Origin of the sequence: Pseudoselenomonas ruminantium (assembly GCF_900104055.1) — a bacterium.
Lineage (GTDB): Bacteria > Bacillota > Negativicutes > Selenomonadales > Selenomonadaceae > Selenomonas_A > Selenomonas_A ruminantium_C.
The window spans coordinates 1-56,220 of the sequence record NZ_FNJQ01000018.1 but is presented as its reverse complement, the minus strand read 5'-3'; the positions used below and the strand labels follow the sequence as shown (position 1 = coordinate 56,220).

Below are 56,220 nucleotides of genomic sequence, written 5' to 3'. Positions count from 1 at the left end.
CGAAGGATCCGCGGGATGCTTTCCCGCTTTATGCAGAATTGGTAAATTGTTTGCAAATAAGCAAAAATAAGTAAAAATACCTTGAAAAACGCTGAAAAATGGTGCTAGACTTATATTATCATCTTATATAGTGCTATATGCTGTGTGAATGTTTGTCCTGTGCTGCCGATTATAACGACAGAGTAGTTTCAGGAATTTCAGGTAAGACGGAGGGGCGCAGATGGACAGGCGTTCACAGCAGAATCATATCCGGGCCGCCCGGGACTGGCTGGGCAGGGCAGAGGATTCCCTGGCGCGTGAAGACGATGTGCAGGGAGATCTGAAGCTGATGCTGGCCAAAGCGGAGCTGGCCCATGTGGGACAGAGTTCCCGCAGCCGCTTCCTGTCCCTATGGGGAAGACGGGGCGCGGCCTTATTATTGGCGTTTGCCCTGGCGGGGGGCGTTTTGTGGAAAAGCGGCCCCATTCCTGCTCAGGTGGAGGAGGCTGTTCCTGCCCTGCCACAGCAGGCTGCGGCCGAACATCCGGCAGCGCCTGCAGAAGCAGAGCCTGCGGCAGAGAAACTGCCGCAGGCGGTGGGGGCAACTGTAAGGGAGAAAAATGCTGCCCCGCAGCCGCAGGCGGCGCATGAACCTGAGCAGGCCGCACGGCCTGCCGTGCCGGTGCCGGAGCAGGCTCATGCGCCGGCGGTGAAGCCGGTTCCGCAGCCACCGGATATGGAAAAACAACAACTCATGCAATCTGCAGGTAAGATCCTGCGTCAATGAAAGAAAACGATTTTGGGAGGTTTGACCTTTGTACGATTCCAAACAGAAGAACAGACGATTTTTAGCTTATGCCGTGGCTATGGCCACGAGTTTCGCAGTGGTGCCGGGGATGGCGCAGGCAGCAACTGCTGATGCGGCCGCAGCTGCACCGGCAGCGGCAGAACAGACTGTGGCCGCTGCTGAGACAAAACCGGCTGAGAATGCTGCTGCTGCAGAGGCTGCGCAGGCACAGCCGGCAGAAGCCGCCGCTGCCGATAAGGATGCACAGGCACAGCCTGCGGCTGAGAAGAAAGAGGATGCCGTAAATGTGGATCCCCGTACCAGTGAATGGGCCAAGAACCGTCCGCAGGAAGATGCAATCGAGAAATTCGGCAAGGAATACGAAGGCCAAACCATTGTGGATACCGTCTTCGAGGGCACGACGCCGCTGACGGAAAACACGGCCAAGGCAGCCTTGGGCATGAAGACCGGCGATATGTTCACGCTGAAGGGCATGAACGCAGACCGTGAGGCCATCTATAATACAGGTTATTTCTATGATCTGTTCCCGACCTTCCAGAAGGTGCCGGAAGGCGTGGTCCTGACCTATCATGTGCTGGAAAATCCGGTGCTCAAGAGCGTGAACATCACGGGCAATACGGTGATCAAGACGGAACTTCTGGCTTCCTGCGTTACGGTGAAGCCCGGTGAGATCCTGAACAGCCGCAATCTGCAGCAGAATATCCAGGCCATCAAGGAGGTGTACCGCAAGGACGGTTATATCCTGGCCAAGGTCACAGATATGAACATCGATAAAGAAGGCAATCTGACGCTGAAGATCAACGAGGGCAAGCTCGAAGGCTTCAAGGTCAAAGGCAACAAGAAGACCAAGGACTATGTCATCCTGCGCGAGATGCGCCAGAAACCGGGAGAGCCCTTCAACTCCAAGCAGGCCCGCCGCAGCATGCAGCGCGTTTACAACCTGGGCTTCTTTGAAGATGTCAACATCAAGATGAACCCGGGCGTGGAACCAAACGCCGTGGTCATGGAACTGGATGTCAAGGAAAAACGTACGGGTTCCTTCGGTATCGGTGCCGGTTACAGCACGGCCGACGGCGTGCTGGGAATGGTCAGCATCGGCGATACTAACTTCCGCGGCACGGGCGATGCCGTGAGCATCACCTATGAAAAGAGCGGTGACGAGACCGATGCCCAGGGCTATTCCTTCTCCTGGCGCCACCCGTACATCGATAAAAAGGAAACCGTGGGTACGCTGCGCATTTATAACCGTACCTATGAATATGATGACTACGATACCGATGGTAATCTGAAAGAAAGCTATATGCGTAAATACGCCGGTGGTGAGATTACCCTGGGCCGCCCGGTCAGTGAGTATTCTACAAACTATATCACGCTGAAGAACCGTAAGGACAGCTACAAGCGTCATACGGAAACCGGTAATGTTGCTGACCGCAGCGGTGATGCCGGTGCAGCCTGGCGTAAGTATAACTTCGGCACCACCCGCAGTGTGACGCTGGAGCATGTGACTGATACCCGCGACAATATCTATAACCCGACCGAAGGAGGCAAGGTCAGCCTGTCGGCAGAGGTGGCCGGTCTGGGCGGTGACTTCGATTTCCAGAAGGCAACCATTGAGGATCAGCGCTATTTCAAGGTCGGCCATGCACAGGTTATTGCGCTGCGCGGCCAGTATGGCCTGGGACGCGGCCATATCTCCGAATTCAACCAGTACAAGGTCGGTGGCCAGAACAGCCTGCGCGGTTACCGCGAAGATCAGTACCGCGGCAGCCGCATGGGCCTGGCTACGGTGGAATACCGTTTCCCGATTGTCACCAAGGTACAGGGGGCGGTCTTCACGGACTGGGGTGCGGCCTGGAGCAAGGACTTCATGCCGAAGAGCGGCGATATCCACGGCAGTGTCGGTGTAGGCCTGTCCCTGAATACGCCGATCGGTCCGCTGCGTCTGGACTATGGCCGTGGCGATAAGGGCGGCCGCGTACACTTCTCCGTGGGTGGCACGTTCTAAATGAGAAATTTCGTTGCTGTCCTGCTGGCCGTGCTGCTGCTCATACCAGCCGGGCCGGTGGCGGCAGCAGAACGGGTGGTGCAGATAACGGCGGTCACCACTGCCCGCAGCAACCTGCCACCGCCGGTGGCAGAACGCATGAACCGCAGTGTGGCGGCTATCGCCGAGCAGCTGCTGGAAGGCAGGGAGATCGCGGCAGTTCGCAGCCAGCAGGTGACTTATGAGAATTTGATCCATGAGGTCTTTGACAAAGTGCTGGTCGGCTATACGGTCAGTTCCGTCCACCTACAGCCCGGGGAGCATACGGCGGTGCAGGTAGAGCTCCTGCCCTGGTCGGAGACCATTCAGACGGTGGCGGTGGAAACCACCGTGGAGGGCATGCCGCCCCGCATTGAAAAGCTGGTGCGGCAGGACCTGGCCGGCGTGGAACAGGTCTTTGCCCATGCCTTGACAGGGCTGCCGACTGCAGCAGCCGATTGGACTAATGGCATCCTGAAGCAGCAGCTCAATGCCTATCTGCAGGAGCATCTGCCGGAGTTCCGGGGCGATTTTGATTTGAGCCCGGAATCTGCGGCAAGCGTCCGGCTTACGGTCTATCCCCGGCTGCCAGTGGTGCGGACGGTGGATTTATCCATGCGCTCGGGGACGATACCCAGTTCTTCCCTGCTCACGCATCGTGAGCGCATGCAGAATCAGGTCAATGATATCGTGGGCGTGCCGGTGGGCTTTGTCAGCCGTCACCGGGAGGAGCTGGCCACGCAGTTTGCCCGGGAGCTGGATGATGGCCCGGATTTCCGGCGGCTCAGGATGCAGACGCAGGTGGAAATCGATCCGGACGAGCGCAGCCATGTCATGAGCCGTTCGGACAGCAGCCGCTATCGTCTGCGCCTTACCGGCTGGCTGGATCTGGGGCGCAAGGACAAGGGCAAACATGATTCCGACAGGAACCTGCTCTTCCGACTGCATGGCGGACAGAAGCTCGGGGCGCGGGATGAGCTCTTTGCACAGGTGGATTTCCGTCCGGAAGAAGTGCGCTGGGGCTGGCAACTGGGCTGGCATCATGACCTTCCCGGCGGGCGCCTGCTGGGGATGCGCTATGATATCCGCCGGCATGGCTTTATCTACGATGCTGCCCAGAAGCTCGGGCCGCGCTGGCTCCTGCGTTATGAATACCGCCGGGCAGACCGGCTCGGAGAGGCAGCCCTGCGCTATCAGCTTCACGACTTTATGGGATTGGAGTATGTGGTGGACAATGAGCAGAACTGGCTGCGTCTGATTGGCAATTTTTAGGTGTGTGCGGGACAGATTTTGTCATTGCAAAATTTGTTCCATAGAGTTATAATGTCTATCGTATACGGCATTTATAAATTCAACGAAAATCCCCTCAGGGGAAAAGGAGATTTTGAAATGGTTAAATTGCAGAAAAAACAGGTTAAGATTGTTAGCATTCTCATCGCGCTGGCTTTCGTGGGTTCTGTGGTAGCGATGGCTCTCACGCAGTTCGGCCCGAACATGGCCAGTGCAGCCAGCTCCAATGTGGGCGTGGTTGATTACAGCCAGATCATGAGCCAGCATCCGAAGGTTCAGGAAGCTTCCAAGGAAATGCAGGAAGCTGTCACGGCTGCCCAGAAGGAATTTGAGACCAAATCCGCTAACATGAACGATAATGAAAAGCGTGATTACTACACGCAGACGCAGCAGCGCCTGCAGCAGAAGAATCAGGAACTCATGGAACCCATCACCAAGAGCGTGGAAGATTCCGTGAAGAAGGTCGCTGAACAGAAGGGGCTGTCCGTTGTCCTCGACAAGGGCGCTGTGGTTTACGGCGGCGTGGACATCACTCAGGATGTCCTGAAGCAGGTCAGCAAATAATAGTCAGGTGCTACACTGATTAGAATAGAAAGGTAAGTACCGAGCATAATCTGCTCGGTACTACTTTTAAGCTTAAAAGTGAGGTGTCACCATGGCAGAGTCCGGCAAGGAAGAAGTAAAAGAGAAAAGGCAGCGAGGCCGCCATATCTTTGTGGGAGCAGTGGTGGCTCTCGCTTTTGTCTTGTTAGGTGCCTGGCTGGCAAGGGAGTTCATCCTGCCCAAGGCCGAGCCGCCACCGGCTGCCGCTGAGGCCGATACCGGTATCATCAATTGGCAGCAGGTGATCGAGGCTCATCCGGATTACGAAAAGTTTAAGGACCTGCAGGCGGAATGTGAGCTCCTGTCGTTGGAAACCAATGATGTGGGCGATCTGCTCGCGGTGAAGAATCCCCAGCTGCTCGAAGAAACTTTCAAGGAATCCGTCTGGCAGAAGAATGCCGCTGACATCATCGGCGGCCGGGCGGAGCTCGAGCGCAAGGCCCAGCGCCTGCGGGAGACTTATAAGAAGAACACCGAGGCTGATTTTCAGGCCCGGCGGCAGGCAATCGATGAAGAATACCTCAATGCCATCCTGAACCTCAATATCAAGCTGGACAATCAGGCATCCATGCACAATCCGCTGGATTCCAAGGAGAGCATCGCTGCAGAACGCGAGGACTGGCTGCAGCAGCGCAGCCGCCTGCAGTCTGAGCGCGGGCGCCGCCAGTACGAACTTTGGCAGTCTTACAAGTCGGAGATCGAAGCCTATGTGCAGAAAGAGCTGGGCCCGGAACTGGCCAAATGGCAGGCAAGCCTGCCGCAGCTCCAAGAACAGCAGATGTCTGAGGCGCTGAAGACCAAAAGCGAGGCCGAGGCCCGCAATGCCGAGGCGCTGCAGAAACAGCAGGAAATGGCTTTGAAGGTCCAGCAGCGGCTGGAAAAGCGCCAGCAGCTGGCGGAAAAGAAGAGCGAGCTCTCCGCCCTTGAAGCCCATATCCTGAACGATGTGGCGGGCAAGGCGGCCAAAATAGCCATCCTGCACCATTTCACCCTGATTCTCGTGCATCATCCGCAGAATATCCGTTCTTTCCTGCCGCAGACAGACGGGGTGACGGATATCGGTCCGCGGGACAGCATTGCTCTCGGCATCACAACGCAGGATGTCACGGATGAGATCGTGCAGGAAATGAAAAATCTGTAATAACCAAGATCCTATCAATATTGAAAAGAAAGAAGCGAAGTTATCATGAAATTACGCAAGAAAACAACCGCTGCCATGATTATGGCTCTGCTTTGTGCCACTTTGGCCAGCGGCTGCGGCCAGACGAAAATCGGCTATATAGACGGTGAACGGGTGTCCAAGGAGGCACCGCAGATCAGCAGCCTCGTGGAAGAGGGCAATCAGAAGATTCAGGAAGCCCAGACGCAGGCCGGAGAAGAACTGCAGAAGAAGATGCAGGAGAACCCGAACATGACGCAGGAAGAGCTGCAGAAAGCCCAGATGGACAGCCAGCGCAAGATTCAGGGACTCAACCAGTCCTACTCCCTGCAGCTGCGCCAGAAGATGGATGTGGCACTGGCTGCTGTAAGCAAGGAAAAGAAACTCGATGCGGTGGTCAACAACAGCGCCGATCAGCCGGTGGCCGTTACCGGGGCTATCGACGTGACGGATGAAGTTATCGCCCAGTTGCAGTAAGATCGGAGTGGCAGGATGAAAAAGACATTACAGGAAATCGCAGATCTGGTCGGCGGCCGCATTGCTGGTGACGCTGCCGTGGAGATAGAGGGCCTCGATAATATCGACGGTGCCGGAAGCAGTGATCTGACCTTTGCCGTGGAACCCCATATCGAGAAGGCAAAGACCTGCAAGGCGGCAGCTGTGATGCTGCCGGAGGGCACAGAGAATTTCCCGAAGACGGCTCTCTATGTGGAAGATCCCCGTGCGGCCTTTGCTAAACTGCTCTCCATCTTCACGCCGAAGCTTGAGCGGGCTGTGGAAGTCAGCGATAAGGCACATATCGGCAAGGATGTGAAGCTCGGCAGGAACGTGACCATCATGCCTTTTGCCATGGTGGACGACCATGCCGTCATCGGAGACAACGTCGTGCTCTATCCCCATACCTATATCGGTCAGTATGCCGAGATCGGGGACGATACAGTGATCTATTCCAGCGCTACGGTGCGGGAATACTGCCGGGTGGGCAAGCGCTGCGTGATCCACAGCTCGGCTGTGATCGGTTCCGATGGCTTCGGCTTCACGACGAAAGACGGCGTTCACACCAAGGTACCGCAGGTGGGCATCGTGGTCGTGGAAGATGATGTGGAAATCGGTGCCCATGATGGTATCGACCGGGCCGCTATGGGCGCAACGGTCATCGGCAAGGGTACGAAGATCGACAATCTCGTCCATATCGGCCATAACTGCAAGATTGGCGCGAACTGCCTGATCGTGGCGCAGACGGGTATTTCCGGTTCTACGACGGTGGGGCATAACGTGACCTTTGGCGGCCAGTCCGCTACGGTCGGCCATATCAATATCGGAGCTAATTCCGTCTATGGCGGCCGTTCCGGTATCATCGGCGATATGCCGGAAGGTGTTTTCTGTGCCGGTTTCCCCGTGCAGCCGCATGCAGAATGGCTGCGCATGCAGGCGCTGATGAAACGCCTGCCGGAAATGAACAAGAAAATCAAGCAGCTGGAAAAGAAATTAGCTAAGTACGAGGGCTGAGACGTTGTTGTACTATGTTTTGAAGGCAATCAGCCTGATTGCCTGCACCCTGCCACGCGGCCTTTGTGAATTACTAGGCCGCGCTTTGGGCAATCTGGCCTGGCTGGTGGTACCCCAAAAGCGGAAAAAGCTGGCGGTGGATCAGGTCAGGATGTGCTTAGGGGTGGATGATGTTGAGGCCCTGCGCATTGCCAAGGCCAGTGCTGTGCGCTTTGGGCCCATGCTCTTTGAGGTCCTGCGCTTCCCGGTGATCAAGAAACATCCGGAACGGTACGTGCGCATAGAAGGCTTGGAAAAACTGCAGCAGGGGATGGCAGATGGCCGTGGCGCTATTTTTGCTGCCGCCCATAGCGGCAACTGGGAGCTGATGGGCGGTGCTTTTGCCATGGCGGGCATCCCGCTTGTGGGCGTGGCCATGAAGCAGAAGGATTCAGCGGCAGACCGCTTCATCAATGAATACCGCACGCTGATCGGCATGCATATCACCTATAAGACCGGCGTGCGGGAGATGTTTGCGATGCTGAAACAGGGATGGGCTATCGGCCTGATCATGGACCAGGATACCAACCGTCATGATGGCATCATCCTGGATTTCTTTGGCCGGCCTACGAACTGCACGCCGGGGGCGGCATCTATGGCCCGTTTCCAGGATGTGCCGATCTTCCCGGTATTCATGCATCGGGATGAACAGGGACGGCATACGCTCGTGGTGCATGATCCCCTGTATGTGGAAAAGACGGCAGACAAGCGTGCGGATATCAAACGCACGACACAGCAGATCAACGACATCATCGAAGCGCATGTGAGGAAATACCCGGAAGAGTGGTTCTGGCTCCATGACCGCTGGAAATCCGTGCGGGAGGAATTCTTACCGCAGGAAATCGAAAAAAATAAGCAAGAATGAATTTGCAGGAGGAATTAATTTGCAACAGACAACACTGGCGGCAGAGGCCATCTATAACGGTATCGGCCTGCATTCCGGCCGCGAAGTGCATATGACATTGAAACCGGCACCGGCTGATACGGGCTTGGTGTTCGTGCGTACGGATCTGGAGGGCAGACCGCAGATCCATGCCGCGGCAGCCAATGTTACCTCGACCATGCGGGCAACCACTGTGGAGGAAAATGGCTGCAAGGTGTTCACGATTGAGCATCTGATGAGTGCATTCCATGCTATGGGCATCGATAACTGCTATATCGAGATCGATGCCGAAGAGCCGCCTGTGGCGGACGGTTCTGCCCTGGCCTTCTTCCGGACCATGAAGCAGGCCGGCATCAGGGAACTTGAGGCAGAGCGCAGGGAAATCGTCATCGACAAAGCTTACCGCATTGATGATGACGAAAAGAACCGCTTTGTGATGGTCGTTCCCTACGACGGCTTCCGCGTGAGCTTCACCTCGGTGAACCCGCATAAGCTGATCGGCATCCAGTATGAGAATTTTGAAGTCACGCCAGAACTTTATGAAGCAGAGATTGCGCCGGCGCGTACCATTGCCTATGAGAAGGAAATCGAAGCGCTGCGCAGCATGGGGTTAGGTCTGGGCGGCACGCTGGAAAGCGTTATTGTCTACAATGATGAAGGCTGGCTCAATCCCCTGCATTTCGAGGACGAGCTGGTGCGCCATAAGATCCTGGATGTCATCGGGGATCTGCGCTTGGCCGGCCCCATCCGCGGTCATGTGATTGCGGTGGCCTCCGGTCATGCGCTTAATACGGCTCTGGCCAAGGAACTGCAGAAGAATTTAGGTTAAGATACTGAATAGGAAGAGGGAATAAAAAATGGTTTTGGAAATTACGGATATCATGAAGATTCTGCCCCATCGTCCGCCGATGCTGCTAGTGGACCGCATCTTGGAGATTGAGCCGTTCAAGTCTGCTACGGGTGTCAAAAACATCACGATGAATGAGCCGCAGTTTGCCGGTCATTTCCCAGGGCATCCCATCATGCCGGGCGTACTCATCTTAGAGGCTATGGCTCAGGTCGGTGGTGTGGCTATGCTCTACCCGGAGGAACACCGCGGCAAGATCGCTATGTTCGGCGGCATGGAAAACATCAAATTCAAGCGCCCGGTAGTGCCTGGTGACCAGCTCGTGACTAAAGCGCATATCGTCAAGGTACGCGGCGATTTCGGCCTGCTGCACTGCGATGGTTATGTAAACGATCAGCTGGTAGCCTCTGCAGACTTTAAGTTTGCCATGAGAAAAGAAGAAAATATGTGATTTGATGGTGAAAATGAACGATAATCTTTGTTCAACTCAGATAACGCCTGAATTTGCTGTCAGATGATTTGTGAGGATTAGAGGTTAGTTTGGGAGTATATAGGAAAGACAGAGCAAAGAGAATGGTTTTACCGCAGGAACTGCCTGTGGCGTTATAAGGAGTTGTAGAGATGAGTGCGGAAAATATTAGTGCAGAAGCACAGATACATCCCACGGCGATTATTGAAGAGGGAGCCAAGGTCGCCGCTGGAGCAAAGATCGGCCCCTACAGTGTGATTGGTGCCAATGTGGAAATTGGTGAAGGCACGATCATCGGTCCCCATGTGGTGATTACCGGCTGGACGAAGATTGGCAAGGACTGCCATATCTTCCAGGGCGCTTCCATCGGTGAAGAACCTCAGGATCTGAAGTTCAAGGGTGAGAAGAGCTATACCACCATTGGCGACCGTACGGTCATCCGCGAAGGTGCTACGGTGCACCGGGCTACCGGTGAGGGGGAAGAAACCCGCATCGGCAATGACTGCCTGCTGATGGCGCTCACGCATGTTGCGCATAACTGCGTGATCGGCAACCGGGTGATCATGAGTAATGTGGCCAGCCTGGCCGGCCATGCCATTGTAGAAGACCGGGCTGTTATCGGCGGGATGACCGGCGTACATCAGTTCGTCAAGATCGGCCGCAATGCGATGATCGGCGGCATGAGCCGTCTCGTGCAGGATGTGGTGCCCTTTACGATCGTGGCTGGCCAGCCGGCCAAGGTGGCAGGGCTCAATACGGTGGGCATTGCCCGCGCAGGCATTGAACCGGCAGCCCGCCGCAGCCTCAAGCAGGCTTATCGGATTCTCTACCGTTCGGGGCTGAGCCTGCAGCAGGCTATCGGCATCATCGAACAGGAAGTGCCGGCCTGTGAGGAAGTGGATCATCTGCTGCGCTTCCTGCGCAATGCAGAGCGCGGTATTTGCCGGGAACGCCGGGAAGACAAGTAAGTAAGATTTTGAGGTGTGGAGGTTTTTATGGAGCGGATTGGACTTTTGGCAGGCATTGGTGCCCTGCCGGTGGAGATTGCCCGGGCGGCAAAGGAACTGGGCTACGAGGTCTATGCGGTGGCGCTCCTGCCGGATACGGATTCCCGTCTCAAGGATTATGCTGATGACTATCAGGAAATCCATGTCATGAAGGTGGGAAAGATCCTCAAACACCTGAAAAAGAATGATATCCATAAGGTCACGATGATTGGCAAGGTCACGAAGGAAGTGCTTTTTGCCAAGAAGACGCTGCCGGATCTCAAGGCCATGCAGATACTGATGCGGGTGCCGGACCGAAAGGACGACACCATCATGCTGGCCATCATCGATGAACTCAAGAAAATCGATGTGGAGGTCTTTGACCAGACGGAACTCATCCGCAAGCTTATGCCGGGCAAGGGCGTGCTCACCAAACGCCAGCCTACGGCAGAAGAGCTGAAGGATATGGAGTTCGGCTTCAGGATGGCCAAGGAAATCGGCCGGATGGATGTGGGGCAGACGGTAGTAGTCAAGGATATGGCTGTGATGGCACTGGAAGCCATTGAGGGTACGGATGCCTGCATCCTGCGGGGCGGCAAGCTGGCTGGCGGCGGTGCCGTGGTAGCCAAGGTGGCTAAGCCTGAGCAGGACAGCCGCTTCGATGTGCCCACGGTTGGCCTGAAGACCATGCAGATGATGGTGGAGACAGGGGCTAAGGCACTGGCGATTGAAGCCGATGCTACGCTGTTCGTGGAACAGGATGAGGTTATCGCGTTGGCAGAGGCCAATGGGATTACCATTATGGCTATGTAATCCAATAGGAACGTCGGGGATGCAAATCGTATGCCCGGCGTTTTTTCTCTTTATATCAGTCCGATAAGATGTTATAATGTAATTTGGCTTAGTATTGAATGTTAGGAGGACAACCCATGAAGATAATGCTTTCCGCTGGCGAGGCGTCAGGGGATGTACATGGTGAGAATATCGCCCGGGCCATCCTTGCCATGGCGCCCGAAACCGAGCTTATCGGCTTCGGGGGCAGCCGCATGGAAGATGCGGGCGTGCGCCTGCGGCAGAACTTTGCCGATTACAGTGTGATGGGGATCTGGGAAGTCCTTGTGAATATCCGCCGCATTTTCAAGCTGCTGGCAGATCTGACGGAGTTTATGCGGGAGGAAAAGCCGGATATGCTCGTGCTGATTGACTATCCGGACTTCAACTGGCGGCTGGCGAAAAAGGCCAAGGCTTTAGGCATACCCGTCTTTTCCTATATCCCGCCATCGGCCTGGGCCTGGCGCAAGGGAAGGGCGAAGTCCTGCGCGAAGATTGCCGATGAATTCATCGCTATCTTTCCGCATGAACTGCAGGTCTATGAACAGGCCGGCGCGAAGATTTCCTTTGTAGGCAATCCGCTGGTGGATGCGGTAAGGCCTGAGATGCCAAGAGAGAGGGCACGTCGTTTTTTCCGGATGCCGGAGGATAAGACGGCTGTCCTGCTGCTGCCGGGCAGCCGCAGGCAGGAGATTGAGCTTCTGCTGCCGTCCATGCTGGAAGGGGCTAAGAAGCTCCTGCAGGAACGGCCGGCTACGGTCTTCTATCTGCCCGTGGCGGATACGGTGAGCCGGGAACGCATCGAGGAAATGATTGCTGCGGCCGGTGTACCGGTCACATTGACGAATGAGAAGCGCTACAGCCTGATGGCGGCGGCGGATGCCGCTATGGCGACCTCGGGCACTGTGGTCATGGAGGCGGCGATCTTAGGCCTGCCCTGTGTGGTGCTTTACCGCCTGTCACCGATTTCCTATGCTATTGGGAAATTGCTGGTACATGTCGAGAATTTCAGCCTGCCCAATATCCTGCTGAATGAAGGTTTCCAGACGGAGCTCCTGCAGGATGCTGTCACAGCGGACAACATCGCGCGGGAAGTGGCAAGGCTATACCCCGGTGAACAGCATCGCCGGGAAGTAGTGGAGAAACTGAAACTGGCCTGCAGCAAACTCGGGGCACCGGGGGCCTCAGGCCGGGTAGCAGAGAGAATTTTGAATGCGGCGCGGGAGTATGCCGCAGCGAAGCGATAGAGAGGGAAATAAATGAAGAATTATACACGGCTCTTGCAATACATCAGGCCGTATCTGAAGCGTCTGGGGCTGGCCATTGTCTGCATCGTGGTGGCAGCGGCCTGCAACCTGTACCTGCCATGGATCATCAAAGACATGGTGGATCAGGTGCTGGCGGACAAAGATATGACGATGCTATATCTTATCTGTGTCAGCATAGTGGTGGTCTTCCTGATTCGTGGTGTTTTTTACTATGGGCAGTCCTACCTCGTGTCCTATATCGGGCAGAAAGTGGTCATCGATGTGCGGGAAGTGATGTTCCGCAAATTCCAGCGCATGCCGATGGCCTATTTCGATAAGCATCAGACCGGTGAGACCATGAGCTATATCACCAATGATGTGGGCGCCATTCAGTCGGCCCTTGTGGATCAGCTCATTGAAATGGTCACGGAAGGTTCCATCCTGATCGGTTCTATCGCCATGATGCTCTATCTGGACTGGAAGCTTTCCCTGTTGACGCTTGTGGTTATCCCGTTGGTCGGTCAGGCTATGAAGATCTTTGGCCGCAAGCTCAAGCGCAATGGTACTGTGATTCAGGAACGGGCCGCTGATATCACTTCGCTCCTGCAGGAAAGCATTTCCTCCATCCGCGTGGTCAAATCCTTCGTGCGTGAGGAATATGAGATTAAGCGTTTTATCAATCAGAATATCCTGAACTTCCAGGCCGCCATGAAGAATGTACAACTCACGAGTTTGCTTACGCCGACGGTGGAATTCCTGGCGGCTGTGTCTGTGACCTTCATCGTGGGTTTTGGCGGCTATGAAGTGGTTAACGGTGATATGACGGCTGGTGCTCTCGTGGCGTTCCTGACTTATGCGGTCAACTTGGCCAACCCGGTCAAGCGTCTGGCCCGTGTCTATGGCAGCTTGCAGAAAGCGATGGCGGCAGTGGATCGTGTCTTTGCGGTCATCGACCTGCCGGAAACCATCTCCGACAAGGAAGGCGCCCAGCCCCTGCCGAAAATCGAAGGTCATGTGGAAGTAAAGGATGTGACCTTTGGTTATAAGAAAGGCATCAATGCACTGGAGAATGTGAGCCTTGAGGTGAAGCCGGGACAGATGATTGCCTTCGTTGGCCCCAGTGGTGCCGGCAAGTCCACCATCGCCAACCTGATTCCCCGTTTCTATGAGATAAACGACGGATCCATTTCCATCGATGGGCATGATATCCGGGATGTGACCGTGGCTTCTTTGCGGGAACAGATCGGTATCGTACCGCAGGAGACGATGTTGTTTTCCACAACGGTTATGGAAAACATCCGTTATGGACGTCTTGATGCTACGGATGAAGAGGTCATCGAAGCGGCAAAGGCGGCCAATGCCGATATCTTTATCCGTGAACTGCCTCAGGGCTATGATACGCCGATCGGCGAGCGGGGGCTGAACCTCTCTGGCGGCCAGCGGCAGCGCATGTCCATTGCCCGGGCCATCCTCAAGAATCCGCGCATCCTGATCCTGGACGAGGCGACTTCCGCGCTCGATACGGAGAGTGAGAAGATCGTACAGGCAGCGCTGGACAGCCTCATGGTGGGCAGGACTTCCTTTGTTATCGCGCACCGGCTTTCGACAATATTCAACGCCGATCAGATTTACGTGATCGATGGCGGCAAGATAAAAGAACATGGCACGCATGAAGAACTGCTGGCAAAGGATGGCCTCTACAGTCATCTCTACAACATCCAGTTCAAGAAGAATGCCGTGTTAGAAGGGGCTTAAGATAATGCAGATCCTCTACAATTTAGCGGCGATATTAGTCGTCATTCTGATCATACCGGTGTTTATGATCCGCTCGGTCCGGGAAAAGGGCTTCGTGGAACGCATCCGGCAAAGCCTGGGCATCTTCCCGGAGCATACGCTGGACAAGGTGGCTAAAAAGCACTGCATCTGGGTGCATGCGGCTTCTGTGGGTGAAATCGTAGCGACAAGCCCGCTGATCAAGGAGTTTCATCGGGAATTCCCGATGACGCCGATCCTGGTGTCTGTGGTAACAACCAGCGGTTATGAGATGGCCAACCGCATCATCAAGGATGCTGATGCCATCATCTATTTCCCGCTGGACCTGCCCATCCTGTCCGGCCGGGTGTTGCGCCGGATCCATCCGCGGGTGTTCCTGCCCGTGGAGACGGAACTCTGGCCGAACTTTTTGAAGACAGCCCGGCAGCTGCATATTCCGGTTATGATGGTCAACGGCCGTATCAGTGACCGCAGCGTTAAGCAGTACAAGTACCTCAACAGCCTGCTGACCGATATGATCGGCACGGTGACCAAGTTCGCCATGCAGTCGGATATCGATGCAGACTATATCAAGCGTCTGGGCGCTCCGCCGGAACTCGTGACGGTCACGGGCAACACGAAATTTGACCAGACCTATACCGATGTGAGCCCCGCTGAAAAAGAGAACATCATCCATGAGATGGGGCTGGCAAATGCCAAGGGCATCCTGCTGGCCGGTTCCACCCACCGCGGGGAAGAAGATTTCGTGCTCAAGGCTTTCAAAGCCGTGCGCGAAAAACATGCGCAGGCCAAATTGGTCATCGCGCCCCGGGAACTTCTGCGTACCCAGGAGGTCATCCACCTCTGCAAGCGGGCAGGCTTTACGGTGACTACCCGCACGAAACAGCAGGAGAGCGGCCCGCAGGATGCCGATATCGTGATTCTCGATACCATCGGCGAACTGGGCAAGGTCTACAGTGTCGGCGATGTGGTCTATGTAGGCGGCAGCCTGATCCCGCATGGCGGGCACAATATCCTCGAGCCGGCGGCGCATGGCAAGGCCATCATCGTCGGTCATTATATGTTCAATTTCAAGGACACCCATGCCCTGTTCAAGAAGCGGGATGCCTGCATCACCGTCAACAATGAACAGGAACTGGCACAGGAGACGGCCAGACTCTTTGACGATGCGGCACACCGCCATCGGCTGGAGGCGGAAACGCTGGCCATTGTGGGTGAGAACAAGGGTGCATCGCGCAAGTCCGCCATCATCCTGCGGGAGATGCTGGAAAACTACGAAAGCAAGCCGGAGAACCGGCAGCGGGCCCGCTCGACGCAGAAAATCGACAATTTCCAGACCTATTTCATCGATCTTGTGCATCAGAAAGAGGTCGATGGCTTCGGGATGCATATCCTGACGGCCATCCTCTATGTGTTTTCCAGGATCTACGCGCTGCTCGTGGATATCAAGCTCTGGGGCTACCGCCATGGCATCTTCAGCCGCAGGCGGCTTGACTGCTTTGTGATCAGTCTGGGTAATGTCACGGTGGGCGGCACGGGCAAGACGCCGACGGCTCAGCGTCTGGCCAGCGATATCCGCGATATGGGTTACAAGGTCGTAATCCTGAACCGCGGCTACCGGGCCAAATGGCATGGCCGTGTCGGCATCGTATCCGATGGCCAGCGCCTGCATATGACGGCAGCAGATGCCGGTGACGAGGCTTTCATGCTGGCCAAGCATCTGCCGGAGGTCCCCGTGCTGATTGGTGCGGATCGTTCCGTTACAGGCCAGTATGCCATCGAGAACTTCGGTGCGGAAGTGGCGATCCTTGACGATGGCTTCCAGCATTGGCAGCTCGAGCGCGATATGGACATCCTGCTGGTGGATGCGGTCAATGTCTTTGGCAATGGCTACATGCTGCCGCGCGGAACCCTGCGCGAGCCGATTTCCCATATCAGCCGGGCCGATGTGTGCCTGATGACCAAGGTGGATCAGGCTGCGGCAGGCTCCCGGGAATACATCCGCGATACGGTGCACCGCTATAATGAGGCGGCGCAGATCGTGGAAAGCATCCATGAGCCACGCCGCTTCATCCCGCTGGCTGATTGGTATGTGGATATCGCCGGTGACGGCATCGATGTCAATCAGATGCGGGGCCGGAAGATCATGGCGGTATCGGCCATCGGCAACCCCGCGTCCTTCGAACAGACGCTGTCGGATCTGGGCGTGGTGATTTTGGAAAGCCTGCGCTATCCGGACCACCATGACTACAGCATGCAGGAGATGGCGGACATCCTCCATCAGGCAGCACGCATGGGCGCTGAGGCCATCGTCATCACAGAGAAGGATGCGGTGAAGATCCCCATGGAGGTCATCCATTCGGGCATCTCGATTCCCGTCTATGTGATCTGTGTGGAAGTCAACTTCCAGCAGGGCAAACAAGAATTCCAGGAACTGCTGGCCCAGCGGTTGGAAAATAAACTGGGCAAGAGAGCAGAAAGATAAGAGGCAGAGATTATGAAGGTACTTTGTGTGATTCCCGCCCGTTATGCGTCCACGCGCCTGCCGGGCAAGCCGCTTAAAGATATTGCCGGCAAACCCATGGTGTGCCGGGTGTATGACCGGGCTTCCCAGGCAAAGCTGGTATCCGACACCATCGTGGCGACGGATGATGAACGCATCCTGGCGGCCGTGGAAGCCAATGGCGGCAAGGCCATGATGACGCGGAAAGATCATCCCACAGGCACGGACCGGCTGGCAGAAGTTGCTGCGGCCTTCCCTGATGCGGACCTCATCATCAATGTACAGGGAGATGAGCCGCTGATCGAGCCCTCGCTGATCGATGAACTGGCAGCGGTATTCGCAGTGGACAACGAGCTGCAGATGGCGACGGTCAAGACTGAGATGTCAGACCGTGCGGAGATTGAGAATCCCAACAATGTGAAGGTTGTGACGGATAAGCAGGGCTATGCCTTGTACTTCTCGCGGTCGGTGCTGCCGTACCCGCGTAATGCAGGCTGCCCGGTATATAAGCATATCGGGATCTACGCGTATAAGCGGGATTTCCTGCTGCAGTATGCGAAGATGGAGTCGACACCGCTGGAGCAGTCGGAGTCGCTTGAGCAGCTGCGGGCGCTGGAGAATGGGTACCGCATCAAGGTGGTTGAGACGAAAGCCAAGTTTGTGGGCGTTGATACGGCTGAAGACCTTGCAAAGGTCAACGAAATATATAACTCGTTAAAGTAAATGCGTTGTTTCTGTACTTTTTCTTTGGCGCAAAGAAAAAGTACCAAAAAGAAAACGTGGCTCAAAATCCCATCACGGGATTTAAAGCCACCGGTGTCCATCCATGGACACCGGGCAACGATTTACCATTATTTTTTCGGGTGGTAAGAAGTTATACTCGTTAAATAAAAAGAGATTCTGGTTCCCCAGCCTCCCCTGAAAGGGGAGGGGAATCGCATTAGCGGTGGAGGGGTTGTTGACGCGAACATGTTTGTGGAAAGGTGAAAGGAGCTTGAATATGAATCAGGTTAAAGTTGGTAATTATGTGATTGGTGGCGGGGAGAAGCTGACGTTACTCGCTGGGCCGTGCGTGCTGGAAGGTTTGGATCGCTGCCTGTTGATTGGCCGCACCATCAAGGAAATCTGTGAGCGCTTGGATATCAACTATGTATTCAAGGCTTCTTTTGACAAGGCCAATCGTTCGTCCTATCACAGCTTCCGTGGCCCGGGCCTCAAGAAGGGCCTCGAGATGCTGAGGACCATCAAGGAAGAACTGGGCGTGCCGGTGGTGACGGATATTCATGAGGCTGCGCAGGCGAAGCCTGTGGCCGAAGTCGTGGACATCCTGCAGATTCCGGCGTTCCTGTGCCGCCAGACGGATCTTCTGCATGCCGCTGCCCAGACGGGGCGTGTGGTCAATGTCAAGAAGGGGCAGTTCCTGGCGCCGGAGGACATGCGCAATGTGGTGGACAAGCTCCATGAAAGCGGCTGCGATCAGATCATGCTGACCGAGCGCGGTGCGTCCTTCGGCTATCACAACCTCGTGGTGGATATGCGGTCGCTGCCGATCATGCGTTCCTTCGGCTATCCCGTGGTGATGGATGGCACGCACTCTGTGCAGCTGCCGGGCGGCAATGGCACGACGTCTGCAGGCAACCGCGAGTATGTGGAATACCTCGTGCGGGCAGCTGTGGGCGCCGGCGTTGATGCGTTGTTCCTCGAAGTTCATGACAATCCGGAAGAGGCCCTGTCCGATGGTGCCAATATGGTTTACCTCGACAAGCTCGAAGAACTGCTGAAGGATGCTGTGGCTATCCACGAGATCGTGCGCCATAAAGTAAAATAACTGCCTGTGTTATAATGAGGGGATAAGATTGATAGAACAGATTAAAAAAGCGGCGCTGGAAACGCTCGTCATTGAAGCGGATGCCGTGGAAAAGTTAAAATCCCGTATTGATGAGGAATTCGTCGCAGCTGTGCAGTGCATCCTGGACTGCAAGGCCCGCGTTGTGGTGACCGGTATGGGCAAGTCCGGTCATATCGGCCGCAAGATGGCGGCCACCTTTGCCAGCACGGGAACGCCGGCTTTCTTTATGCATCCCGGTGAAGCGTTTCACGGGGATCTGGGCATGGTCACGGAAAACGATGTAGTCATCGCCATTTCCAACAGCGGTGAATCTACGGAAGTCGTCAATATCCTGCCAATCATCCACCGCATCGGTGCGAAGATCATTGCCATGTGCGGCCGCCGTGATTCCCAGCTCGGGCAGAATAGCGACTACTTCGTGGATATCGGCGTGGAAAAGGAAGCCTGTCCCTTAGGGCTGGCTCCGACCGCCAGCACGACGGCGACGCTGGCCATGGGCGATGCGATGGCCATTGCGCTGATGAGCGTCCGCGATTTCACGAGTCAGGACTTTGCATTGTTCCATCCGGGCGGCGCTCTAGGCAGGAAACTGCTGCTCACGGTCAAGAACGTCATGCATACCGGGGACGAGAATCCCATTGTGCATAAGGACAAGACAGCCAAAGATGCGCTGTTCATCATGACGGACAAGGGCCTGGGCGCGGCTTCGGTTATCGACGACAGCGGCAGACTGGTGGGTATCATCACCGATGGTATCATCCGCCGGGCGCTGGCCAAGGATTACAAGTTCCTCGACGAGGCCGTGGGCAATATCATGTTCGCAACGCCTTTGACCATCAAGCAGGAGGCCATGGCTTCCTCGGCGCTCTCCGTCATGGAGAAGCATAAACCGCGTCCGGTTACGGTGCTGCCGGTTATTGACGAAAACAATGTTCCTGTAGGTATCATTCATCTGACAGATTTGCTGCGGCAAGGAGTGGTATAATGGAAATTCACAGCAATGCTTTGCGGGCTGCCAAGAAGATCAAGCTCATCATCCTGGATGTGGATGGTGTGCTGACGGATGGCGGCATCTATATCGGCGAGCAGGGCGAGCTCTATAAGCCCTTCAACTGCCGTGACGGTTTGGGCATCACGCTGGCGCATCGCCTGGGGCTCAAGACGGCCATTATTACGGGCCGTCAGTCCAAGCAGGTGGCCTATCGGGCTCGTGAACTCAACATCAGTGAGGTGTTCCAGGGAAATTCGGATAAGCGTGAGGCCTACAATGAGCTGAAGAAACATACAGGCCTTGCCGATGAGGAGATCGCCTATATCGGCGATGATCTCATCGACCTGCCCATCATGCTGCAGGTCGGCCTGCCCATGGCTGTGGCCGATGCCGTGCCGGCCGTGCGCATGCATTCGCTGGTGGTTTCCGACTGCACGGGCGGCCATGGGGCTGTCCGTGACCTGCTGGAATTCATTTTTAAGGCGCAGGGAAAATGGGAGGAAATCATCGCCAGCTTCCTGGTGCCGGTGAAACTTGAAGAAAATGCGGGGCTTGTGCAGTAAGCCCCAATAGGAATTATTTGGGGGAAGAAGATTAATGCAGTATAAATTCGTGATGTTCATGAGCTGGGTGGTGTGTCATACCCCCTACAAACTTGTGATGGCCGCTGGCTGGGTGCTCGGACAGCTTTACTATCTGCTGATCAAGAAACAGCGGGAGCTGGCCGTAAAGCAGATCAAGCGCTCGCTGGATCTGACGGAGGCGGAAGCCCGCAGGACGATTCGCGCGTCCTTTGTGAATCTGGCACGGAATGTACTGGAAATCCTCTATATGCCCAATATCACGCCGGAAAACTTTCATGAGTACATCGAGATCGACCATCTCGAGCGCATGACTGATGCGCTGGCCGAAGGCCATGGCGTAGTGGTGCTCACGGGCCATATCGGTACCTGGGAGTGGCTCTCGGCTTCCTTCACCATGAACGGACTGCCGGTTACGGCCATTGCCAAACCGCAGCCCAACATGCAGTACACCAATGCGCTCAATGATCTCAGAAAAACCATCAATGTGGAGATTTTCTCCCGGGGAACCAGTGAGCTCCTGGCCGCAGCCAAGGCGCTCAAGAAGGGCAAGATCTTAGGCTTCCTGGCCGATCAGGACGGCGGCCCCAACGGGGCTTTCCTGCCCTTCTTCGGCAAGATGGCGGCAACGCCCATGGGACCGGCTGTGTTCGCCTGCAAGTTCAATGCGCCGGTGCTGCCGGCGTTCATCCTGCGTCAGCCGAACGGCAAACACAAGGTCGTGATTGGCGAGGTCATGCGCTATGAGGATACGGGGGATACGGACAAGGATCTCTATGACTTCACGGTGCGGATGACGAAGATCATCGAAGACATCATCCGTGAGAATCCCACCCAGTGGCTCTGGTTCCAGAAGCGCTGGAATACCCCCGTGGAGAAGCAGAACGTAGGCAAGCATCACACGGTCAAAGCACAGGAGGAAGCCTGATGGACAAAAAACGCAAACTGCTGCTGGCAGCAGGTATCGCCCTGTTTGCCGCGCTGGTCGTCTGGGCCGTGACTACTGTGCCGGAGCGTCCGGACATGCCGGAAACACCGCAGGTGGACAGCAAGGTCATGAGCTATGACGGCAATGAGATCAGCGAGGAAAAGAACGGCCGCAAGATCTGGGATCTCACGGCTGAGCATATCGAAGTCAATATCGATACCAAGGATGCATCCTTGGAGAAGCTCTCCGGCCATTTCTATATGGAAGATGGACGCGTGGTCGAAGTCAAGGCCGACAAGGGAACTTACGCCAATGAGAGCAAGGATATCGCAATCACCGGTAATGTCACGGTGAAGAACAGCGATGGCACGGAACTCACGAGCGATGAACTGCGCTGGGATGCAGCCAAGGAAATCCTGGCGGCTATTGGCAGTGCAAAGGCAACGAAAGATGATCTGCTGGCCACCGGCGACCGCATTGAAAGTTCGGATGGCTTCAATAAGATCAAGATTATTGGCAAGGCACATCTGGCCAAGGGAGGAGAAACAAAATGACAAGTCGAATGAAGAAGATAACGCTGGCAATGGCACTCAGTCTGGCTCTACCCTTGGGCCATATTTCTGCAGCGGGTGAGCCGGCAGAGCTCAACGCAGATACCGTGGAATATGATATGCAGAGTGGTCAGGCCGTGGCCACGGGCGACGTGCTTTTAAAGCAGGGCAATGCCAAGGTTACGGGCGCCAAGGCCACTTATAATTCCAAGACACAGCTGGCCACGATTGAAGGCAGTGTCATCGCTGTGCGCGATACCCTGCGCGTGACCTGCAACAAGATCATCATGGATGCCCAGAGCCACATGCAGGCTACGGGCAGCGTCCGGGGCACGGACGGGGATAAATCCTTTGCCGGCGAGCAGGTGGATTACTATCCTAACGCGAACAAATACGTGAAGATCCCGGGCGGCGGCACGATTTCCAATGCCGATGGCACATTCACGGCCAACTACATGGAAGGCTGGCTCGATGATGAACATTACATCGGCAAGGGGAATGTCCATGTGGTCAGCCCCTCCCGGCAGATGGAAGCCGGCGGCGACAATGCCGACTATGTGGGCAAGCAGGAGGGCCGTGTGGTACTCACGGGCAATGCCTGGGCCGTACAGGAAAACAATACCATGAAGAGCAACAAACTGACGCTTTACCTTGATCCGAACGGACGCGCCAAGGTGAAGTGAAACATAGATGGAGGACAGGACCTTGCATATCGAGGCGAAAAATCTGGTAAAACGATTCAAAGAACATACGGCGGTGGACCGGGTATCCCTGCGCGTGGAGAAGGGGGAGATCGTGGGGCTCTTAGGCCCTAACGGTGCGGGCAAGACCACATCCTTCTACATGATTGTGGGGCTTGAACAGCCCACTTCCGGGGAAGTATTCCTTTCCGATGTGAATATCACGAAAATGCCCATGTACCGGCGGGCTTCGCTCGGCATCAGCTATCTGACACAGGAGTCCTCCATCTTCCGCAAGCTGACGGTGGAAGAAAACATCATGGCCATCCTGGAGACTACGGGGCTGTCCAAAGCGGAACAGCGTACGAAGTTTGAGGAGCTCCTGGCTGAATTCCACATCACGCATGTGCGTAACCGCAAGGGAACGGAGCTGTCCGGTGGTGAGCGCCGCCGCGTGGAAATCGCCCGCTGTCTGGCCCTCGAGCCACAGTTCATCCTGCTTGACGAACCCTTTGCCGGCGTCGACCCGCTGGCCGTGGCCGATATCCAGGAAATCATCCAGTACCTGCGGCAGCGCGGAATGGGCATCCTGATCACCGACCACAATGTGCGGGAAACCCTGCAGATTGTGGACCGGGCTTATATCCTGAGCGAGGGTAAGATTTTGCTGGAAGGCGACAGCCGGACCATTGCGGAAAGCCCCATTGCCCGGAAATTCTATTTAGGCGAGAACTTCACCCTGTAAGGAGATTTACGATGCGTTTGCGAATTTTAGACAAATATATATTCCGCGAGGTGACGCTGGCCTTTGTCTTTGGCATCTGTGCTTTCTCCGCGGTGTTTATCGGTTCCGGTACCCTTTTCAAGATTGCCAAATATATCACGGACTATGGTGCTTCTTTGCAGGCCGTGGTGAAGATCTTCATCTTCGGCCTGCCCAAGGTAGTCATCTGGACCTTCCCGATGTCCATGCTGCTGGCCACACTCCTGACTTTTGGCCGCCTGTCCAGCAACAGCGAGATCACGGCCATGAAGTCCTGCGGCATCAGCTTTTCCCGCATTGCGATGCCGGCCATCATCATGGGCTTCATCGTGAGCCTCATGGCGATTGCCTTCAATGAATACGTGGTGCCCTGGGCTAATACGGCTTATAAGAATGTGGTCTACTACGAGATCGAAGGCAACAGCGGCATGAAATCCCAGGAACATATCATCCTGAAGGAAATCCATAAAGACAAGATCCAGCGGCTGGCCTATGCCCGCCAGTATGATGCGGAAACCCAGCAGCTGCAGGGCATCACCCTGCAGGAATTCGGTGACGATGGCAAGGTAACCCATGTGGAGAATGCCGACTATGCCGAATGGAATGGCAATATATGGACCATGCACAATGGCATGATCTACGATATCAGCGAGGGCGATGGCAAGAGCGAGCATACCGTGCGCTTCAAGACGCAGGTACTGCCGATTAGCGCAGGTCCCAAGCAGATTGTCCGTGAGCAGAAGGATTCCGAGGAACTCACGATGAAGGAACTGCGGGCGCAGATCGATATCATGAAGACGCAGTACGTCAATACCAACAAGCTCGAAGCCGAGCTCTATCAGCGCGTGACCGTGCCGATGGCCAGTCTCGTCTTTGCCCTGATCGGCGTGCCGCTCGGCTTGCAGCCTACGCGTAATTCGTCGTCGGCGGGCTTTGCCATCAGCGTCATCATCATCTTTTTCTACTATGCCCTGATGACCATGGGCAATGCACTGGCCCGCAGCGGGGCCCTGCCGCCCATGCTGGCGGTCTGGATGCCGAATCTGATCGGCCTCGTGGCTGGTGCATATCTCATTAAACGGGCTTCCCGTTAAACTATCTTAGGAAGGACGGATGCAGGTTGGATGGAATCCTCTTGATAACGGTGCTGGTGATTGCCGGTGGGGCCATTGCCTTCATCGGCGACCGGCTGGGCACGAAGATCGGCAAGAAACGCCTGTCGATCTTCGGCCTGCGGCCCCGGCACACGTCCATCGTCATAACGATCTTCACAGGTGTCGTGATCACCGCCCTGACCTTCGGCGTGATGGCAGCGGCTTCACAGAACGTGCGCACGGCACTTTTTGGCATGGAGCAGCTCAACCGCAGTATGCGGGAAACGAAGCAGAGCCTGCAGAATGCGGAAGAGGCCCTGCTGACGGCCAAATCCGAACAGGAAAAGACCGATGCGGCCCTGCAGCAGTCCAAGGCCGATATCGACAAACTCAATCAGCAGCAGCAGGAACTGCAGGCAGAATCTGCCCGGCTGCAGGCGGGCAATGAGGCCCTGCTGGCTGACAACAGCGAGCTCTCTGCCCGGAATGGTGAGCTCAGCAGCCGCAATGAAGAACTGGCCGGCCGCAACAGCGATCTGACGGCCAAAAATGAGAATCTGACCGCTGACAATAAAGCGCTCGAGGAGCGTTCCAATAAGCTGCGGGATGGCCTCATAACCATGCGGGAGGGAGATATTGCCTTCCGGGCGGGTGAGATCATTGCCAGCGGTGTGATCCGCGGCAATCGTCCGCAGGAGGAAGTGGCGGCCGATCTGGCCTCGCTGGCCGCATTGGCCAACCGTAATGTGTCCACCCGCTTCGGCCAGGACCGTTCCGATCAGGATATCTGGATCTACCGGCCCGAGCATGATGCGGCGGTGGAAACCATTGCCAAGAGTCCGCAGGACATGGTGGTGCGCATCGTGGCGGCAGGCAATCTGGTGCGCGGCGAGGATGTCCGCACCAATTTGGAGCTATACCCCAACAGTATCATCTTCCGGAACAATGAGTTCATCATCGCCCGTCCCTACGAGTTTGAAACCGGGGATGACAGCGAAGCCGAGGAAACGGTGATGAACTTCCTGAAGGACGTCAACTTTGCTGCGACGACCAAGGGCATCCTGCCCGATCCCCTGCGGGGCACGGTCGGCGTGATGGAAGGCGCCCAGTTCTACGATGTAGTGGCGAAGCTCAAAGGACAGCGCGGCCGCGTGATCCTTTCGGCCTATGCCAACGGGGATACCGATGCTTCCGGCCCGCTGCGGCTCAAAATAAATGTGGAAAAGAACGTGACACAATGAACATTGCAGCCCTGGATCCCGGCAGGGACAAATGCGGCTTCGCAGTCCTCGACGCGGGCGGCGTAGTCCTCTGCCAAAGGGTTATCGAAACAAAAAACTTGATTATGGAAGTGACTGCGGCTAAAGCTGAATACGGCTTTAGCCGTCTCATTATGGGCAATGGCACCACAAGCAAGACCGCCCATAAGCGTTTGGGCGCGGTGCCGGATTTAGAGCTGATTGTCCGGGATGAATACCGTACGACGGAGATGGCCCGCGGGGAATACTGGAAAGCCCATCCCCCGCAGGGCTGGCGCAGGCTGCTGCCGGTCACCATGCAGGTGCCGCCGGTGCCTGTGGATGATTTCGTGGCGGTGATTCTCGCCCGGAGATTTTTAAAGGAACAAGAGGAAGAGGAGAGCTGACATGGAGCAGAACAAAGCACCCCAAAAGCGTCCTGAATGGACGGAGTATTTCCTGGATATCGCCAGAGCTGTAGGCCGCCGGGCTACCTGCCTGCGCCGCCGTTACGGGGCGATCATCGTCAAGGACCATATCATCATCAGTACGGGCTATAACGGCGCACCCCGCGGCGAGGCCAATTGTATCGACACCGGCATCTGCGAGCGTGAGCGGCTCCATGTGCCGAAAGGTCAGAACTATGAACTCTGTGTGGCCGTTCATGCCGAACAGAATGCCATCATCAATGCCGATCCTGCGGCGATGGAAGGGGCGACCATCTACATCGTGGGCATCAATGCCGATGGTACATTGGCCTCCGGCAAGCCCTGCCTGCTCTGCCGCCGTATGCTCAGAAATGCCAAGCTCGCGCAGGTGGTTTATTACGAAACCGATGGCAGCATCGTGACCTGCCGTCCCGATGAAATCCATGATTGAGCAGGAAATAAACTCCTGCTTTCAGCTTATTTTCATTGACACTGCAGGCCTGCTGCGCTAAAATAGGCTTGTTATGAAATTAAGATTTTGAGAAAAAGAGGTGCGACTTGTATGCCAGAGTATATGTTGGCGTTCGTCATTGCCGCAGGTGTGGCCCTGGCTGTTACGCCTGGTGTGATTTTCCTGGCGGCCAAGACGGGGGCCATGGATGCTCCTGATGCGAGAAAAGTACATAAAAGACCGATTCCCCGTATCGGCGGGCTCGGTATTTATGCGGCCTTTATGGTGGCGATCTTAGGGATTCTGCAGTTCGTGGAAGTGGAACCGGAAGTGCTCTTTGAAGTGACCGGGCTGCTTTTGGGCGGTTCGCTTATCGTGCTGGTCGGTATTATCGATGATTACAAGAATCTGCCGGCCAAGGTGAAGCTGGTAGGCCAGATCGTGGCTGCCGCTGTGCTTGTCATCGCCTTCGATGTGCGGATTGACTTCATCACCGATCCCTTTGGTGACTTCATCTACACAGAATGGCTGGCTATCCCTGTGACGATCTTCTGGATCGTGGGCATCACCAATACGGTGAACCTGATTGACGGCCTGGATGGTCTGGCAGCTGGTGTTTCCACCATTGCCGCGGTAACGATCTTCCTGGTGGCTTTGCAGCAGAATATCCTGCTGGTGGCCGTGCTCACGGCAGCTCTTGCCGGTGCAGCTTTTGGCTTCCTGTACTACAACTTCAATCCGGCCCGGATTTTCATGGGCGATTCCGGCAGCTTGTTCCTGGGCTATATGCTGGCCGGGATCTCGGTGATTGGCGCGGTGAAATGTGCGGCGACCATTGCCCTGATCGTGCCGATTCTGGCGTTAGGCCTGCCGATTCTCGATACGACCTTTGCCATCGTGCGCCGCTATCGCGGGGGCGTGCCCATCTTCAAGCCGGATAAGGGACATCTCCATCATCGTCTGATGGACTTAGGCTTCAGCCAGCGTCAGGCGGTACTGCTGATGTATGTGATCAGCGCGCTGCTTGGACTCAGTGCAGTGGCTCTGACCGAGGTCAGCTATCAGTTCGCCATTGCCATCGTGTGTCTCGTGGTGGCTCTGGTGCTGTTCGGTGCCAAGAAGATTGGCATCTTCCATATGAACGATTCGGCGCAGCAGCATTAAGAAAATAATTGTAAGCTCAAAAGGCAGGTGGGATTCCTGCCTTTATTCATAGAGAGGGGACTATTAATGGATAAAAAGAAAATCAAGGTTATGACGGTGTTCGGCACTCGTCCTGAGGCCATCAAGATGGCACCTATCGTGCTGGAGCTGCAGAAGCATCCGGACAAGATCACGCCGGTGGTGGCTGTGACGGCCCAGCATCGGGAAATGCTGGATCAGGTGCTGGGGCTCTTCCATATCACACCGGATCACGACCTTGATATCATGGCACAGGGACAGACCCTCTTTGATATCACCTCCAAGGCCATGATGGGCCTCGACAAGGTTTTGGAACAGGAAAAGCCGGACATTGTGCTCGTGCATGGTGATACGACGACGACCTTCGCCGGCGCTTTGGCCGCTTACTATCATCAGACGACGGTGGGCCATGTGGAAGCAGGCCTCAGAACGCATGATAAGTACAGCCCGTTCCCGGAGGAAATGAACCGCAAGCTCACGGGCTGCATTGCTGACCTCAACTTTGCCCCGACGGAAACCTCCGAAAGCAACCTGCTGGCGGAAAACGTTAAGCCGGAAAGCATCTTTGTCACGGGCAACACCGTTATCGATGCCCTGCATCATACAGTCAAGGACGATTTCCAGTTCGAGGATGAACTCCTGCAGAACATCGACTTCGAGCACAAGCGCATCATACTCGTGACCACCCATCGTCGCGAGAACCTCGGTGAGCCCATGCGCCATGTCTATAAGGCCCTGCGCCAGCTCACGGAAGAGTTCGACGATGTGGAAGTGGTCTTCCCCGTACATAAGAACCCGAAGGTCCGTGAAGTGGTGCGTGAGGAACTCGGCGGCCTCGAAAAAGTCCATCTGATCGATCCGCTGGACTATGAACCGTTCGCCAACCTCATGCACAAGGCGCATCTGATCCTCACGGATTCCGGCGGAGTGCAGGAAGAAGCTCCGGCGCTGGGCAAGCCGGTCCTCGTACTGCGCGATACCACGGAGCGCCCTGAAGCCGTTGCCGCCGGTACGGTCAAGCTCATTGGAACGGACCGCGATGTAGTTTACAGTGAAGCCAAAACGTTGCTGACGGACGAGAAAGCTTATAACCGCATGGCTGAATCCGTCAATCCCTATGGTGATGGCAAGGCTTCCGCGCGCATCATCCAGGCCATTCTCTATCATTACGGTCTGGCCGATGGCCGTCCGGATGTATTCGCGGGCAAATGAGCGGCCAGCAGCCAAATCAGGAAAGCGGTCTGAGACAGGCAATCAAGGCCTTCTCCATTCTGGGCGGTGTCGGCATCTATCTGGTGGTCTTCGTGGGAATCTGCGGCTATTTGGGAGCTTTGGCCGGAGATTATCTGGGACTGGGCAACGCAGGCCGGATCATCGGCATCATCGCCGGTTTTCCCGCCGCCTTCTACACGCTTTACCGTCAGCTGAAACATAATGAATTGATATAATGAAAAGAGGTAACTCGGCAGCAGCTCGGTCTGCGGCAGTTACCTCTTGTTTTTTCCTTTTCACGGGAAGCTCTTGAAGGAAACGGAGCTTTTCGGTAGAATAATTAAGATAAAGTATTGAAGAAAGCGCAGGGATACAGCGTATGAAATATGTGGTAATCGATTTGGAAATGAATCCTGTGGACCGGGAGTTCCGGGAGGTCAAACGGCATATGAAGGAAGAGGTCATCGAGTTCGGTGCCGTGCGGCTGGATGAGAATTTCCGGCAGGAGGCCGAGTTCCAATGCTATGTGGAGCCGGAATACGGCAAGATCAAGAAGCATATCGTGGAGCTTACGGGCATCAGGCAGGAAATGGTGGCCGGCAAGGGGCATTATGCGGAGGCCTTCCAAAAGTTCGTGGACTGGATTGGCGAGGAGGAGACGAAGATCTATTCCTGGAGCATGTCGGATATCAAGCAGCTCCGGAAGGAATGCCGCTTCAAGCTGCCGGATTTCGATGTGAAATGGCTCGATGAACGCTGGGGGGATCTGCAGCAGGAATTTGACGACCGCCTTGGCCTGCATAACAGTCTGGCCCTGAAGCATGCGCTGGGCGCGATGGACCATCAGTTTGAGGGCACCCAGCATACAGCGCTGGCAGATGCCATAAACACCAGTGCCATCCTGGTGCTGATGCAGGATGATGAGAAATTCCGCCGTACGATGCAGCCCGTGCTGGATATCCTCGAACCCAAGGATGACCTGGCCAGCTCCATCGGTGATCTGTGTCCGGACCTGCTGAAGCTCAAGAGCAGCCTCGAAGAATGATGGATGATTTCGCAGCAAAGACGTATCTGTGTATCTGCCTGTCAGTGGCATAATAAAAGCCCGTGGGGCTTATCCTGCAGGAATGCAGGGTAAGTTTCCACGGGCTTCTTGGCGTTATTTCAACCGCTGCAATTCGCGGGTGAGCTCCCCGAGCTGGGTGGTGAGCCTGTCCATGGACCGCTGGAAGGTGGTCAGCAGGTAGAAGGTCACCACGATCGGGAAGCCGACGGCGGAAACGGCGGTCAGGAGGGGCTCATCCATATCAGACCAGCGCCTTGTCTGCTACATCCTGAACGTAGATGCGCTTGACGGCTGTCACCGGACTGCCGCTGACACTGATGGCCTTTTTGGCGATGATCTCGTCGAGGGCCTCCATCACTTCGGCATTGGTGATGTCCTCGCGGGGATCTGCCAGCGAGAGAGTGGTGCTCTTGCCGTTTTCCAGAGTCAGGATCATTTTTAACGTGGATTTCATGGGAATCGCTCCTTTCTAAATGGGCAGGTGAACGTCTTATTCCGCCAGCGCGGCATCGTCCTGGCGGCAGATGGCGCGGACTGGGAAGTTCTGCAGGGCGGCGAGCTTGCTGCCGATGGAGAGGATATCCGCATCGGTGAGCGCTGCGGCTACGGTGTAGCTGCGGGTGGCGGCCGGATCGGTGCCGGTGACTACCTTGATCTGCAGTTTCGTGACGGGATTCATACGCGTTGCCATGATTCATCATCCTTTCTGTCTGACTGTTTTTATCTTTGCGGCCGCTCACCCTTATACATGCATGCAGGCCGGCGGATATTTCCCTCTTGGGTAAAAATAGTTTTGCCCGCTTCCAATCTGTCATTATGATGCTTTCGGATTGCCGTTTTGCATGGACCGATACCAAAGAATACCAGAGAGCATACAGATATCAGGTATTTGAGTATAAATGCATATTTATGCATAAAAATGACCGGGTGTCAGGTGGACGAAATAACACAATATAAAACATTACGGACACTAAAAGTAACGAAATGCAACGATATAACACGAAATAACCCTTAAATAACAATGCAAAAAAAGAGAATACAACGGATTCAATAAGATTTTACGTATTCAATCATAGTGGATAAATTTTGCACAGGCACCTTGACTTCTACACAAAAATGTTTAAAATATGCATTAAGAGGTTATGTTTATCCGGATAAAATGACATCGCAGGCAATTTGTATCAAACGAAGGAAGGCGCTGTCTATGACAAATGAGCAGCAGAGGCTGCTGGCATCTTTGCGTGTTATCGAAGCATTGTATGAGGCAGATTCACCGGACGGTGGTTATGCGACTGTTGTCGACACAGGCAAGGACACACCGATACGGCTTGAAAACTGCAAGGTGGAGTCGGTGCTGGAGTTCCTGGCGCGGTTGCGGGGGTGCAGCCTGAAATCACTGCATGACCATCGCTGTCAAGTGACCGGCAGGCCCTATATGCACATGGACTACTATGAACTCTCCCTATTGCTGCTGTTTATGGCCGTTCCCTATCGTTCACGTATCAACAGCAATCATGGCACGATGGCCTACATCAACAACTGCCGTGTCGTGATGGCTGAGCCGGGTTCCCATGGCAAGGCGCAGGTGCGCTTCCTCTCGGGAAAGGTGCTGCCGGTGCAGCTGACGGTCAGGCGGCTGCAGGTGAAGATCGAACGGGGACGCAAGCTTTTATATGACAATGTATTTGCCGCCCGGATGGAAATGAAAAAACTGCGTGTGATCCTGCAGCGTTTGCAGCGAAAGGAGCGTGGCGGCAGATGATCAGCAGCAATCCCAAACAGGTTCTCTTATTGCGGACAGATCTGGCGGCGAAAGTCGGGCGCGTGGAGGCGCTGCTTTTATCGCAGCTGGATTATTGGCTGGAACGTACCCATAATTTCGCGGCGGGGCGCTTCTGGGTGTACAATACGGAGGCAGAATGGGCCCGGCAGCTGGGCGTGTCAGTGTCGAGCATCCATCGGGCTTCCCAAAGCCTGGAACGCCAAGGTTTGATTGTGCGCCAGCGGCATAACCGGCTGGCCTATGATCAGACACTCAGTTACAGTGTGTGTTATGATGCTTTGGGCAGACTGGGTTTTCCTGGAGGCCGCCGTGGCTTTGTGGCCGGACAGGAAACGCCATCAGCTGATCCCTGGGACCGGCCGCTGGCAGATGATGAGCTCTATGCGGAAACGGAGGCGGGAGCATGAGTGAGGTTACGCTGGAAAGCTGTATTTTTCATGGTAACAAATGCCATATCACGCCGGATAGCATCCGGAAACTGGTAGAGCGGTACGGGCTCGTGATGGTGGACCGGGAGCTAATAGTGCTCTGGCTGGAGCTATACGATAAGGAGGTCCGCTATCCGGCCGCGTGGCTCAAGCGGGCCATCGAGTTCTCCTACAGTCCGCAGATTCCTCATGCGGAGTATGTGAAGGACAAGCAGGGGAAGATGCGGCAGGCGAGAGGGCTGGCAAAGGAAAAGGCGATGAAGGAAGCCTATGCCAGGCTCGATGAGGAACGGGCAGCGGCCAGGGCGGCGGAGTGTCCGCCGGAGAAAAGCGAGTTTTGGAAGTTCGTGCCGAAAGCCGTAAAGGAAAAGTGGGCAGCGAAGTGAACTGAAGCAGGAGTTTTTAGGAGCAGAAATTTGCCTAAGGTGCTAAAAAAACGTTGCTCCCCATGCTTTTATGCCGTATAATATAGCTATAGAAATAGACGCATTTTTAAGGCAGTACGATAGATAGCAAGACCAAAGGAAATGGGATTTCCAATAACGAGGAAAGGAGAGATGAGTATGAGTATCGGCAGTGTGATGAACAGCTCCCTGAATCAGCTGAACCGTGCCCAAAGCGTGCAGAATGCCAGCTTGCAGCGCATTGCGACTGGTTCCAAGCGGCCGAGTGCGGCAAATGGTGCCTCTGATTATGCGATTGCGCAAAAGATGCAGTATAATCTGGGCAGTGTACGGCAGTCCACCGCGAACACACAGACGGCTAATTCCATGCTGAACGTGGCCAGCGGAGCAATCAATAACACCGTAAGTTCCCTGTCCAGCCTCAAAGAAACGTTGCTCAATGCCGCCAACGGCACCAATGGTGATTACGACCGGGCGGCTTTGCAGGAGACGGTGAATCAGACGCTTTCCCAGATCAACACCAATGCCCAGCAGGCGAATTACAATGGCAAGAATCTGCTGGATGGTACGCAGTCTTTGACGGTGGCCGGTGCGGATGGTTATGAGACGGTATCCTTGGGCGATATGAGCACCAAGGGGCTGGGACTCACGGACAGTCAGGGCAAGAGCAATGTGGATGTGACGAATCCCGATTCCCTTGCCAGTGCGCTGGAGACCGTGGATTCCGCTTTGAATGCCGCTCTGGATCAGGCAACCGCTATCGGTGCAGCACAGCAGGGACTGGGTTATCAGGCAGATAACTACACCACGATGGAGGAGAATCTGCAGGCGTCCCTGTCCACGAATGATGATGCGGATATTGCCGCAGAATCGGTGACGAATGCCAGTGCTAAGACGCAGAGCCAGATGGCGCTCTGGGCCGTGAAGCAGGGCATGCAGGCCATGAGCCAGCAGATGCTGGGGACGCTCAACAACCATAGCCGCGGGGCGGCATTTGGGATGCTGAGCTGAAATTGCAAAATGTTAGAGACCGCGATGAGAGAAAACTTTCATCGCGGTTTTTTTGTGTGGTCGCTGGGGCGCAGGTGCTTGCTTTTTCCCTGCCGTGAATGCGGTGTTGTGGCGCCGGGGCTTATTTTTTGACTTCCGCACGAAATGAGGTGGGACGCGGGTACTTGCTTTTTGTCCGCCGTGCTAAATGACTCCCTCGGAAATGCCGTTGACTTAGCGGCATGCTCCGGTCACCACGTCGCGGCTTTCAGCGAGCTGTCCAGATTTTTTCTGTCAGGAGCCAGCCTGCGGCAGCGCACTCTGGACAAAAAGCAAGCACCTGCGCCCAAGGAACAATCGTTGCAACCTGACTTACAGAGTGGGGGCACATATCGTGGTTGTCAGGCTGGTAGTATTTTGGGTGGCTGGTGCATATTTTGCGGGCGGAATGGCTGCTGAAAGCCGCTTGCAGACGGGGGGGATATTTTGTAGAACGGAGCGACTGCTCCGCTGGCTGGCAAAGAGTATAAACAATATGCCACGATGTCAATGCGCCGTGGTAACCGGCGCGTGTAACAACGAGGAGTGTATTTTTCATGCCAGACATTTAGCGAAGTCTACAAAATATCTCCCCGTCTGCAGTACATACTCTACAAGCCCGCAAAATATGTACCAGCCCCCTGGCAATAAACTGTGAGAAACCTCATAATTAACATTAAAAATAAGTATAAACAATGTTTATAATGCTCTTGGTAGGCCATTTTTGGGGGACTTGTCAGGGGCTTTTTTCTTTGTTACTATGTGCATATCGATGGTTTATTGTTTTGTCTCTGTGATATAAATCATCGATATAAATAAGAAAAACTACTACAATAGACATAATCTTGCGAATAGCGTAACGGAGGGATGGAGATGGAGCCACGCCGGGAGGAATATGAGATCATGGCCGTGCGCCGTTTTGTGGCGGGGAAGGCCTGCTGGGTGGAGGATACGAAGGCTACCTCCATTGAGCAGGTCCTGAAAGTGGAACTCAATGGTGTGCCAGTGGCGGAGGCGCTTTGTTCTCCGGGTGACCGGCTGGACCTGGCCGTGGGTATGCTGGCACAGCGCGGTCTTTTGCAGAGGCGAGCCGATATTGCCCGCTGGGGCATCTTCCATGGCACGGCCCGGCTGGAGACTACGGCACTGGCACAGGCGCGGGCGGCACATCGTCAGGTGGAGCCGCGTTACTACAGCCTGTCGCACCTGCAAGCCTGGCCGGGGGCGGTGCTGCGGGCGGATAAGACCTGCGTGGAGGCAGGCAGGGCGCTGCAGGTTGCCAATAAGCTCTTGGGCGAGCTGGCCGCCACCCATGAGCGCACCAACGGCGTGCATAGCGGCGTGCTCTATGATCCGGCCGCGGACAGGATCCTCGTGTTCCGGGAAGACATCGGACGTCATAACGTCTTTGACAAGCTCTACGGCTGGGCTATCCGCCATGAGGTGGATATGGCCTCGAAGATGATTGTCTTCAGCGGCCGCTGTTCCACGGAGATGATGCTGAAGCTCTGGCGCATGGGCTGCAGGATGGTGCTGGCCAAGTCCGTGCCCACCACGCTCTCGCTGGAGCTGGCTGACAAGCTGGGGATCACCCTGATGGCACGGCTGACGCGGGATGGATTTTCGGTTTACACTCACCCAGAACGGGTATGTTAGAGAAAAAAATTATGGATTCCCGATACTTTTTTTACATAAAATCATAAATAATCTTTATGTGGTTAGTTGATAATAATTTATAAGGCAAATGGTAAAACCTATAAAGGTCATATGATTTTGCGATAAACACTGTGTTTTATGAAGGAGGAAGTTTTGATGGATTTAAGCAGACGCGACTTCTTGAAAGCCACGGGGCTTACCGGTGTGGGAATGGCGCTGGCCAGTCTCGGGCTGGATATGCCGAAGGTAAAAGCGGCGGCCAAAGAGTTCAAGCTCAAGGGGGCCCGGGAGTTTACCTCCATCTGCCATTTCTGCGCCTGCGGCTGCGGGGTGATTGGCTATGTGAAGGATGGTAGGCTGATCAATCTCGAAGGGGCCAGCGACAACCCTGTGAATCGCGGTGCGCTTTGCTCCAAAGGTCTGGGCTACGGCCAGATCCCGAATTCCGACCAGCGTGCGACCAAGCCCTTGTACCGCGCGCCGGGCAGTGACCATTGGGAGGAAATCAGCTGGGATGAGGCCATCGATAAGGCGGCCCGTGCGATGAAGAAAGCCCGTGACGAGAACTGGAAGCAGACGGAAGTGATTGGTGGCGAGACGGTGGACGTGCACCGCACAGATGCCCTGGGCTTTGTGGGCGGTTCCCAGATCAACAACGAGGAATGCTACCAGAATATCAAGATGGCCCGTGCCCTGGGCGTGACCTATATCGACAATCAGACCCGCGTCTGCCATGCCACCACGCCGCCGGCTATGAATGCAGCCTTTGGGCGTGGCGCCATGACCAACCATTGGGGCGATCTCAAGCACTCCAAGCTCATCTGGATTGAAGGTTCCAATATCGCGGAATGTCATCCCATGGGGCTCAAGAATGTCATGAAGGCCAAGAACAACGGTGCCAAGATCGTGCATGTGGATGTGCGCTATACGAGAACTTCCAAGATCGCCGACTACTTCTTCCAGCTGCGCCCTGGTACGGATATCGCATTCCTGGGTTATATCATCAGCCATATCATCGAGCACAAGAAGTATGATGAAAATTACATCCGCCGCAATACCAATGCCTACTGCATCCTGCGTGACGATTACAAGTTCGAGGAAGGCATCTTCTCCGGCTATGATGCCGAAAAACACAAGTACAACATGGAAACCTGGGGCTATGCCTTGGGCGCGGATGGCAAGCCGCAGAAAGCCAATGATCTCTTTGCACCGAATACCGTAATGAGCCGCATGAAGGAGCATTTCTCCCGCTATACGCTGGACAAGGTTTCGGGCATCACGGGCATGAGCAAGGAAAATATCGAGCTGGCGGCCAAGATTTTCTGCGAGTATTCGCCGACGGTTATGATGTACGCTTTGGGCATGACACAGCATACCGTGGGCGTGGAAAATATCCGCTGCTTCACGATCCTGCAGCTCCTGCGCGGCAATATCGGCGTGCCGGGGGGCGGCATCGACGCCATGCGCGGCCAGCCCAATGTGCAGGCTTCCACGGACTTTGGCATCATGTTCCAGTATTTCCCGGGCTATCTCTCCTTCCCGACGGAAAAGACCAATACATTGGCCAAATGGACGAAGGCTTCGGGCACGTTCCGCGCCAAATGGCTCAAGAATATGCTCAAGGCGTGGTTTGGCGATTATGCAACGCCGGAGAATGACTTTGGCTTCAACCTGATCGGCGTGCGCAACAGCAGCCATAACGATTCCATCTATGGCCTGTTCGAGGATGCTTACCGCGGCAAGGTCAAGTGCCTCTATCTCTGCGGCCAGAATCCTCATGTGACCAACGCCAACGCCGGCATGGTGCATGACGGTCTCTGCAAGATGGATACGGTGATTGTGCAGGATATCTTCGTCAATGAAACCGCGGAATTCTGGAACCGTCCCGGTGATAATCCAAAGGAAATCCAGACCGAGGTCATCTTCCTGCCGGCCTGCTCCTATCTGGAGCGCCGCGGTACGATCACCAACTCCATGCGCATGATCCAGTGGCGCATGGAAGGGCCGAAGCCCTTGGGGGATTCCAAGCCGGACTATGAAATCAATAATCTCCTGTGGCGCAGGATTCGTGAGCTTTATAAAGATTCCACGGAGGCCAAAGACGAAATCATCAAGCGCATGACCTGGAATTATTCCGACGACCAGACTGTGGAGGATATCCTCAAGGAAATCAACGGTTACGACCTGACCACGGGCAAGCTGGTGACCGGTATCGGGCAGTTGAAAGACGACGGCACGACAAGCTCCGGCATGTGGATCTATGCCGGTGTCTATGGCGATGGCGAACACAAGGCCCAGCGCCGCGGACAGGAGGACGAAGGCGGCCTGGGCATCTATCCGAATTTTGGCTGGACCTGGCCGGACAATATCCACCTGCTCTACAACCGCGCTTCCTGCGATGAGAACGGTCAGCCGGTAGATCCCGAGCATAAGATCGTCTGGTGGGATCAGGCCAAGGGGCGCTGGGAAGGCTACGATGTGCCCGACGTGGGCAACCGCGCAGCGGCTCCGGGCACGCCGGACGGCAATAAGCCCTTCCGCATGACGGGCGAAGGCTATGGCCGCCTGTTTGCCGCCGAATACAGCGACCTCAATCCGGACGGCATGACGCGCGACCATTCCTATACGCCTGTGGACGGCCCGCTGCCGGAATTCTACGAGCCGGTGGAAAGCCCCACCAAGAACGCCCTGCATACGGACGAGCGTGCGCAGTTCAACCCCTGCGTGGTCTATCCGCGCCTGCCGGAAAAACAGCGCATCGGCACGAAGGACGAGTTCCCCTACGTGCTTTGCAGTTCCGGCATTGCCGAGCATTGGTGCTCCGGCACGGTCACGCGCAATATTCCGTGGCTCAACGAGCTGGTCAAAGAGCCTTTTGTGGAAATGAGCCACAAGTTAGCAGATAAATTGGGTGTCAAGCTCGGCGATAAGGTCAAGGTCAGCTCGGCCCGCAGTGAGGTCACGGTCAAGGCCATGGTTACCGACCGTGCCCAGCCTTTGACCATCAACGGCGAGGAGACGCATATGGTCTGGATGCCCTACAGCTGGGGCTTCAAGGGCCTGTCTAAAGGCCCGTCCACGAACTACCTGACCATCGACGCCCTCGATCCCAATGTGCAGGAACAGGAATTCAAGGCCTGCCTCGTCAATATCACGAAGGCCTGAGGTGACTATTATGACTTCAATGGAAAAGAACATACATGCCCATCTGGAAAAACACCCCTTCCTGGCAGAAACGGCTCTGCTGCATATGACCGTGGCCGCGCGGGTGAAAGAAGTGGTAAAACCGCTGGATTGGGAGCTTACCATAGCTGAGGCCAAAACGATGCAAACTCCGCTGCTGCAGCAGAAAAAGTGGCAGCAGCCTGCGGTCGAGGCGGCCGCACTGGCCCTGCCGATCGTGCTGGAGACACTGGGGGATATCGAATATCCTTCCCGGCTCGTGGAGGCCGTAGCTGCCTTCCGGACATGGGGGCATAAGGCGGATAAAGATACCCGGGAAGCCTTTTTCGTCCAGCTGCTGCAGGGCGGCGGTAATTTGCCGGAGCTTAACCCTGCTTTGCTGGGAATTTTAGGCTGGCAGATTCTGGAAGCTTTGGTTCCTGCCAAGCTGAAAGAGCATGAATTCTGGCAGGCAGCGAGCTGGCGGAAGAACAGCTGTCCCATCTGCGGGCGGCATCCCGTGCTGGCTCACCTGCGCAAGGAAAAGGAAGGCCGGGCAAGATTCCTGACCTGCGATGGCTGCCATACGGAATGGCCCTTTGCCCGGGTTGGCTGCGCTTACTGCGGCAACGAGGACCTCACGCAGATGCATATCTTGGAGCCCGAAGGCCTGCCGGCCATGCGCATCGATGTCTGCGATGCCTGCAAGAGCTACATCAAGACCTACAACGAGGAAGGGCAGGAGGATGTCTACCTTACGGACTGGGCCACTCTGCACCTCGATATGCTGGGGGAAGAAGCGGGCTTCACGAAAAAAGGCAGCATTTTGCTGGAGAATAGTTAAGACGAGAGGAGAGCAAATATGGCTCAAGAAATAACGATGCTCCATGATGTGGTGCGCTGCAGTGCCTGCCGCGCCTGCATGGTGGCCTGCAAACAGTGGCATGACCTGCCCGCCGATATGTCCACGCCCTTTGAGGGACAGTATCAGTCCCACAAGGACCTGACCTCCCATACCCTGAACCTGATTCAGATGCAGGAGCGCATTGACAGCAAGGGCAAATTCCATTGGGATTTCTTCAAGAAACAATGCATGCACTGTGGCGATCCGGCCTGCCTGAACGGCTGCCCCGAAGAGGCCATCGAAAAAAAGCCTTCGGGCGCTGTGGTCATCGATGAGGATAAATGCGTGGGCTGCGGCTATTGCACGACCAATTGCCCGTTTGGCATTCCCAAGGTCGATGCGGAGCGGAACAAATCCACCAAATGCGACCTCTGCTTTGACCGCATCGAACAGGGCATGCAGCCCTCGTGTGCCAAGACCTGCACCGCCGATGCCATCCTCTTTGGCACGCGGGAGGAAATGCTCAAAAAGGCGGAGGAACGCCTCACGATGATCAAGGATACCCATCCCGATGCGAATATCTACAACCCGCAGGGCGTGGGCGGCGTACATATGCTCTATGTCCTGCCGGAAAAGCCGGCGGTCTACGGCCTGCCGGAAAATCCCCGGACGCCGGATTCCATCAATCTCTGGAAGGATGTCGTGCGCCCCGTGGGCAAGCTGGCCAGCGTCGGTGCCATCGCTGGCGTGTTAGGCCTGACCGCCCTTACGGCCATGCGCAGAAAGGGGGACAAGTAAGATGATCGTCAACAAGAAATACGTCCAGCGCCACGCCAAAGGATTCGTGTACCTGCATTGGATCAATGCCGTCTGCTTCTTCATGCTGTTTTTGACGGCTTTGCCCCTCTATGCCGACACGTTTAAATTCCTCTACGATATGTTTGGCGCGAAAACCCTGCAGAACGCCCACCGCTTCTTTGCGGTCATCTTCGTGCTGAACCCCGTTGTCGGTCTGATTACGGCCCGCGAAGGCATTTGGCGCATGTTCTCCGAAGTATTCAAATTCAACGGCAAGGACATCACTTTCCTCGTCAAATTCCCGCTGGAACTCATCGGCAAACATCCCGAAGGCATCCCGAAACAGGGCTTCTACAACGGTGGCGAACGCATGAACATCGCCCTGCAGCTGGCCACCTGGGCCGTGCTCGTCGGCTCCGGCGCCCTGCTCTGGTTCGGTGAAGGCATCATTGATAACAGCCTCCGCGCCTGGATGATTCCCCTGCACAGCCTCTGCGCCGGCATCGGCTTTGCCGGCTCCATCGGCCATATCTACCTGGCCCTCGTAGCCAACCCCGACTCCGTCCACGGCATGCAGGACGGCACCATCAAAGCAGCCTACGCCAACGCCCACCATGGCGAGTGGATTGACGATATGGTGAGGGAAGGGAAAATCAAGCAAAAAGAACTCAATGAAGCGTTGAAGGATTGACAAGCTAAAAAACATCAAACGACGGAAAGCCCGCTGACAAAAGTGTCAGCGGGCTTTCGCTATAAATTGCAGTTTGTAGTTGCGTGCTTGAACGCAATTGGTTACAGATTTGTGGGGCGGAGGTGGGGATACTTCTTCGTCACTTCACTAAATGACCCGCCAGCAGTAGTGCGTACTATTTTAGTTACCTGCGCCGGGCAGGCCGGCGGCGCGTATGTTCAGCTCAGTTTCCAGTAACGTCTGTTTGCGGGCCAGCCTTCACTTCGTTCAGGCAGTCGTTCCGTCGGCGAATAAGCATCCCCGCCTCCGCCCAAAGGTATATCTGTGTCAAACGGCTAAGTCTCAGCTGTAAGCCGCAAGTACATCGATGTGCTTGTTACGAGAGAGACGGTTCGTGCCAATTGTCCAATCCGTGCCTTGGGGCGAACGGGGGAGTGCTTTTTCTGGTGGAGCGACAGTCTGAGCATAGCGAAGACCGGCCCGTTGCAGAAAGTTACTGGGAAGCACGTTGAAAGACGCGCCGTTGGCCTGCCCGGCGCATTCAGACTAAGGAATGTTGACCTTGCCGAGCGGGTCGTTTAGCGCAGCCAGAAAAAGTACTCCCCCGTGAACCCCTGACTACGCATGGGCGGGATATCTTTAGCACGAACTAACCGATAAACTGCAATCTACTGATGCCGCTGGCGGTGGGAATCCTGCTTGAAATTTTCAAGAACTGGCTGAACCGCTGAAAGTAGCAGATGAGGCAGTATCTTTTAGAAATAATTCTTGGAAAGTTCCACAAGCCCGGTTTCAAGCAGGTGCATGAATTCGGGTTTGCCGATGTTTTTAGCGCTGATGGAGAACAGCATATTGTTATAGGTCCAATGGGCGGCGTAGCCGTCGGGGTAGGCTTTGCTTTCGGCGGGAACCAGGGCGATATTTACGGGAATGCCGTCGATATCCTGTTTCTGCCATTTTGCGCCGTAGATGCCGCTGATGTTGTTGTTGGTCAGCTCCGTGCAGCGGGCCGTGCGCAGACGGAATTTGGTGGAAACCTGGCCATCGGCGGTGTATTCGATGTCGATGGTGTCGCCAGCAATCACCCAGACCTGGCTCACATGGTAGCCCGTCATGGACGGCAGGTAGAGCGGCGTGAAACCTGCGGCGGCTTTTGCCTCGCTTACCGTGTCATAGCTCACCATCGGATTGGGAACCCCCACGGCTGCGGGCTTTGCCTGCGCAAAGCTGGCACTGAGGCCAAGGCAGAGGGCAGCGGCAAGGACGATTCTTTTCTTCTGCATCGTAAAAACTCCTTTCAACAAATTAGAACGTCTGATTTTTGCCCTCATTATATAGCAATTGGTTGAGTATGTCAATTTATTTACGGATCTTGGCCGGAATCACGCCGGCAGCTGATAGCAGGGCGAAGATAAGCAGGGCAAGCTGCAGGTTCTGCAACAGGTTTTCCTGCAGGCCGAGTCCTTCCCAGTTCAAAGAGAGGATGAGATTCATCAAAGCGACGCTGAGCACCTGCCCCGCGAGCCGAGTGGAACTTAGGAGGCTGGCCGCCAGCCCGTAATGTTTCTTTTCCACCGCGCTCATGATCGCATTGTTGTTGGGAGCGGCGAACAGGGCAAAGCCCGTGCCAGTGATGATCAGCATGGGAATCATCAGCCAAAGGGCGAGGTGATGGATGGTAAAGGCAAAACCCATAAGGCCCACGCTGATAACGGCCATGCCCAGCGCGGCCAGCTTCGTCGGTGCGTATTTGTCGGAAAGCTTGCCCATCAGCGGGGACAGCAGGGCCATGATGATGGGTTGGGACAGCAGGATCAGCCCAGCACTGCGGGAGGTCAGCCCCAGAATGGATTGCAGGTACAAGGAGAGCAGGAAACTCGTGGCGAAGGTGCCGCAGTAATTCAGGAGCGCCGCCAGGCAGGACAGGGAAAAGGGGAGATTGCCCCGCAATAGCGTGATGGGCAGCAGGGGATTTTCCTGCTGGAGCTCATAGCGGCAGAACAGGAAAAAGAGCAGGAGCCCGGCAAGCAGCAAATAGGGAGCCAGCGGCTGGCTGCTCAGCTGAGACAGGCCGTAGATAAGCAGGAGGATGGCGGCGCCGTAAAGGAAGGCGCCTTTCTGGTCCCAATGCGGGCTCGTATCTTCGTACCATTCCTCCTGCAGGAAGCGGCGGGCGGTCAGGAACGCGGTGGCACCGATGACGGCCAGCACGAGGAAGATGCTCTGCCAGCCGTAATAGTAGTTGAGGAAACCGCCCATCACCGGACCAAGCGTGAGCCCTGTATAAACGACGGCCACATTCCAGCCCATGGCCCAGCCCCGCCGTGCTTTGGGGATTACCAAGGTCAGGATGGACATGGAGGTCGCAAAGGTCATGGCCGAGCCAATGCCCTGGGCGCTCCGGGCCGCAATCAATAGCGGCAGGTTCGGGGCAAAAGCCGCGAGCAGTGAAGTCAGGGCAAACAGTCCATTGCCCATGATAAAGAATCGCCGCTTGCCATAGCGGTCGGCCAGCTTGCCGAACGGCAAGAGCACCACGATGGCCGCTAGCAGGAAACTGCCGAGCACCCAGCCCAGTTGGGCCGGACTCGCTCCATATGCTGCACCCAAAGAAGGCAGTGCCAGATTCAAGGCACTGCCGGCAAACGGCGTGAGGAATGAGGTCAGCATGATGGTGAAAAGGATTCTGCGTTCCATAATGGTTTCTCCGATATGTAAAAACGGCTGCGAAGATTTCCTTCACAGCCTATAGGTTTCTTTTTGGTGGAGACGAAGGGGATTGAACCCTCGACCCCCAGATTGCGAACCTGGTGCTCTCCCAGCTGAGCTACGTCCCCAAATTGATAATAATAGCAGTTCATTTCTGAACCTTTTTCAGTATACCGCGTTTGTTATTGTTTGACAAGGGTGCGGCAGAAATTTGTGTTTCATCATCTGTATTTCGTAATAATTTTATTTTAAAATGTTTTTTCGTAGCAGGAAAAAGGATGGGCATTGGCGAAAAGGGAAAACAGTAGACCTATGGAATATGGGCGTTATTAGTCCAGTTTATCAAAGGATATTCTTGCTTTATTGCATAAGCAAAATAAATTAAATTTATAGCGAATTATTATACTTATGGATATAGCATTTATTATTTTTTCAGCGTATAATAAAAGAGTTCGCTAATAGATTTTCTTTATGATACCACAAACGAGCCGGTGGTATGTTTGAATCGAAAGCAATTATTGCAAGGATAATCAAGAGGAGGTAAAAAAGTGGACAAACGGGAGAGTATGTGGGATGTATATCTCAGAAAAGGCATGAGCCGCCGCAGCTTCGTAAAATCTTGCGTAGCTCTGACTTCCCTTATGGGACTCAGCACGGACCAGGTGTCCAAGGTGGTGGAAGCTGCCGAAAAGAAGCCTTTGCCGGTAGTAGTCTGGATTCATGGCCATGAATGCACGGGGTGCGATGAGTCCTTCATCCGTTCCGGTGCGCCTCTGGCATCCGATCTGGTACTGAGCCAGATCGCGCTGGAGTATGACCACCTTCTGAGTGCCGCCAGCGGCGAGCCTTTCGAGGCACATTTGGAAGAAACCATCAACAAGTACAAGGGACAGTACATTCTGTGCGTAGAGGGCGCTGTCTGCACGAAGGACAACGGTGTCTTCTGCATGTCCGGTGGCAAGCCTTTCATCGAAACGCTGCAGCATGCTGCGCATAATGCAGCGGCAGTTATCGCCTATGGTACCTGTGCGGTGTCCGGTGGTATCCAGGCTGCCAAACCGAATCCGACGGGTTCTTCTGGTATCGCGCATTTTACAGGCAAAACGCCGGTAATCAATGTGCCGGGCTGCCCGCCGATTCCGGAAGTCATGACGGGCGTCGTGATGCATGTCGCTCTCTTTGGTACGGTGCCGCCGCTTGACAACGAAGGCCGTCCCAAACAGTTCTATGGCAACCGCATCCATGATACCTGCTACCGCCGTCCCTTCTTCGATGCCGGGATGTTTGCGGAACGCTTCGACGATGCCGGTGCGAAAGCCGGCTGGTGTCTCTACAAGCTGGGCTGCCGCGGCCCCGAGACCTACAACTCCTGCGGCAATCTGCGCTGGTTCCAGGGCATGAGCTATCCGATCCAGTCCGGTGCTCCCTGCATTGGCTGCTCCAACGCGCATTTCTGGGAGGAAGATCCAATGACCACCCGGATGCCGGAGTATGGACCGCTGGGCAATGTGGATAAGATTGGTGCTGCTATGGCCGTTGGTACGGCTGCCGGCGTAGCTGTCCACGGTGCGATGAGCGTCATCCAGAAGCAGAAACGCGAAGCGGAAGAACATAAGGAATAAGGGAGCAGGTGAATAAATGAAACATGTAGTAGTAGATCCCGTAACCCGCATCGAAGGTCATCTTCGTGTCGAGGTTCAGGTTGATGAAGCAACGGGCAAGGTCACAGACGCCGTTTCCTCCGGTACCGCCTGGCGTGGTCTGGAACTGGTCATGAAGGATCGCGATCCGCGTGATGCCTGGGCTTATATCCAGCGCATCTGCGGTGTGTGCACCACGGCACATGCCCTGGGTGCTGTCCGTGCCGTTGAAGATGCACTGGGCATTGCCATTCCAAAAAATGCCAACTATATCCGTAACATCATGGCCGCTACGCTGACCGTACAGGACCATATCGTGCATTTCTATCATCTGCACGCGCTGGACTGGGTGAGCCCGGTAGAGGCTCTGGCTGCTGATGCCATTGCTACGGCCAACCTCCAGAATACGGTGCTGAATGCTTACAAACTGCCTTTCCGTGCGCCGGAGACTTCCGTGACGGAAGCCTATGAGCATGATTTCCCGGCTGCTACGCCTCAGTACTTTGAACAGATCAAAGGCAAGGTAAAGGCTATCGTGGAAAGCGGTCAGCTCGGTATCTTCTCCGCCAACTGGTGGGATCATCCTGATTACAAACTGCTGCCGCCGGAAGTTCATCTGATGGCTGTGGCACATTATCTTGAGATGCTCGACAAGCAGCGTGAACTCGTTACGCCGCATGTTATCTTTGGTGGCAAGAACCCGCATCCGCACTATGTGGTCGGCGGTATGCCCTGCTCCATTTCCCTCGACGATGGTAATGCACCGGTCAATACGGCCCGCCTCGAGATTGTGGACCGCGCCATCAATATGGGCAGAAGCCTCGTGAACAACTACTATCTGCCGGATCTTTTGGCAATCGGTGCAGCCTATGTCAAGGCTGGCCGCGTTGATGGCGGCGGCATGGCCAAGACCTGCGTGCTGGGCTATGGTTCCTACCCGATTGAAGGCTACACGGGCACGAGCGATGGCGGTTTCTTCAAGAACCTGCTCATCCGCTGCAACGGCGTAGTTGAAGACTTTGGCAAGGGCCTGGCCGCTGCGAAGTTCTCGGAGGTAACGGCAGAAGATGTCACGACGGAAAATATTACGGAGGGCGTTGAGCACTCTTGGTATGAGTATCCTGCTGGGAAGAAAGACCTGCATCCTTGGGAAGGCGTTACTTCGCCTAAGTTCACCGGTCCTAAAGAGGGCACGGCGACGGATTGGAAGGCGCTCAATGAGAGCGGCAAATATTCCTGGCTGAAGACGCCGAAATGGAAAGGCAAGCTCTGCGAAGTCGGCCCGCTGGCCCGCTATATCATCATCTACACCAAGGCCAAGAAGGGCCTGCTGCCGGATATGACCTGGGCAGAGAAGATGATGCTCGACCAGCTCGATGCGGTTTCCAAGGTGCTCGGCCTGGCTCCGGAAGTCTGGCTGCCGACCATGGTTGGCCGTACGGCTGCTCGTGCGCTTGATGCGCAGCTAGCTGCAGAAATCAACAAGTTCTTCTTTGACAAGCTCATCGCCAACATCAAGTCCGGCGATACGAAGGTTGCCAACTCTGATAAATGGGAAATCAGCACCTGGCCGAAGGACTGCAAGGGCGTTGGTATCTATGAGGCACCGCGCGGCGCACTGTCCCATTACATCCATATCAAGGATGGCAAGACGTTCAATTACCAGTGCATCGTGCCGACGACCTGGAATGCCTGCCCGCGTGACGATAATGCAGGCAATGGCGCCTATGAGATGGCCATGAAGGATACCCAGGTGAAGATTCCCGATAAACCGCTGGAAATCGTCAAGGTTGTCCGCTCCTTCGACCCCTGCATGGCTTGTGCAACTCATATGTTCAATGCCAAGGGTGAAAAGATCAATGTCATTACCACGGATCCCTATTCTGGTACCCGCGTTGACAAGTAATCTGCAGAAAGGAAAAGGCTATGAAACAAGTAGTTCGCAGGGAATATTACCTGTTTAGTCCCTGGCTGCGGATTTTTCACTGGATTATGGTGGTGAGCATCTGCGTGCTGTTCGCTACAGGCCTGATGATCACCAGCCCATGGATTATCTATTCCGCAGAGCCGACGTTCTCTGGCATGACGGTAGATAACATCCGCAATATCCATTTCCTGGCAGCCTATCTGTTTAGTGCCGCGTTTATCCTGAAAATCTACGGCTTTATCATCAATCCTGGTGATCGGCTGTTCCCCCATGTGTGGAAGGGATATTTCTACAGCAATACAGTAGATGTGGCACTGCATTATATGTTCCTGAGATCGGAGCATGCTTCTTATCTGCGTAACCCGTTGGCACGCTGTTCCTATGCGTTCCTGTATGTACTGGTGTTCATCGAGATTCTCACGGGTTTCGGCATCTACTACATGACGGATCCTTTCGGCATCGGCGGCACCTTGTTCGGCTGGGTAATCCCGCTGCTCGGCGGCGAAATGATGGCGCATCTCGTGCATCATTATGTGGCCTGGGCGATTATCCTGTTTGCCATCGGGCATCTCTACATGGTTATCCGTGCAGAATTCATGGAAGGTGAAAGCGAGGTTTCCTCGATGTTCTCCGGCAGCAAGATTCTGGCGCATGAACCGAGAGATGCTGGGCATCTCGATGGGACGCTGAAATAAGTCTTTTGTTACTGACCACTGGGCAAGATTGGCTAGCGGTTATAGTTAGTGCGTAATTTCTGTACTTTTCTTTGGTGCAAAGAAAAGTACCAAATACCCTTACGGGCACAGGCGAAACAGCGGACTGAAATCGCATCACGCGATTTACGTCCGCCGGCGCTCTTCCTTGAGCGCCGGGCAACGATAACGCACGATTTGATTCAATAAAGGAGGCTTTGCCCATGTGTAAAGAATGTGGTTGCGGGCATGAGGGTGCTTCGAATACCCGCCTGCAGTTTACGGTGCATGGTTATACTGAGGAGATTGCTCAGGAAGTGGAAAAAGAGCTCTTGGGAATGCCCGGGGTTCTGTATGTTCACATCCATGCCCACGATGGTGAGACGACGGTGGATTACAATCCGGAGAAGACGAAGCTCGGAGAGATCCTGAAGGCTTTGAACAATCGCGGATTGGATGCCATCCTGTAACAGCTTTGGATTACGCCTTCCCTGCCGGGGGGTGCCGTCCTGTTGGCAATTGTCCAAATTTCGTGGTGAAGATGTTGTCAGATGCAAGGAAGAGGATGGAAGCATAGCGATTGCTATGCTGACTGACGATGACGAAGCAGATGGCGGCATATTCGCCGCGAAATGGTGATTGCCAGCAGGATGGCACCCCCAAGGGCGGGGGAGGCGTTTTCATTATGTATCCGCTGGGGGAACTCTCCCAAAAAGATGCGAATTAAAAGCCTTCCCCTTGAGGGGGCGGCGAAGCCGCGGGTGTCCAGTGGACACCCCGGGCAGTGGCAGCCGATAGGCTGACGGATGAGGTGGAAGAAATGCATGAAATGGCCATTGCCGAAGGCATCCTGGATATTGCTCTGGACTATGCAAAGGAGAACGATGCCAAAAAAATCAATGAGATCGGTCTGCTGCTCGGAGAGATGTCCGGCGTGGAGGTGGATTCCCTGGAATTTTCCTTCAACATGCTGGTGCAAGGCACGATTGCCGAAGGCGCGCAGCTCAAGATAAAGCATGTGCCACTCGTGGGCAGGTGCAGCAAATGCGGCAAAGAATATCATATTGAACATTATGACTTCTGGTGTCCCGAATGCGAGAATGGCGTGCTTACGACCATCAGCGGCCGGGAGATGCAGGTGGAATATCTGGAGGTTGACTGAATATGGAAATCAAGGTTATCAAGAATATCTTAGGGGAAAACGACCGGCTGGCTGCCGAGAATCAGGCCATGTTTGCGGATAAGAAGGTATTTGTGCTGAATTTCATGGGTTCGCCGGGTGCCGGCAAGACTTCCGTGCTCGAAAAGACCATGGAACGCCTGAAGGACAAGATCAATATGGCGGTTATCGAAGGTGACCTCTTCACGAGCAAGGATGCGGAGCGCATCGATAAGTACGGCGTGCCCGTGATCCAGATCAATACGGCGGGTGGCTGCCACCTCGATGCCAACATGGTGCAGAAGACCGTCAAGGAGATGAACCTCGACGAGCTGGACCTGCTGGTGGTCGAAAACGTCGGCAACCTCGTGTGCCCGGCAGAATTCCCCGTGGGCGAGGATGCCCGTGCCGTGGTGCTTTCGGTGACCGAAGGTGATGACAAGCCGCTCAAATACCCATTGATGTTCAAGGAAAGCGAGATCGCGCTGATTAACAAAGTAGATCTGGCACCCTATTGCAATTTCAATATGGATTCGGCCAAGAAGGATATCACGAGCCTGCATCCGGGAATCGATGTGCTGGAGGTGTCCTGCACGAAAGGCGATGGCATTGATGCCTGGTGCGACTGGCTGCTGGGGAAGATTGCGGCAAAACAGGGATAAGTGAGGAAGAAAGAAATGGCAGATATTTTTACGGCAGGCGGTACATCGCCCTTGGACAATGTGCTCTATAAGAATGAAGTGACGATCCTGGGCATCGGTAATATCATCCTGCGGGATGAAGGCTTCGGCGTGCGCGTGGCAGAATACCTCGACAAGCATTATGAATTCCCTGATAACGTGCAGATCGTGGACGGCGGAACGCTCGGCATTGAGCTCACGCAGTATGTGACGGGGACGGAAAAGTTATTGGTGATTGACTCCATCAATGGCGGGGCTGAACCGGGTACTACTTTCCGCTTCCATAACGATGATGTGATGGAGCATTTTCAGGACAAACTCTCGGCCCATGAGGTCGGCATTCAGGATGTGCTCGGTCTGCTCACGGTCACGGGGCATAAGATACCCGACGTGATCGTGATTGGCGCCCAGCCCTACGATGTGGAAGCCGGCGTGGAACTGTCTGACGGCATGATGAAGCTTTTGCCACAGATGGTGGAACAGGCACTTTCTGAACTCAAAAAATGGGGGATAGTGCCGAAGTTACGGACTGGCGTTGAAGATATGGACTACAATAAAGTGGCAGAGGATTTCTCGGCTACGAGATAATGCTTTGGGCTGGTGGTGACGGATATATTGTGTCTGCGCTTAGACCTATAGCTAAAATTATTTTTTGCCTTATGTCCGTAAAAAATAATTTCTTTACGCTATCGGTCAAACGCTTCGTCCCAATATATCCGTCACCACCAGCCGAGCAACTTTTAGCTAGTTCTTTTTGGGAGGTATGTTTTATGTGTTTGGCTGTTCCTGCCAAAGTGATTGAGATAAAGGATGCCATGGGCACGGTGGATATTGCGGGGGTTACGCGTGATGTGAGCCTGATGCTGCTGCCGGAGACGCAGATTGGGGACTATGTCCTCGTGCATGCTGGTTTTGCCATGCAGAAGGTCGAGGAGAAGGACGCGCAGGAGACCTATGCGCTGATGGCGGAGATGCGTGGCGCGCCGAGGACGGTGGATAAGCTGTGACGGAAATGAAGGAGAAATTGACGAAAACCGAGGAGCGGGAGTTTGCTCAGGAACTCGTGCAGAAAATCGGGGAACTGGCCGTCACCACGGGGCGCAAACTGCGCTTCATGGAAGTCTGCGGCACGCACACGGTGGCGATTTTCCGCGCAGGCCTGCGGCAGATGCTGCCGGAAACGGTGGAGCTGGTGTCCGGGCCGGGGTGCCCGGTCTGCGTGACGCCGGATGATTATATGGACAAGGCCATTGCCTATGCTCAGCGTGATGATGTGATCATTGCGACCTTTGGGGATATGCTCAAAGTGCCGGGTTCCAAGTCGAGCCTGAACGAGGCCAAGACGGGAGGGGCGGATATTCGCATTGTCTATTCCCCCATGGACAGCATTGCGATTGCCAAAGACAATCCCGACAAGAAGGTCATCTTCCTGGCCGTGGGCTTTGAGACCACGGCGCCCACGGCGGCCGCGACGGTGCTGGCCGCGGAGCAGCAGGGAATCACGAATCTTTTTATGCTTTCGGCACAGAAGCTCGTGCCGCCGGTGATGGAAGTCCTGCTCAATGATGAAGAAGTCCATGTGGATGGCTTCATCCTGCCGGGGCATGTTTCGGTGGTCACGGGGACTGGCGTCTATAAGCCGGTCATAGAGAAATATCATGTGCCCGGTGTGGTCACGGGCTTTGAGCCGGTGCAGATCCTGCGCGGGCTTTACCGTCTCGTGCAGCAGGTGGTGAAGGGCGAGGCCAAAGTGGAAAATGAGTACACCGATGTGGTGAAGCCCGAGGGCAATCCGGTATCCATGGCCATCACGAACAAGGTCTATGAGCCCTGTGATACCGGCTGGCGTGGCATGGGCGTCGTGCCCTTGTCCGGGCTGAAGATGCGGGACGAATACGCCCGCTTCGATATCGAGCAGGTCCTGCCTGTTGAGGTGGAGACCATCACGAAAAAGACGGCCTGCCGTTGTGGTGAGGTGCTCAGAGGCATCGTGACGCCGAAGGAGTGCCCGCTGTTTGGCAAGGCCTGTGTGCCCACGCATGCTATCGGCCCTTGCATGGTGTCGGTGGAGGGCGTCTGTGCTGCCTGGTATAAATATGGTCAAGGGAGGTTTGCATATGGCAAATGATAGAGTAACCCTGGCCCATGGTGCCGGGGGCAAGGTGAGTCAGGAACTCATGGAGCAGGTGATCCTGCCGGCTTACGGCAATCCGGTGCTCAATACGCTCCATGATGGGGCTTTGGTGAAGATGAGTGGGGAAGTGGCCTTTACCACGGATTCCTATGTGGTGCAGCCGCTGTTCTTCGCGGGCGGCAATATCGGCAAGCTCGCCATCTGCGGCACGGTCAATGATTTGGCGATGACCGGCGCGGTTCCGCGCTATATTTCCGTGGGCATGATTATCGAGGAAGGTTTCCCCATCAAAGACCTGCAGACCATCGTGACTACCATGCGCAAGATGGCCGATGAAGCCGGTGTGGTCATTGCCACGGGCGATACGAAGGTCGTGGAAAAGGGCAAGGCTGATGGCATCTTCATCAACACGGCCGGCATCGGCGACAAGATTCCGGGTACGGATATCAGTCCGGAAAAAGTCAAAACGGGCATGAAAGTCATCCTCTCCGGCTTTATCGGCGACCATGCGGCGGCCATCATGGCCGGGCGGCATAACATCAACCTGCCCGCCAGCGTGCAGACGGACTGCGCGCCGCTAAACAAGATGACGAAGGCCATGCTCGAGGCGGCACCGGATATCGCCGTGCTGCGCGATCCCACCCGCGGCGGCGTGGCGGCGGTGCTCAATGAGATCGCGGCGGCCTCGCACTGCGGCATCCTGATCGACGAGGATGAGATTCCCATCCATCCCGAGGTGCAGGGCGTCTGCGACATGCTCGGTTTCGATCCCTTGTATCTGGCCAACGAGGGCAAATGTGTGGCCTTTGTGCCCGCCGAAAGCGCCGAAAAAGTTCTCAAGGCCATGCGCACCAGTCCCTATGGCCAGGATGCACGCGTCATTGGCGAGGTGACGGCTGAGGCCCCTGGAACTGTCGGCCTGCGTACGGCCATCGGCGGCATCCGCGTCGTGGATATGCCGCTCGGAAACATCGTGCCGCGGATCTGTTAGTCTGTTTTGTGGCTCATGGTAAACAACCTTGCATGAAGCAATCTTTTTCGCTATAATGAGTTTTGTTCGAGTAGAAATTAAAGCACGAATTATAGAAAGAAGCGAAATCAATGAAATTAGGGCGGATCTTGCCGTTACTGTGCGGCCTTTTATTGTTGGCCATGCCTGCGGCATTTGCCATGGAGAATATGGAGTTTGTGGATGCCACGGGCCCGACTGGCTACTATGTGGACACGAAATCCATCAACTATGCCACGCGTGCAGAGCTGCAGCCGGATGGCAAGAAGAAGGACTATGAGATCGTGCGGGCTCGCGTGGCTGTCATCAAGGCACGCACGAACCGCTGCTATACCTATCTGATGGAATTCAACAAGGAAAAGATGGTCTATCGTACCCTTTCCTGCAAGGTGCAGGCCTATGATACCAAGAAGGTCGTAGAAGAGAATAAAGACGTATCCCCGGAACTGCCCTTTGTGGAGACCTCTCCCATGCAGACCGTGGTGGACTTCATCTACGAGCAGCCCCGCAAAGGAAATTGAATGTCTGAAGTCTCTCCCCGATTGGGGAGAGGCTTTTGCTATATAGATTGGAGGTTACTATGACAGAGATAGACGTTCTGAAAAAAGACACTGCTTATTTGTCCATTATTTCCAACACCGTGCTGGTGCTGCTGAAGCTCTTGGTGGGCGTCTGGGTGGGGGCGGTGAGCCTGATTTCCGAGGCCCTGCATTCCAGCGTGGACCTCGTGGCTTCCCTGATTGCCTTTTGGGCGGTGAAAAAGTCCGTCACGCCACCGGACATGGAGCATGACTACGGTCATGGCAAGTTCGAGAACCTGTCGGCGGCGGTGGAGGCCCTGCTGATCGTAGCCGCGGCCGGGGGAATCGTCTATGAGGCCTTTGAACATCTGGGGCAGGACAAGGTGCCTGAACTATTGCATTTCGGCGTGGCCATCATGCTGGTTTCCATCGTCATCAACCTCATCGTGTCCCGCCGCCTGATCAAGGTGGGCAAACTCACTGAATCGCAGGCCCTTGAGGCCGATGGACTGCACCTGCGGGCCGATGTCTGGACATCCGTAGGCGTCATGGCCGGCCTCATCCTCATGGAGTTCACGGGCTGGGCCTGGCTCGATGGGGCCATCGCCATTGTCGTGGCCCTGATCATCTTCCGCGAGGGCTGGAAGATGGTCGTGGATTCCACCATGGAACTTACGGACGTGAGCCTGCCTGAGGAACAGGAAAACCGCATCATGGCCATCATCGATGCAATCCCGGAGGTTAAGGGCTGCCACTGCCTGCGCACGCGTAAGTCCGGTTCTTATAAGCTCCTGGACGTCCATGTGCTCTTTGACGGCAATATGCATCTGGCGCAGGTCCATGCCATCTGCGATGAGCTCGAGGAGGCCATCCGCGCCGAATTCGGTGCCTTCGATATCCTGATCCATCCCGAGCCGGCCGGCTACCATGCCCCGGAAACCAAGGCTGAGCAGTATGAGCTGGCCAAAAAGCAGGAAAAACTTGAGGCTTCTAACTAGTTTTTAAGAAAAATATGCAAAAATATGGTAGAATAAAAGCTGAGATTTTTAGAAAAACGAATGGGGGAACATTTATGAAATTCCGCAAGATATGTGCCGGCTTCCTGTCGGCTATGTTAATCCTGACCTCTACGGGGATTGGCAGCGCCGCTACCCCGGAAACGGTGCAGGCAAAGCTGGCTGTCATGGAGAAGGATACCTATGGCACGGAGCAGACCGGGGCCATCCTCGATCGCATCAATAAGCTTGAGAAGGACTATGACGGCACGCACCGCACGGGCAGTATGATGGCCCGCGTGGATGCCCTTTACGATGAAGTATACAAGAACAATGGCCAGCCTTCTGTCCTGGCCCAGCTCAACGCCATCGAGTGGAATATCGACCACGAAGCGAGCATGAACTCCGTGGAAAAACGCGTGGCGGACATGGAGATGACCATCAACGGCCAGACCAGCGACGGCACTTACAAGAAACGCATTTCCGACCTGGCCAATGCTTCCTTCGGCACGACGCAGCTGCCCATGGAAAAGGTCAGCGTGCCGAAGAATACGCTGATCAAGGTAGCACTGGTAGATCCTGTGAACACGAAGAACCTCAAGAAGGGCGATGCCATTCGCTATAAGGTGGCTGCCGATGTCATCGTCGATGGCAAGCTGGTCTTTGCCAAGGGCGAACCGGGAGATGGCACGGTTACCAATGTGAAACAGGCCAAGAACTTCGGCCGCAATGCCAAGCTCGACATCGACTACAAGCAGACCAAGTCCATTGATGGCACCTATGTGGCCACCTTTATGGGTGAGGAATCCAAGAAGGAAATGAAGAACCTGGCCATGGCTGCCGGGGCCAGCCTGGCCGGCATTGTCCTCCTCGGGCCTATCGGCGTGATTGGCGGTGCTTTTGTCAACGGCAAGAACATTGACCTGCCGGCTGGCACGGAATTCTACATTCAGACCAAGAATGATACGACACTTTACGGCGTTGCAACGACGGCTGAGTAAAGCAAATGAGGAAACCGCATGGAGACGGTTTCCTCATTTTTTTGCCTGCTTATTGACAGGGATGAGTAAAATTATTAAAATAGATGCTAACTAATAATTATTATTTGTTGCTACGGAAAGAAGGAATCTTATGCGTCCACCATTGAAGCCGAAGGAAGTGACTGCGCGCCTGCGGGAGCGCGGTTTCAAGGTCACGCCCCAGCGTCTGGCGGTGTACAGCGCGCTAGGTCATACGACGGTACATCCCAGCGCCGAAAATATCTATCAGGAACTCCTGTCGGATTATCCCACGATGAGTCTGGCTACGGTCTATAAATCGCTGAAGATCTTCTGCGAGGTGGGCATTGCCCAGGAACTCAACGTTGGGGAGGATTCTTTCCGCTACGATGCCAGAGTCCATCCGCATCCGCATATACATTGTATCAAATGCGGGCGGGTGGATGATGTGAAGACACTGCCTACGGAGGCATTCAGCCAGCAGGTCACCGGTGAAACCGGCTATCAGCTCACCGGCCAGCAGTACTACTTCTACGGCATCTGCCCGGCCTGTCAGGAAATCTGAGATATTCCAAAAACAAAGCCCGCTGACGAAAATGTCAGCGGGCTTTCGTGCTGAATTGCAGTTTGTGAGTGCAGGCTTAAACGCAATTGGTTACAGATTTGTGGGGCGGAGGCGGGGATACTTCTTCGCCGCTCCACTAAATGACCCGCCAGCAGAAGTACGCAGTTTCTAGCGACCTGCGCCGGGCAGGCCGGCGGCGCGTATGTTCATCTCAATTTTTAGCAACGTCTGTTTGCGGGCCAGCCTTCACTTCGTTCAGGCAGTCGTTCCGTCGGCGAATAAGCATCCCCGCCTCCACCCAAAGCTTCGTTTGTGTCTGCAGATATGTTCCGGCTGGAAGTCGCAATTACATCGATGTTCTTGTTACGGGAGCAACGATTCATGCTGATTGTCAATTCCGTTTCTTGGGTTCACGGGGGAGTGCTTTTGCTGT

The 56,220-nt window shown here is 55.1% G+C and carries 62 protein-coding genes and 1 tRNA gene (1 of these 63 only partly in view); 56 read left to right on the top strand and 7 right to left on the bottom strand.

The genetic code is table 11. The annotated features are described in order from the left end of the window. The 32 genes from BLQ59_RS08750 to BLQ59_RS08595 all read left to right on the top strand — a co-directional run. A protein-coding gene (locus BLQ59_RS08750; RefSeq protein ID WP_074572518.1) for a sigma-70 family RNA polymerase sigma factor crosses the window boundary here: on the top strand, nt 1-45 show its final stretch. The gene continues 588 nt to the left of window position 1, outside the view; the window shows 45 of its 633 coding nt (coding positions 589-633); the start codon falls outside the window, past its left edge; its stop codon occupies nt 43-45. A gap of 175 nt (nt 46-220) precedes the next feature. Beyond that, entirely contained in the window at nt 221-766 is a 546-nt protein-coding gene (locus tag BLQ59_RS08745; protein WP_074572516.1) for a hypothetical protein, read from the top strand. A gap of 79 nt (nt 767-845) precedes the next feature. Then, on the top strand, nt 846-2,792 hold the full coding sequence (locus BLQ59_RS08740) for a BamA/OMP85 family outer membrane protein (RefSeq protein WP_074572535.1): 1,947 nt from the start codon (nt 846-848) through the stop codon (nt 2,790-2,792). Then, a complete protein-coding gene (locus BLQ59_RS08735) occupies nt 2,793-4,082 on the top strand; it encodes an acylphosphatase (protein ID WP_074572514.1) in 1,290 nt (429 codons plus the stop codon). It begins immediately after the preceding gene. 117 nt (nt 4,083-4,199) lie between these two features. Next, complete coding sequence (locus BLQ59_RS08730) at nt 4,200-4,664, top strand: OmpH/Skp family outer membrane protein (RefSeq protein ID WP_074572512.1); 465 nt, start codon at nt 4,200-4,202, stop codon at nt 4,662-4,664. Nucleotides 4,665-4,755: 91 nt separating this feature from the next. Beyond that, nucleotides 4,756-5,844, top strand: coding sequence for a hypothetical protein (locus tag BLQ59_RS08725; protein ID WP_074572511.1), 1,089 nt, complete (start codon nt 4,756-4,758; stop codon nt 5,842-5,844). A gap of 45 nt (nt 5,845-5,889) precedes the next feature. Beyond that, nucleotides 5,890-6,339, top strand: coding sequence for an OmpH/Skp family outer membrane protein (locus BLQ59_RS08720; protein WP_074572509.1), 450 nt, complete (start codon nt 5,890-5,892; stop codon nt 6,337-6,339). Nucleotides 6,340-6,354: 15 nt separating this feature from the next. Next, the gene (lpxD, locus tag BLQ59_RS08715; RefSeq protein WP_074572507.1) at nt 6,355-7,371 is read left to right on the top strand and encodes a UDP-3-O-(3-hydroxymyristoyl)glucosamine N-acyltransferase; all 1,017 of its coding nucleotides are present in this window, start codon (nt 6,355-6,357) and stop codon (nt 7,369-7,371) included. Nucleotides 7,372-7,375: 4 nt separating this feature from the next. Beyond that, on the top strand, nt 7,376-8,275 hold the full coding sequence (locus BLQ59_RS08710; RefSeq protein WP_074572504.1) for a lysophospholipid acyltransferase family protein: 900 nt from the start codon (nt 7,376-7,378) through the stop codon (nt 8,273-8,275). A 19-nt stretch (nt 8,276-8,294) separates the two neighbouring features. Further along, on the top strand, nt 8,295-9,122 hold the full coding sequence (gene lpxC / locus BLQ59_RS08705) for a UDP-3-O-acyl-N-acetylglucosamine deacetylase (protein ID WP_176756767.1): 828 nt from the start codon (nt 8,295-8,297) through the stop codon (nt 9,120-9,122). Nucleotides 9,123-9,150: 28 nt separating this feature from the next. After that, nucleotides 9,151-9,591 carry a 3-hydroxyacyl-ACP dehydratase FabZ gene (fabZ, locus tag BLQ59_RS08700; protein WP_074572502.1) on the top strand — a complete coding sequence of 147 codons (441 nt, stop codon included), beginning with the start codon at nt 9,151-9,153 and terminating at the stop codon, nt 9,589-9,591. A 170-nt stretch (nt 9,592-9,761) separates the two neighbouring features. Then, nucleotides 9,762-10,577 (top strand): acyl-ACP--UDP-N-acetylglucosamine O-acyltransferase, encoded by an 816-nt coding sequence (gene lpxA / locus BLQ59_RS08695; protein ID WP_074572500.1) that lies wholly within the window; start codon nt 9,762-9,764, stop codon nt 10,575-10,577. Between the two features lie 27 nt (nt 10,578-10,604). Beyond that, nucleotides 10,605-11,408 (top strand): LpxI family protein, encoded by an 804-nt coding sequence (locus BLQ59_RS08690; RefSeq protein ID WP_074572498.1) that lies wholly within the window; start codon nt 10,605-10,607, stop codon nt 11,406-11,408. A gap of 116 nt (nt 11,409-11,524) precedes the next feature. After that, nucleotides 11,525-12,673: a lipid-A-disaccharide synthase gene (gene lpxB, locus BLQ59_RS08685; RefSeq protein ID WP_074572495.1), complete on the top strand. Its 1,149-nt coding sequence runs from the start codon at nt 11,525-11,527 to the stop codon at nt 12,671-12,673. A gap of 12 nt (nt 12,674-12,685) precedes the next feature. Then, complete coding sequence (gene msbA, locus BLQ59_RS08680) at nt 12,686-14,428, top strand: lipid A export permease/ATP-binding protein MsbA (protein WP_074572494.1); 1,743 nt, start codon at nt 12,686-12,688, stop codon at nt 14,426-14,428. A 4-nt stretch (nt 14,429-14,432) separates the two neighbouring features. Beyond that, nucleotides 14,433-16,931 carry a tetraacyldisaccharide 4'-kinase gene (lpxK, locus tag BLQ59_RS08675; protein WP_074572492.1) on the top strand — a complete coding sequence of 833 codons (2,499 nt, stop codon included), beginning with the start codon at nt 14,433-14,435 and terminating at the stop codon, nt 16,929-16,931. 12 nt (nt 16,932-16,943) lie between these two features. Continuing rightward, a complete protein-coding gene (kdsB, locus tag BLQ59_RS08670) occupies nt 16,944-17,672 on the top strand; it encodes a 3-deoxy-manno-octulosonate cytidylyltransferase (protein WP_074572490.1) in 729 nt (242 codons plus the stop codon). Between the two features lie 277 nt (nt 17,673-17,949). Beyond that, nucleotides 17,950-18,777: a 3-deoxy-8-phosphooctulonate synthase gene (gene kdsA, locus BLQ59_RS08665; RefSeq protein ID WP_074572488.1), complete on the top strand. Its 828-nt coding sequence runs from the start codon at nt 17,950-17,952 to the stop codon at nt 18,775-18,777. A gap of 28 nt (nt 18,778-18,805) precedes the next feature. Continuing rightward, nucleotides 18,806-19,783, top strand: a complete 978-nt coding sequence (locus BLQ59_RS08660) for a KpsF/GutQ family sugar-phosphate isomerase (RefSeq protein ID WP_074572486.1) — start codon at nt 18,806-18,808, stop codon at nt 19,781-19,783. Further along, a complete protein-coding gene (locus tag BLQ59_RS08655; protein WP_074572482.1) occupies nt 19,783-20,352 on the top strand; it encodes a KdsC family phosphatase in 570 nt (189 codons plus the stop codon). Before BLQ59_RS08660 ends, BLQ59_RS08655 begins: the two co-directional genes overlap by 1 nt. 34 nt (nt 20,353-20,386) lie before the next feature. Further along, nucleotides 20,387-21,298 carry a lysophospholipid acyltransferase family protein gene (locus BLQ59_RS08650; RefSeq protein ID WP_074572480.1) on the top strand — a complete coding sequence of 304 codons (912 nt, stop codon included), beginning with the start codon at nt 20,387-20,389 and terminating at the stop codon, nt 21,296-21,298. After that, nucleotides 21,298-21,852: an LPS export ABC transporter periplasmic protein LptC gene (gene lptC, locus BLQ59_RS08645; RefSeq protein WP_074572478.1), complete on the top strand. Its 555-nt coding sequence runs from the start codon at nt 21,298-21,300 to the stop codon at nt 21,850-21,852. The genes BLQ59_RS08650 and lptC overlap by 1 nt, the downstream gene beginning before the upstream one ends. Next, on the top strand, nt 21,849-22,532 hold the full coding sequence (locus BLQ59_RS08640; protein ID WP_074572476.1) for an LptA/OstA family protein: 684 nt from the start codon (nt 21,849-21,851) through the stop codon (nt 22,530-22,532). The genes lptC and BLQ59_RS08640 overlap by 4 nt, the downstream gene beginning before the upstream one ends. A gap of 7 nt (nt 22,533-22,539) precedes the next feature. After that, entirely contained in the window at nt 22,540-23,274 is a 735-nt protein-coding gene (gene lptB, locus BLQ59_RS08635) for an LPS export ABC transporter ATP-binding protein (protein ID WP_371118277.1), read from the top strand. 11 nt (nt 23,275-23,285) lie between these two features. After that, nucleotides 23,286-24,386 carry an LptF/LptG family permease gene (locus BLQ59_RS08630; protein WP_074572473.1) on the top strand — a complete coding sequence of 367 codons (1,101 nt, stop codon included), beginning with the start codon at nt 23,286-23,288 and terminating at the stop codon, nt 24,384-24,386. A gap of 26 nt (nt 24,387-24,412) precedes the next feature. Next, nucleotides 24,413-25,627 carry a DUF3084 domain-containing protein gene (locus BLQ59_RS08625; protein WP_074572471.1) on the top strand — a complete coding sequence of 405 codons (1,215 nt, stop codon included), beginning with the start codon at nt 24,413-24,415 and terminating at the stop codon, nt 25,625-25,627. Next, complete coding sequence (locus BLQ59_RS08620) at nt 25,624-26,031, top strand: RuvC family protein (RefSeq protein WP_074572469.1); 408 nt, start codon at nt 25,624-25,626, stop codon at nt 26,029-26,031. Before BLQ59_RS08625 ends, BLQ59_RS08620 begins: the two co-directional genes overlap by 4 nt. 1 nt (nt 26,032) lies before the next feature. Then, complete coding sequence (locus tag BLQ59_RS08615) at nt 26,033-26,503, top strand: deoxycytidylate deaminase (RefSeq protein WP_074572467.1); 471 nt, start codon at nt 26,033-26,035, stop codon at nt 26,501-26,503. A 111-nt stretch (nt 26,504-26,614) separates the two neighbouring features. Beyond that, entirely contained in the window at nt 26,615-27,667 is a 1,053-nt protein-coding gene (locus tag BLQ59_RS08610) for an MraY family glycosyltransferase (RefSeq protein WP_074572466.1), read from the top strand. A gap of 66 nt (nt 27,668-27,733) precedes the next feature. After that, nucleotides 27,734-28,897 (top strand): non-hydrolyzing UDP-N-acetylglucosamine 2-epimerase, encoded by a 1,164-nt coding sequence (gene wecB, locus BLQ59_RS08605; RefSeq protein WP_074572464.1) that lies wholly within the window; start codon nt 27,734-27,736, stop codon nt 28,895-28,897. Next, nucleotides 28,894-29,133, top strand: a complete 240-nt coding sequence (locus BLQ59_RS08600) for an AtpZ/AtpI family protein (RefSeq protein ID WP_074572462.1) — start codon at nt 28,894-28,896, stop codon at nt 29,131-29,133. Before wecB ends, BLQ59_RS08600 begins: the two co-directional genes overlap by 4 nt. A gap of 143 nt (nt 29,134-29,276) precedes the next feature. Further along, nucleotides 29,277-29,942, top strand: coding sequence for a 3'-5' exonuclease (locus tag BLQ59_RS08595; protein WP_074572461.1), 666 nt, complete (start codon nt 29,277-29,279; stop codon nt 29,940-29,942). 114 nt (nt 29,943-30,056) lie between these two features. On the opposite strand, the gene BLQ59_RS08590 is transcribed toward BLQ59_RS08595, so the two are convergent. Genes BLQ59_RS08590 through BLQ59_RS08580 form a run of 3 tightly spaced genes read right to left on the bottom strand, consistent with a single transcriptional unit; the run spans nt 30,057 to nt 30,654 of the window. Further along, nucleotides 30,057-30,203: a YvrJ family protein gene (locus BLQ59_RS08590; protein WP_073088528.1), complete on the bottom strand. Its 147-nt coding sequence runs from the start codon at nt 30,201-30,203 to the stop codon at nt 30,057-30,059. A gap of 1 nt (nt 30,204) precedes the next feature. Beyond that, complete coding sequence (locus BLQ59_RS08585) at nt 30,205-30,417, bottom strand: DUF2922 domain-containing protein (protein WP_074572459.1); 213 nt, start codon at nt 30,415-30,417, stop codon at nt 30,205-30,207. Between the two features lie 36 nt (nt 30,418-30,453). After that, on the bottom strand, nt 30,454-30,654 hold the full coding sequence (locus BLQ59_RS08580) for a DUF1659 domain-containing protein (protein WP_074572458.1): 201 nt from the start codon (nt 30,652-30,654) through the stop codon (nt 30,454-30,456). A 513-nt stretch (nt 30,655-31,167) separates the two neighbouring features. On the opposite strand from BLQ59_RS08580, the gene BLQ59_RS08575 reads away from it, so the two are divergent. The 9 genes from BLQ59_RS08575 (at nt 31,168) to BLQ59_RS08535 (ending at nt 40,758) form a co-directional block, all read left to right on the top strand. After that, nucleotides 31,168-31,725: a hypothetical protein gene (locus BLQ59_RS08575; protein WP_074572456.1), complete on the top strand. Its 558-nt coding sequence runs from the start codon at nt 31,168-31,170 to the stop codon at nt 31,723-31,725. Then, on the top strand, nt 31,722-32,153 hold the full coding sequence (locus BLQ59_RS08570; RefSeq protein ID WP_074572453.1) for a hypothetical protein: 432 nt from the start codon (nt 31,722-31,724) through the stop codon (nt 32,151-32,153). The genes BLQ59_RS08575 and BLQ59_RS08570 overlap by 4 nt, the downstream gene beginning before the upstream one ends. Next, complete coding sequence (locus tag BLQ59_RS08565; protein WP_074572451.1) at nt 32,150-32,560, top strand: hypothetical protein; 411 nt, start codon at nt 32,150-32,152, stop codon at nt 32,558-32,560. The genes BLQ59_RS08570 and BLQ59_RS08565 overlap by 4 nt, the downstream gene beginning before the upstream one ends. 177 nt (nt 32,561-32,737) lie before the next feature. Next, on the top strand, nt 32,738-33,589 hold the full coding sequence (locus BLQ59_RS08560) for a flagellin (protein WP_074572449.1): 852 nt from the start codon (nt 32,738-32,740) through the stop codon (nt 33,587-33,589). A gap of 891 nt (nt 33,590-34,480) precedes the next feature. Continuing rightward, a complete protein-coding gene (locus BLQ59_RS08555; RefSeq protein ID WP_074572447.1) occupies nt 34,481-35,263 on the top strand; it encodes a formate dehydrogenase accessory sulfurtransferase FdhD in 783 nt (260 codons plus the stop codon). A 156-nt stretch (nt 35,264-35,419) separates the two neighbouring features. Then, entirely contained in the window at nt 35,420-38,428 is a 3,009-nt protein-coding gene (fdnG, locus tag BLQ59_RS08550) for a formate dehydrogenase-N subunit alpha (RefSeq protein WP_074572445.1), read from the top strand. A gap of 19 nt (nt 38,429-38,447) precedes the next feature. Beyond that, entirely contained in the window at nt 38,448-39,269 is an 822-nt protein-coding gene (locus BLQ59_RS08545) for a formate dehydrogenase accessory protein FdhE (RefSeq protein ID WP_218122888.1), read from the top strand. A gap of 18 nt (nt 39,270-39,287) precedes the next feature. Beyond that, entirely contained in the window at nt 39,288-40,067 is a 780-nt protein-coding gene (locus BLQ59_RS08540; RefSeq protein WP_074572441.1) for a 4Fe-4S dicluster domain-containing protein, read from the top strand. Nucleotide 40,068: 1 nt separating this feature from the next. Beyond that, nucleotides 40,069-40,758, top strand: a complete 690-nt coding sequence (locus BLQ59_RS08535; RefSeq protein ID WP_074572439.1) for a formate dehydrogenase subunit gamma — start codon at nt 40,069-40,071, stop codon at nt 40,756-40,758. 755 nt (nt 40,759-41,513) lie between these two features. Here BLQ59_RS08535 and BLQ59_RS08530 read toward each other — a convergent pair. The 3 genes from BLQ59_RS08530 to BLQ59_RS08520 form a co-directional block, all read right to left on the bottom strand. Further along, a complete protein-coding gene (locus tag BLQ59_RS08530) occupies nt 41,514-42,041 on the bottom strand; it encodes a hypothetical protein (protein ID WP_074572438.1) in 528 nt (175 codons plus the stop codon). Between the two features lie 76 nt (nt 42,042-42,117). Continuing rightward, nucleotides 42,118-43,455 (bottom strand): MFS transporter, encoded by a 1,338-nt coding sequence (locus BLQ59_RS08525; protein ID WP_074572437.1) that lies wholly within the window; start codon nt 43,453-43,455, stop codon nt 42,118-42,120. A 64-nt stretch (nt 43,456-43,519) separates the two neighbouring features. Then, nucleotides 43,520-43,595: transfer RNA gene (locus BLQ59_RS08520), tRNA-Ala, on the bottom strand. 420 nt (nt 43,596-44,015) lie between these two features. Between BLQ59_RS08520 and BLQ59_RS08515 the strand changes: the two genes are divergently transcribed. The 15 genes from BLQ59_RS08515 to BLQ59_RS08450 all read left to right on the top strand — a co-directional run bounded on the left by BLQ59_RS08515 (nt 44,016) and on the right by BLQ59_RS08450 (nt 55,787). Then, on the top strand, nt 44,016-45,089 hold the full coding sequence (locus BLQ59_RS08515) for a hydrogenase small subunit (RefSeq protein WP_074572436.1): 1,074 nt from the start codon (nt 44,016-44,018) through the stop codon (nt 45,087-45,089). Between the two features lie 16 nt (nt 45,090-45,105). Beyond that, nucleotides 45,106-47,013, top strand: a complete 1,908-nt coding sequence (locus BLQ59_RS08510; RefSeq protein WP_074572435.1) for a nickel-dependent hydrogenase large subunit — start codon at nt 45,106-45,108, stop codon at nt 47,011-47,013. 20 nt (nt 47,014-47,033) lie between these two features. After that, on the top strand, nt 47,034-47,729 hold the full coding sequence (cybH, locus tag BLQ59_RS08505) for a Ni/Fe-hydrogenase, b-type cytochrome subunit (protein WP_014423442.1): 696 nt from the start codon (nt 47,034-47,036) through the stop codon (nt 47,727-47,729). Nucleotides 47,730-47,950: 221 nt separating this feature from the next. Beyond that, nucleotides 47,951-48,196, top strand: coding sequence for a heavy-metal-associated domain-containing protein (locus BLQ59_RS08500; protein WP_014423443.1), 246 nt, complete (start codon nt 47,951-47,953; stop codon nt 48,194-48,196). Nucleotides 48,197-48,324: 128 nt separating this feature from the next. Further along, on the top strand, nt 48,325-48,453 hold the full coding sequence (locus BLQ59_RS16400) for a hypothetical protein (RefSeq protein WP_256324647.1): 129 nt from the start codon (nt 48,325-48,327) through the stop codon (nt 48,451-48,453). Nucleotides 48,454-48,546: 93 nt separating this feature from the next. Further along, nucleotides 48,547-48,888, top strand: coding sequence for a hydrogenase maturation nickel metallochaperone HypA (gene hypA, locus BLQ59_RS08495; RefSeq protein ID WP_041914502.1), 342 nt, complete (start codon nt 48,547-48,549; stop codon nt 48,886-48,888). Between the two features lie 2 nt (nt 48,889-48,890). Next, the gene (gene hypB, locus BLQ59_RS08490; RefSeq protein ID WP_074572434.1) at nt 48,891-49,547 is read left to right on the top strand and encodes a hydrogenase nickel incorporation protein HypB; all 657 of its coding nucleotides are present in this window, start codon (nt 48,891-48,893) and stop codon (nt 49,545-49,547) included. 15 nt (nt 49,548-49,562) lie between these two features. Further along, a complete protein-coding gene (locus tag BLQ59_RS08485; protein ID WP_176756766.1) occupies nt 49,563-50,153 on the top strand; it encodes a HyaD/HybD family hydrogenase maturation endopeptidase in 591 nt (196 codons plus the stop codon). A 182-nt stretch (nt 50,154-50,335) separates the two neighbouring features. Continuing rightward, nucleotides 50,336-50,572, top strand: a complete 237-nt coding sequence (locus tag BLQ59_RS08480) for a HypC/HybG/HupF family hydrogenase formation chaperone (protein WP_014423448.1) — start codon at nt 50,336-50,338, stop codon at nt 50,570-50,572. A gap of 5 nt (nt 50,573-50,577) precedes the next feature. Then, nucleotides 50,578-51,693 carry a hydrogenase formation protein HypD gene (gene hypD, locus BLQ59_RS08475; RefSeq protein ID WP_074572529.1) on the top strand — a complete coding sequence of 372 codons (1,116 nt, stop codon included), beginning with the start codon at nt 50,578-50,580 and terminating at the stop codon, nt 51,691-51,693. Next, on the top strand, nt 51,683-52,690 hold the full coding sequence (gene hypE, locus BLQ59_RS08470) for a hydrogenase expression/formation protein HypE (protein ID WP_074572433.1): 1,008 nt from the start codon (nt 51,683-51,685) through the stop codon (nt 52,688-52,690). Before hypD ends, hypE begins: the two co-directional genes overlap by 11 nt. Nucleotides 52,691-52,800: 110 nt before the next feature. Then, complete coding sequence (locus BLQ59_RS08465) at nt 52,801-53,229, top strand: hypothetical protein (protein ID WP_074572432.1); 429 nt, start codon at nt 52,801-52,803, stop codon at nt 53,227-53,229. A gap of 59 nt (nt 53,230-53,288) precedes the next feature. Next, nucleotides 53,289-54,227, top strand: coding sequence for a cation diffusion facilitator family transporter (locus tag BLQ59_RS08460; protein ID WP_074572431.1), 939 nt, complete (start codon nt 53,289-53,291; stop codon nt 54,225-54,227). 74 nt (nt 54,228-54,301) lie between these two features. Beyond that, entirely contained in the window at nt 54,302-55,225 is a 924-nt protein-coding gene (locus BLQ59_RS08455; protein ID WP_074572430.1) for a hypothetical protein, read from the top strand. A gap of 130 nt (nt 55,226-55,355) precedes the next feature. After that, nucleotides 55,356-55,787 (top strand): transcriptional regulator PerR, encoded by a 432-nt coding sequence (locus tag BLQ59_RS08450; protein ID WP_074572429.1) that lies wholly within the window; start codon nt 55,356-55,358, stop codon nt 55,785-55,787. A 218-nt stretch (nt 55,788-56,005) separates the two neighbouring features. Here the strand turns inward: BLQ59_RS08450 and BLQ59_RS16210 are convergent, their stop codons facing one another. Further along, a complete protein-coding gene (locus tag BLQ59_RS16210; RefSeq protein WP_218122887.1) occupies nt 56,006-56,182 on the bottom strand; it encodes a hypothetical protein in 177 nt (58 codons plus the stop codon). Nucleotides 56,183-56,220 lie beyond the last annotated feature (38 nt).

Coding starts and splice junctions, on each gene's coding strand:
- hypE (WP_074572433.1), top strand. CDS start 51,683: ATGGCAAATGATAGAGTAACCCTGGCCCATGGTGCCGGGGGCAAGGTG.
- BLQ59_RS08485 (WP_176756766.1), top strand. CDS start 49,563: ATGGCAGATATTTTTACGGCAGGCGGTACATCGCCCTTGGACAATGTG.
- BLQ59_RS08555 (WP_074572447.1), top strand. CDS start 34,481: ATGGAGCCACGCCGGGAGGAATATGAGATCATGGCCGTGCGCCGTTTT.
- BLQ59_RS08655 (WP_074572482.1), top strand. CDS start 19,783: ATGGAAATTCACAGCAATGCTTTGCGGGCTGCCAAGAAGATCAAGCTC.
- BLQ59_RS08500 (WP_014423443.1), top strand. CDS start 47,951: ATGTGTAAAGAATGTGGTTGCGGGCATGAGGGTGCTTCGAATACCCGC.
- wecB (WP_074572464.1), top strand. CDS start 27,734: ATGGATAAAAAGAAAATCAAGGTTATGACGGTGTTCGGCACTCGTCCT.
- BLQ59_RS08525 (WP_074572437.1), bottom strand. CDS start 43,455: ATGGAACGCAGAATCCTTTTCACCATCATGCTGACCTCATTCCTCACG.
- lptC (WP_074572478.1), top strand. CDS start 21,298: ATGGACAAAAAACGCAAACTGCTGCTGGCAGCAGGTATCGCCCTGTTT.
- lptB (WP_371118277.1), top strand. CDS start 22,540: ATGGAGGACAGGACCTTGCATATCGAGGCGAAAAATCTGGTAAAACGA.
- BLQ59_RS08725 (WP_074572511.1), top strand. CDS start 4,756: ATGGCAGAGTCCGGCAAGGAAGAAGTAAAAGAGAAAAGGCAGCGAGGC.
- BLQ59_RS08615 (WP_074572467.1), top strand. CDS start 26,033: ATGGAGCAGAACAAAGCACCCCAAAAGCGTCCTGAATGGACGGAGTAT.
- lpxB (WP_074572495.1), top strand. CDS start 11,525: ATGAAGATAATGCTTTCCGCTGGCGAGGCGTCAGGGGATGTACATGGT.
- lpxK (WP_074572492.1), top strand. CDS start 14,433: ATGCAGATCCTCTACAATTTAGCGGCGATATTAGTCGTCATTCTGATC.
- fabZ (WP_074572502.1), top strand. CDS start 9,151: ATGGTTTTGGAAATTACGGATATCATGAAGATTCTGCCCCATCGTCCG.
- BLQ59_RS08575 (WP_074572456.1), top strand. CDS start 31,168: ATGACAAATGAGCAGCAGAGGCTGCTGGCATCTTTGCGTGTTATCGAA.
- BLQ59_RS08640 (WP_074572476.1), top strand. CDS start 21,849: ATGACAAGTCGAATGAAGAAGATAACGCTGGCAATGGCACTCAGTCTG.
- BLQ59_RS08610 (WP_074572466.1), top strand. CDS start 26,615: ATGCCAGAGTATATGTTGGCGTTCGTCATTGCCGCAGGTGTGGCCCTG.
- hypA (WP_041914502.1), top strand. CDS start 48,547: ATGCATGAAATGGCCATTGCCGAAGGCATCCTGGATATTGCTCTGGAC.
- BLQ59_RS08650 (WP_074572480.1), top strand. CDS start 20,387: ATGCAGTATAAATTCGTGATGTTCATGAGCTGGGTGGTGTGTCATACC.
- BLQ59_RS08455 (WP_074572430.1), top strand. CDS start 54,302: ATGAAATTCCGCAAGATATGTGCCGGCTTCCTGTCGGCTATGTTAATC.
- BLQ59_RS08580 (WP_074572458.1), bottom strand. CDS start 30,654: ATGGCAACGCGTATGAATCCCGTCACGAAACTGCAGATCAAGGTAGTC.
- BLQ59_RS08530 (WP_074572438.1), bottom strand. CDS start 42,041: ATGCAGAAGAAAAGAATCGTCCTTGCCGCTGCCCTCTGCCTTGGCCTC.
- BLQ59_RS08465 (WP_074572432.1), top strand. CDS start 52,801: ATGAAATTAGGGCGGATCTTGCCGTTACTGTGCGGCCTTTTATTGTTG.
- BLQ59_RS08600 (WP_074572462.1), top strand. CDS start 28,894: ATGAGCGGCCAGCAGCCAAATCAGGAAAGCGGTCTGAGACAGGCAATC.
- BLQ59_RS08690 (WP_074572498.1), top strand. CDS start 10,605: ATGGAGCGGATTGGACTTTTGGCAGGCATTGGTGCCCTGCCGGTGGAG.
- lpxD (WP_074572507.1), top strand. CDS start 6,355: ATGAAAAAGACATTACAGGAAATCGCAGATCTGGTCGGCGGCCGCATT.
- BLQ59_RS08720 (WP_074572509.1), top strand. CDS start 5,890: ATGAAATTACGCAAGAAAACAACCGCTGCCATGATTATGGCTCTGCTT.
- BLQ59_RS08740 (WP_074572535.1), top strand. CDS start 846: ATGGCCACGAGTTTCGCAGTGGTGCCGGGGATGGCGCAGGCAGCAACT.
- BLQ59_RS08730 (WP_074572512.1), top strand. CDS start 4,200: ATGGTTAAATTGCAGAAAAAACAGGTTAAGATTGTTAGCATTCTCATC.
- BLQ59_RS08620 (WP_074572469.1), top strand. CDS start 25,624: ATGAACATTGCAGCCCTGGATCCCGGCAGGGACAAATGCGGCTTCGCA.
- BLQ59_RS08745 (WP_074572516.1), top strand. CDS start 221: ATGGACAGGCGTTCACAGCAGAATCATATCCGGGCCGCCCGGGACTGG.
- cybH (WP_014423442.1), top strand. CDS start 47,034: ATGAAACAAGTAGTTCGCAGGGAATATTACCTGTTTAGTCCCTGGCTG.
- BLQ59_RS08570 (WP_074572453.1), top strand. CDS start 31,722: ATGATCAGCAGCAATCCCAAACAGGTTCTCTTATTGCGGACAGATCTG.
- BLQ59_RS08535 (WP_074572439.1), top strand. CDS start 40,069: ATGATCGTCAACAAGAAATACGTCCAGCGCCACGCCAAAGGATTCGTG.
- BLQ59_RS08460 (WP_074572431.1), top strand. CDS start 53,289: ATGACAGAGATAGACGTTCTGAAAAAAGACACTGCTTATTTGTCCATT.
- BLQ59_RS08565 (WP_074572451.1), top strand. CDS start 32,150: ATGAGTGAGGTTACGCTGGAAAGCTGTATTTTTCATGGTAACAAATGC.
- BLQ59_RS08560 (WP_074572449.1), top strand. CDS start 32,738: ATGAGTATCGGCAGTGTGATGAACAGCTCCCTGAATCAGCTGAACCGT.
- BLQ59_RS08545 (WP_218122888.1), top strand. CDS start 38,448: ATGGAAAAGAACATACATGCCCATCTGGAAAAACACCCCTTCCTGGCA.
- BLQ59_RS08510 (WP_074572435.1), top strand. CDS start 45,106: ATGAAACATGTAGTAGTAGATCCCGTAACCCGCATCGAAGGTCATCTT.
- BLQ59_RS08590 (WP_073088528.1), bottom strand. CDS start 30,203: ATGGATGAGCCCCTCCTGACCGCCGTTTCCGCCGTCGGCTTCCCGATC.
- BLQ59_RS08480 (WP_014423448.1), top strand. CDS start 50,336: ATGTGTTTGGCTGTTCCTGCCAAAGTGATTGAGATAAAGGATGCCATG.
- msbA (WP_074572494.1), top strand. CDS start 12,686: ATGAAGAATTATACACGGCTCTTGCAATACATCAGGCCGTATCTGAAG.
- BLQ59_RS08595 (WP_074572461.1), top strand. CDS start 29,277: ATGAAATATGTGGTAATCGATTTGGAAATGAATCCTGTGGACCGGGAG.
- hypD (WP_074572529.1), top strand. CDS start 50,578: ATGAAGGAGAAATTGACGAAAACCGAGGAGCGGGAGTTTGCTCAGGAA.
- BLQ59_RS16400 (WP_256324647.1), top strand. CDS start 48,325: ATGACGAAGCAGATGGCGGCATATTCGCCGCGAAATGGTGATTGCCAG.
- fdnG (WP_074572445.1), top strand. CDS start 35,420: ATGGATTTAAGCAGACGCGACTTCTTGAAAGCCACGGGGCTTACCGGT.
- kdsB (WP_074572490.1), top strand. CDS start 16,944: ATGAAGGTACTTTGTGTGATTCCCGCCCGTTATGCGTCCACGCGCCTG.
- kdsA (WP_074572488.1), top strand. CDS start 17,950: ATGAATCAGGTTAAAGTTGGTAATTATGTGATTGGTGGCGGGGAGAAG.
- BLQ59_RS08450 (WP_074572429.1), top strand. CDS start 55,356: ATGCGTCCACCATTGAAGCCGAAGGAAGTGACTGCGCGCCTGCGGGAG.
- hypB (WP_074572434.1), top strand. CDS start 48,891: ATGGAAATCAAGGTTATCAAGAATATCTTAGGGGAAAACGACCGGCTG.
- BLQ59_RS08585 (WP_074572459.1), bottom strand. CDS start 30,417: ATGAAATCCACGTTAAAAATGATCCTGACTCTGGAAAACGGCAAGAGC.
- BLQ59_RS08540 (WP_074572441.1), top strand. CDS start 39,288: ATGGCTCAAGAAATAACGATGCTCCATGATGTGGTGCGCTGCAGTGCC.
- BLQ59_RS08630 (WP_074572473.1), top strand. CDS start 23,286: ATGCGTTTGCGAATTTTAGACAAATATATATTCCGCGAGGTGACGCTG.
- BLQ59_RS08735 (WP_074572514.1), top strand. CDS start 2,793: ATGAGAAATTTCGTTGCTGTCCTGCTGGCCGTGCTGCTGCTCATACCA.
- lpxA (WP_074572500.1), top strand. CDS start 9,762: ATGAGTGCGGAAAATATTAGTGCAGAAGCACAGATACATCCCACGGCG.